Origin of the sequence: Arthrobacter sp. NPDC057009 (assembly GCF_042673905.1) — a bacterium.
GTDB lineage: Bacteria > Actinomycetota > Actinomycetes > Actinomycetales > Micrococcaceae > Arthrobacter.
On the sequence record NZ_JBHUSB010000001.1, the window covers coordinates 587,634 to 643,384 of the forward strand.

Here is a 55,751-nt window from a genome sequence, read left to right on the forward strand (position 1 = left end):
ACCCCCCTCCCCCCCGGCACCCTCCGCTTTTTCATCCCGAATGGCATTACTCATCCCCCCCCCCCAATGCGCCTGTTGTGGGGGCGTACTTCTCCCCCCACCACTCAGCCAAGCTCCCTGCGATTTCGGTGGAAAGGCCACATTGTGTCCAAGTCCAATGAACGCGGAGCCGTGGCGGTTGAATTTGCTCTTCTGGCTCCGATCCTGATCATGATTCTTCTCGGCGTTATGGAGTTTGGCCGCGCGTATAACGCACAGATCACGTTGTCTAACGCTGCCAGAGAAGGTGCACGCGTTATGGCGATTGAAAAGGATCAATCAAAAGCGGTGACAGCGGTGACACATGCAGCAGCGAACCTCAACCCGATGACGATAGAGTTCACGAGCTTCCCAAATACGACCACTCCTACAAATTGCCCTGCCAAAAGCCAAGTGACAGTCATAGTCAAGTACTCTCTAAATACAATGACTGGCATTGCTGGACCGTTTGCGATGCAGGGCAAAGGAACCATGCTATGCGGGGGATAACAGCGCCAATCGACCACGAGCGCGGCGGAATCGCGGTAATCGTCGCTTTGCTCATGGTCGTATTACTTGGCTTTGCGGCCATAGCCGTCGATGTGGCCAAACTATATTCAGAACAGGCACAACTGCAAAACGGCTCCGACGCTGTGGCGTTGGCCGTTGCACGCAATTGTGCTGTTCCCGCACCGTCAGATGTTTGCGCAGATATCTCAGAGGATCTGCGAAGACTGGCTAATGAAAATGCAGTGGACGGGCAAAGCACCGTACAAGATCCAATTGACCTGAATATCGGCGAGCGCCGAGTGACCGCCACGACTACTGCAAAGGAGAACAGCAGCTCACCGGATACGGTCTCCCTCTTTTTCGCCCGAGTCCTTGGCCTCAACAGCGCTGAGGTGAGTGCAACCTCATCGGTGACTTGGGGCAGCCCAACCAAGGGAACGGCCCCGTTCCCTCTTGCTTTCTCCGTCTGCCAAGTATCAGGAATGGTCGGCGGCGGGGACCAACTTCTACAAAGCCACGATCCGAGCGCGAATAACAAGGGCACCCCGGGGTGCACCTATGCTGGGCAGCCGGTCCCTGGCGGTTTCAGTTGGATCACACAAACGCCGGGCATCTGTGGCAGCAGCGTCGACCTCCTTACAAGTGTGAGCTACAGCAATACGGGCAACGATGCGCCGAGCAATTGCACGTCAACTGTCCAGGATTGGCAGGCGTCTATCTTGGACGGCAAGGACGTCGTTGTGCTTCTCCCCGTTTTCGACCGAGCTTCGGAGACAGGGTCGTCAGGTACCTATCATCTAACTTCCTTTGCAGCCTTCAAAGTCAGGGGCTGGAAATTGGCTTCCGGAAACGGAACCAATGCAAGTCTCATTTTCCGGAATACGAGGGCGGACGTCGGCGATCTGGCCTGCACCGGCGACTGCCGTGGCATCATCGGCAGCTTCATTAAGTACGTATCGCTTGCCGATGGCTACACGTTGGGGCCGGTCAGCCCTTATGGTGCCACGGTCGTGGAACTCACCAGCTAAAACAATGCAAATAAGCGACCCTAAGATCGTCAGGAGCAGTTCGTGAAGTCTCGGTTGTTGGCCGGCGCGGCAGCAGTGGTTCTCGCCCTCGTGGGAGCCATGCTCGTTATCAATTACGCCCACGGCGCCGACCAGCGGGCTGTCAAGAACCTTGAGCCCGTGGACGTCCTCGTGGTGAAGACGGCTATCCCCGCGGGAACGCCTGTCGAATCCATGGCGGCCTCCCTCGTCACCGAGCAGCTGCCTGCATCTGCCGTCCCGGAGTCCTCGCTCAATTCACTGGATTCCTCCAAGGGCAAGGTTGCTGCCGTGGACCTGGTACCCGGCGAGCAGCTGGTTTCCGAACGTCTCGTTGCACCCGAAGATGTCAAAGCCGCAGGATCCGTGCAGATCCCGGCCGGCCTGCAGGAGGTTTCCTTCCAGCTCGAGCCGGACCGCGTCGTCGGCGGCCGGCTGGCTCCCGGCGATCATGTGGGCGTCTTCGTCAACCTCGACAAGGGAGGCGTGGAAGACAAAGCCGATGCAGAAACCACCAAGCTGACAGTACGCAAGGCGCTGGTGACGGCTGTCCAGCGCGCACCCGAGCCGGCCGCAACGGCTCAGCCGGCACCCACTGCGAGCGCGGACCCCAATGCTGCCGATCCCCAGGACACCACGCTTCCGACGGGCTCCCTCATGCTCACCGTCGCTGTTAATGATGTCGACGCGGCAAAGATCGTCTTCGCTGCCGAGTACGCCAAGATGTGGCTCAGCAAGGAGCCCACCAATGCCAAGGACAGCGGTCCCCGGATCATCCAGCGGAGTGAGGTCTACAAGTGAGCCGCTTCGTCCTGATCACTCCGAACGCGGACTTTGACAGCCGTCTGCGGCAGGCAGTTGCCGGCGGGCTGCAGGGCGGTGTTCAGACCTTCTTTACGAACATCCTGCCTGCAGGTCCCTATGACCTGTTCGCCCAGCTGAACCAGGAACAGCCGGAGGTCCTCATCCTTGGCCCGGACGTGCCAATCGACGAGGCACTCCGCCTGGCCACCGTGCTCGACGTTCAGGTGCCGGACCTCATGGTGCTTCTGGTCAACGAACCGGACCCCACGCTGATCCTGCAGGCCATGCGGGCCGGCGTCCGGGACGTGCTCAGCCCCTCCGCCGATCCCGCCCAGCTGCGGGTGCTGCTGGAGCGCGCCTGCCAGTCCTTCGCCAACCGGCACCGTACGGACCAGCCAGGCCCAACGGAAAACCAGAGGGGCTCCGTCATTGGGGTTTTCTCCCCCAAGGGCGGCGTGGGCAAAACGACCATCGCCACCAACCTCGCCGTCGGGCTTGGCAAGCTGGCGCCCATGAGCGTGGTGCTCGTGGACCTGGACCTGCAGTTCGGCGACGTGGCCTCCGGCCTGTACTTGAATCCGGCGCACACCGTCACGGACGCAGTCTCCCCCGCCGCGGCCCAGGACACCCTGGTACTCAAGGCCTTTTTGACCGTTCACCCGGCCAGCATCTATGCACTTTGTGCGCCGCTGAACCCTGTCGAGGCCGACTACATCACTCCGGAACAGGTCACACGCCTCCTCGAACAGTTGGCCGAAGAGTTTCAGTACGTCGTCGTGGACACCGCCCCGGGCCTGCCCGAAATCGGTCTCGCGGCCATGGAAGCCTGCACAGACGCAGTCTGGGTTAGCGCGATGGATATCCCCAGCGTTCGTGGCCTCCGTTCAGGCATGGACATTCTGCGTCAGCTGGAAATCCTGCCGGAAGGCCGGCACGTGGTCCTCAACATGGCCGATTCCAAGTGCGGCCTGACGGTCCAAGACATCGAATCTACGATTGGAGCCCCCGTGGACGTCAGCGTCCCCCGTTCACGCGCCGTGGCACTGTCGACCAACCGTGGCGTGCCCGTCCTGCTGGATGCCAAGAAGGATCCAGCCGCTAAAGGCTTGAGCCAGCTGGTAGACCGCTTGGGTCCCGCCGTCGGAGCCAAGGAGCAGCGGAGCGCTCACCGTCGGGTGGTGGTCTAGATGAAGCTCTCTGAGCGCATCCAGGCTGCGCAGCTGAAGTCTGAAGTCCCGGGCGCCCCGCTGCAACTTCCGCCGCTACCGACGCGTTCTCCGGCGCAGGTTGCTTCCGAGCCAGCTCTCATGCGTGCCGTCCCCGCCCCGGTCCAGGCAGCAGCAGCTGCGTCGTCGGTGAGCAGTGGGTCGCGGGCAATCTCAGGTGTGACCGCATACCAGACGCGTGCAGCACGTCGTGCCGCCGAAGCGGCAGCCGCCCAGGCTGCGGCTCAGGCACAGCCGGCACCTGCTACAGCGACGGCACCGGTCCAAGACACTGGGACGGAGCATGCTCAGCCCACGGCTACGGCTCCACTTCCAGCGGCGGGCCGCCGCCAGGCGCCACAAGCAGCACCGGTGAAGCCCACCATCACGGCGCCGGAGCCCTTCAAGGCGAAGACCCAGCAGCCGGTTGACGTTTTTGCTGCCCTCAAGCAGCGTGCCGCCACGGCACTGTTCGAGCGCATGGGTGCGCGGTTCAATGACTCGACCCTCACCGAGCAGGAACTCCGCCGAACAGCGCGCGAAGAACTCATCCGCATCATCGATGCCGAACAGGTGCCGCTCACTCCGGATGAGCGGACGCGCCTGGTGGCAGACGTCGCTGATGACGTGCTCGGCTACGGCCCTCTCCAGCGGCTCCTCGACGACCCCGCCGTCACCGAAATCATGGTGAACCGGATGGACCAGATCTACGTGGAGCGCAAGGGCAACCTCACGCTGACGGACTCGCGGTTCAGCTCCGAGGAGCACCTGCGGAAGGTCATTGAGCGCATCGTGTCCAAGGTGGGCCGCCGCATTGACGAGTCGTCACCGCTGGTCGACGCCCGGCTGGAAGACGGCTCGCGTGTGAACGCAGTCATCCCTCCCCTCGCCGTCGGCGGTTCCTCGCTGACCATCCGTAAGTTCAGCAAGGTGCCGCTCACCGTCCAGAACCTGATCGACTTCGGCACGCTCACCCCGGAAATGGCCGAGCTGCTCAACGCCTGTGTCAAAGCCAAGCTCAACATCATCGTTTCGGGTGGTACCGGCACCGGTAAGACCACTCTGCTCAACGTCCTGTCGTCCTTCCTGCCGGCCAACGAGCGCATCGTGACCATCGAGGACGCGGTGGAACTCCAGATCCAGCAGGAACATGTGGTCCGGTTGGAAAGCCGCCCCCCGAACACGGAAGGAAAAGGCGAGGTGACCATCCGCGAATTGCTCCGGAACTCCCTGCGTATGCGCCCGGACCGGATCGTGGTGGGCGAGGTCCGTGGCGGGGAATCCCTGGACATGCTGCAGGCCATGAACACCGGCCACGACGGTTCGCTGTCCACCGTGCACTCCAACTCCCCCCGCGATGCGATCGCCCGTCTGGAGACCCTGGTCCTCATGGCGGGGATGGACCTGCCGCTGCGCGCAATCCGTGAGCAGATCGCCTCCGCGGTGAACCTCATTGTCCAGATCTCGCGTCTGCGCGACGGCTCTCGCCGCATTACCCATGTCACTGAGGTGCAGGGCATGGAGGGCGACATTGTCACGCTCCAGGATGCCTTCGTCTTCGACTACTCGGCCGGCGTTGACCAGAGCGGCAAGTTCCTTGGCAAGCCCGTTCCCACCGGCATCCGCCCGCGCTTTATCGACCGCTTTGAAGACCTAGGCATTCACGTCTCGGCCGGCGTTTTCGGCGCTGCCCCTGTCTCCCCGGAAAGGTACTGACTCTGATGCTCGTGACATTTGGAGTCATCCTTGTGGTTGCTTCTGTGCTGCTGGGCGGCGTGGCGGTGCTCATTCCGCGCACTCCCACAGTGCCGCTTGACCGGCGTCGTCCTTTCCGCGCGGAAGCGGACTCTCAGCTCACCCGGTTCGCCGGCAATGCTGTCCAGTCCATCGACCGTGTCCTCGCCAAGAGGAACGTCCGGTACTTCAACCGTGAAAGCCTGGAGAACGCCGGTCTCCGGCTGAGCCAGGCTGAGTTCATCCTGCTGGTCATGGTGGGCGCCTTTGTGGGAGCCCTCATCGGGCTCGTCGTGGCCGGACCGCTGCTGGCCATTCTGCTGGTCATCGCGGCACCCTTCGTCGGCCACCTCGTACTGGGCTTCCTGGCCGGCAAGAGGCGGGCCAAGTTCGATGAGCAGCTGGGCGACACCCTGCAGCTGCTGTCCGGCAGCCTCCGGGCAGGCCACAGTATCCTGCGGGCAATCGACGCCGCCGCCACCGAGTCACAGGCTCCGACGTCGGAGGAAATGCGCCGTATCGTCTCCGAAACCAGTCTTGGCCGCGACCTGCTCGTGTCGCTCAACGACACTGCCGACCGCATGAAGAATGAGGACTTCGTCTGGATTTCCCAGGCCATCCAGATCAACCGCGAGGTGGGCGGAAACCTTGCGGAGGTACTCGATCAGGTGAACGAGACCATCCGCGAGCGCAGCGAGATTAAAGGCCACATCAAGTCGCTGGCGGCCGAGGGCAAGTTCTCCGCCTATATCCTCATGGCGCTCCCCATCGGCATCGTGGTCATGCTCTCGCTCGTCAACCCGGGCTACATGAACAAGATGTTCACCAATCCGCTCGGCTGGATCATGATCGTGGCATCCGTCATCCTCATGACCATTGGCGGTCTGTGGATGCGCAAAATCATCGACCTGAAATTCTGAGGCCACTGTGGATCCCCTGATTTTCTTAGCGCTGCTTCTTATCTGCCTCCCCCTCGCATACCTGGCATGGTCCTTCCTCTCCGTTGACCGGAAGGCGCTGGCCCACACACGGGACCTCCTCACCCGCGGCCTGCACCGCGCCGAGGTGGAGAAAAAGCCAAACAGCGGCCTCATCGAAAAAATCGGCTACCGCCTCACGCCGGCCGGCTATGTACACAAGCTCGACAGGCTGCTGGCTCTGGCAGGCCGCCCGGCGTCGATGCCGCTTGGGCGCCTGCTTGCCACTAAGCCCGCTCTAGGTTTGGTCGGCGGCCTCCTCGGGCTGTACATCAGTTCCATTGGAACGACGCCGATCATGAAGCTCGTGGGCATCTTCGTCCTGTTCCTGGGCTACTTCATCCCGGACCTGATGCTCTACAGCAAGGGCCAGGAGCGGCAAAAGGCCATGCAGCTGGAGCTCGCCAACACCCTCGACCAGATGCTGATTTCCGTCGAGGCAGGCCTCGGTTTCGAAGGAGCCATGGCCCGCGCCGGCGAGAACGGCAAAGGTCCCCTGGCTGAGGAACTCGTCCGGACCCTGCAGGACATGCAGGTGGGCCGGAGCCGCCGTGAGTCCTATATCGCCCTGGCCGAGCGCACCAATATCCCCGAACTGCGCAGCTTCGTCCAGGCCGTGGTGCAGGCGGACACCTACGGCATCGCCATCAGCCGGGTGCTCCGTGTCCAGGCCAAGGTCATGCGCGTCAAGCGCCGCCAGCGCGCCGAGGAGAAGGCGATGAAGCTGCCGGTGATGATCCTGTTCCCGCTGCTGTTCTTCATCTTCCCGGTCCTCTTCATTGCCATCCTGGGCCCGGCCGTCATCAACACCATCGAGACCTTTGCGAACCAGTAAACTGCGGGCTTGCGCGGGATTTACCCCAACACAAGGTACACGCAGGGTTTCCACAGGATCCAAGCTCAATCAGGGTTTTCCCAACCTGAGAAAGTAGCCTTAAGCCATGTCCCTCCCAGGTTCCGAAGCAGCCGACAGCAGCGCCAACGGCGTCTGCTCACCGGCGTCCGCGGGGCCAGGTGGCATGCATCACAACGAATCGGAGAGTGCCACCTTGCCCGTACTGGATCTTGACGTCCTTCGCGAGCTCGAAGAAGACATGGGCAGCACAGGCATAGCGCACAACTTCGCCAGGGACTACATCAAAATTTGGAACAAGCGCCGGACCTACCTTGAAGCGTCGATCGCAGATGACGATGCCGACGCCGCCATGGACGCCGTGCTCAGCCTGAAGAACTCCGCCCTGATGGTGGGCGCCTCACGCCTGGCCCAGCTGGCGGTGAACCTGGAACGCCTCGTCAATAACGGCGATCTGTCCGCTGTACGCCGGCTGCTGCCATTCGTGGCGTTGACCGGCGAACAAACCGTCTGCGGCCTGAAGCAGGGCTACCTGCCGCCGGAGGCCTGAAGCCCATAGCGGCACGGCCGGAGGCCTAAGCCTCCGCCCGAGACCCTACTCCGCCCGCTTCGGCGCCAGCCGGTAGCCGACGCCGCGCACCGTGACCAGCCAGCGGGGGTCCTGCGGGTCCTCGCGAAGCTTGCGGCGCAGGTTTCCGATGTGGACTTCCACGGCCCGCTCGTCCGCTTCACTGATGTAGGTGTCCTCGCGGTAGTACTCGCCCCGCACCACACGAACCAGGTCTGCCCGCGTGCGGACGGCGCCCGTTCCCCTCAGCAGCTCGTGCAGCAGGTCGAATTCGCTCCGGGTCAGCCCGAGCGGCGTGCCACGCAGTGCCACGGTCCGGGTTTCCGTATCCAGCGCCAGCCCGTTGTGCTGCAGCACCGTGCTTCTGCGGGGACCGCCCGGCCCGCCGGAGCCACCCGCAGCCGGCTCCGCCGCAGGCGCAGCCGCTTCACCGGCACCACTCGAAGCCACCCGGGGCCGGCGCAGCATGGCCGAGATGCGGGCACGCAGTTCACGCGGCCGGAAGGGCTTGACGATATAGTCGTCGGCGCCGCCCTGAAGCGCCGTAATCGTGTCCAGCTCGTCATTCCGGCCGGTGAGCATCACGACGTAGGCGTCGCTGAACTGCCGGATGCGGCGAAGGACCTCAAAACCGTCAATGTCCGGAAGACCGACGTCGAGCGTTATTACGTTTGCCTGGCGCTGCCTTGCGACGTCGACCCCGTCACGGCCGGTGCCGGCCGAGTGCACTTCAAAACCTGCCTGCTGCAAAACCGCGTCGAGGAGATTCCGGACATCAACGTCGTCCTCGATAACCACGGCGACACCAAGATCACCCACCACTACCTCATATCCAGGTAAAACCACCGCACAGCCCAGCGCAATGCGGTAAGCATTACCAGATTACCTACGCTACAACGTAGAAGCCCCCAAAGAGCGAAAATTGCCCATATCTTTTAGTCGCACACCGGTGAGTGGTGCCGTCCCCTCCAAATACCGAAGAATAGCTGTGCATAATGGGCTTCATGTGTTCGTTTAACCACGAGTGGTCCCGGAATTCGGAAGTGCAGCCGGGTACCGGGCGCGGCCGCGTTGGGTGAGCAGGTGCTGGTCCGCGACACGGACCAATTCTTCCGCCGCCTAAAGCCCCGGGTCCAGGTGGCGCTCTGCCAGCTCCCAGTAACGGTTATTCTCGCCGCGCTGGCAATCGCCGCCCCCGCAGTGTGGCCCACCCTGATCCAGAGCAGCGTGTTTATCGCCGCCATCGTCATGATGGTTGCCACGTTTCTCGGCTGCTTTCTGGTTCCCTGGGAACGGCTGCCGCCCAACGCCTACCTGGTTATTCCAATACTCGATCTCGTGATCATCGGGCTCGCCCGCAACGGCGCCGTTCCAGCCGTGGCCGGACTCGGAGTTCTGGCGATATTTCCGGTGATCTGGCTTTCCAGCTCCGACACCTTCCCGCGGACCACCATATTCCTGAGCTTTTTCGGCCCGCTCCTCATCGGCATTCCCACTCTTCTGCAAAAGTTTCCCAACATTTCACCTTCGGACATTGCCACGGCAATTCTGCTGCCGCTAATGATGGTGGCCGTCTCGGTGGCCATCAGGTTTGCCAGCGCGAATGTGCGGTTGCAGCGCCAAAGACTGGAGCAGAAGGACGCCGAGCTCCGCGAGCTGCTCGGGGAAAGCAGAAACCGCGAACGGCTGCTCAAGACCATTCTGGACACCACCGACGTCGGCATCGTGGCGGTGGATGCCGACGGCCAGAAAGTGCTGGTCAACGACCAGCAGAAAACCTTCAGGCAGGCAGCAGCCCCTCCGGGCGTGGAGCAGCCGATGGAAGCCCAGCAGCTCATGTTCGGCCAGGACCGGGTGACCCCGCTTCCGTTGGACAAGCGCCCCATCCACCGCGCCATTGCCGGCGAGACTTTCGCGGACTATCTGGTGTGGCTGGGCGAGGGCGCCTCGCAGCGGGCGGTCGCCACTGCTGCACGGATCATCAAGAACGACGACGGCGGGTTCAGCGGGGCGGTCATCGTCTTCAGTGATGTCACTGGGCTGGTGGAGGCGCTCTCCGCCAAGGAGGAGCTGATCTCCAACGTTTCCCACGAATTCCGCAGCCCGCTGATGTCATTGGTGGGCAACGTGGACCTGGTGCTGGACGAAGCGGAGGCCCTGTCCCCCGAATCCGTACACCGCCTGGAAGTTGTGCAGCGCAATGCCGAACGGCTGCTCTCCCTGGTCTCCGAGCTTCTGGTGTCGGCGTCCGCGGTCCTGGCCGTGCATCCCCGCCGGACCGACCTCGCTGGCCTGATCGAAAACAGCATCGGCTCCGTCCAGGCCCAGGCCGACGCCAGCAACGTCTCCCTTGCCACGGACGTCCCGGCTCCCCTGTGGGCCCACGCCGATCCCCTCCGCATCAGCCAGGCCCTGGACAACCTGGTGTCCAATGCCATCAAATACTCTCCCGACGGCGGCAAGGTCACCGTGAGTGCCAGGCGCCGTGACTCGTGGGTGCAGCTGAAGGTCCAGGACACGGGCATGGGGATCAGCGAGGAGGAAACGTCGCGCATCTTCACCCGGTTCTTCCGCAGCCAGGCGGCGCGTCAGGCTGCTATTCCCGGCGTCGGGCTCGGCTTGTCCATCACCAAAACCATCGTGGAGCGGCACGGCGGCGACATTTCCTGCGACAGCAAACCCGGCGCAGGCACCACTTTCACCCTCACGCTGCCGGCCGAAGGGTCAGCGGAGTCCTGACGCGGTATACGTCAGTTGAGGGGTTTTCCACACCTCGGTTTTCCACAACTCGGTTTTCCACATAGGCTCCGGACCCCGTCCTTTTCGTTGTAGGCCAGTGGCATGCTCTCCTTATGGACAACAGTGCGGCTGCTGCGGAGGCCTTGGAGGCTATTGGTGCCTCGGCCCTGGCGCTGGCTGCTGAGCTGCGGAGGGCCGCCGACCCGGCTCCGGCAGGTTCGGATCCGTTGCCGGAGCACAGGGACCCGCTGCAGGTGCGGTCGGATGTGTTCCTGGCTGGTCTCACGGAGGCAGCCGGGATGGAAGCCCGGCTTGCGGCCGTGAAGGTGCACCTCGGGACGGGGTTCGCTGCCGCGGAGGCGGCGATGGCGGCGCCGGATGAGCGCCTGTCCGCCAGCGCGGCCCGGGAGATGTCGGTGACCGCGTCGGTGGCGTGTGCCCTGACGGTGAGCGAAGGTGCTGCGGCGCGGTTTTTGGCCGAGTCCGCGAGGCTAAGCAGGGATTTGCCGTTGACGCTGGCTGGGATGGGGGCAGGAGCGTTTTCCTGGCAGCACGGGCGCATCATGTGCGATGAGACCGAAGGGCTGTCACCTGAAGCGGCCGCAGCGTTTGAGGCCCACTTCCTGGACCCGGGCGCTCCCAACGCGGCGCGGGGCTGTCCGGCCGGGGAGCTGGCACCGGCGAGGTTCCGGGCCAAGGCACGGTATTGGCGGGAACGGCACCATCAGGACAGCATCGAAAAACGGCACTTCAAGAGCGTGAAGGACCGGCGACTGGAGTACACCCCGGACCGGGACGGCATGGCGTGGATTTCGGCGTTCCTGCCCGCGGACCAGGCCGCCGGGATCTGGAACCGCACCACCGCCATCGCACGTGGTCTCCAAGGCCCCAACGAAACCCGCACCCTCACCCAACTCCGGGCCGACGTCTTTTCCACGTCGCTGCTCCGTCCAGCCCCGGGGGTTACCGGTGGGGCAGCTGGTTCCGGGCAAGGAGGCTCCTTCCCCGGAGGCTCCGCCCCTGCCGGCGAGATGACGGCCGGTAAGGTGCCGTCCCCGCAGGCGCAGGCGCAGGCGCAGGTGCTGGTCACGGTTCCGGTGTTCTCGCTGCTCGGCCAGACCGAGGAACCAGCCACACTCGACGGGTACGGGCCGATCCCGGCGTCCATGGCCCGCCGGCTTGTCGCCGAGGGCGCAACGTCGTTCTTCCGGGTCCTCACCGACCCCCGCGACGGGGCACCGTTGGAGATCGGGCGCACCAGCTACCGGCTCACCAAACCGATGCGGCAATGGCTACGGCTCCGCGACGCCAAATGCACCTTTCCCAACTGCACCAACCACTCCCTCGACAACGACGCCGACCACATCCTCGCCTGGGCCGACGGCGGCGGCACCGGCGTCAGCAACCTCGGCCAGCCGTGCCCGAAGCACCACCGCCTCAAACACACCACGGCGTGGAGACCGGCCGGCGCCACGAGGGAGAGCCCGCCCGGCTGGATCTCACCATCCGGGCGCCATTACCCCGCCGAACACCAGGACTGGGAACCACCCACCTGGCCAGACAACTTTGTGCCAGACAACTTTGCGCCGGACAACTTTCAGCCGCGCTGGTCCGACGCGACACCCGGCCACCCGGAACTGCCACCAGGTCAGGCGTGGCCAGGTTTCCCGGACTTGTTGGACGCCCCGGCAGGCCAAGCCGGGCCAGAGCCGCCCGAGTGGCTAGAGTCCCCGGACTCGTTCGACGCCCCGCCAGGCCAAGCCGGGCCAGAGCGGCCCGAGCGGTCAGAGTCCCCGGACTCGCTCGACCTGTCACTCGGCCACGACTTGCCAGAGTCGCTGCTATGTTCCGAGGGTCCGGAATGGTTCTATTCACGGCTCCGCCAAGCCGTGCCGGATTCGCCCGACTCACTCGGCCCTCCGGATTCACCAGACGATCTCGATAACCTGAACGGGGCTCAAGGGCCACTCGTACCAGGTCGGCAGCCAAGGCCTCGACCCGTCCAAAACGCCTAACAACATTAGCGACGTCGAACGCGCGGTGATACTCGACGAACTACTGGCTCCCGACGGCCCGGAAGCACCCATGCAAGCGGGTTCATCGCCTCTTCGGTCACCATCCGCTGCAGCGTAGAACGGAGAGCAGCGTCGAACGGAGACAAGGGACAATCCGCCCTAGTCCAGCGGCAAGGTCACGGTGACGGATGTTCCCGCCGGGGACGACTCCATTGCCAGCTGGCCGTCCGCGGACGTCACCGCCAGGCGCATGAGCCGCAGCCCCATACCCGAGTGCCTGCCGTGGGTTGCGGCCTCAACATCGAAGCCGGCCCCGTCGTCGGTCACGCGGAGCTGGATAGCGTGGTTGTCACCTGAGCGGCAGACGCACCAAAGCCGGACGGTCACGGTAGACGCCTCGGCGTACTTATGGATGTTGCTGAGGAGCTCCTGCGCCGCCCGGTAGAGCAGCGTGGCAGACTTCCTGTCCACTTCCATGCCGTGATGGGGCGCCTCGAGGTGCACGGTGATCCCGCGTTCGCGCAGCGGGATGGCCAAACGGTCAATCGCCCCCGCGACGCCAAGCGCATAGAAATCAACCGGATGCGTATCGGTCAGAACGCCACGGACTGCAACGACGTCGTCGCTCGTAAGTGATTTCATGCATTAAAGGTGCGCCCGCTGCCTTGTTATTTTCTTGTAATCTCTCCGGCGTGTCCCCCGTTTGCAGGGACGCGCCGCCAGCCCCTACGCCAAGGTGTACCCTGCGCCGCGGACCGTCCTTAGCCAGCGGGGGCGACGCGCGTCATCTCCGAGCTTGCGGCGGAGGTTACCGATGTGGGTTTCGACGATTCGGCCGGGGTCCCGCGTCCCGCCACCGGGGCTGTCCGGGCTGCCGGATTCCCGCTTCACGAGGCCTAGAAGCCCGGCGAGTTCCGCCTTGGTGACTATGCCACTGCCGCGCTGCAGCAGGATGTACAGAAGGTCGAACTCGGTGCGGGTCAGCTGCAGGGCACGGCCGCCGAGGGTTGCGGCGCGCGCTGCGCAGTCGATCGCCAGCCCCTTGTGCTCATAGGCTTTCGCGACTGACGGGTCCTGGGCCACTGGAAGGCCGGCCACTACGCTCGACGAAGGGACCGGCTGTGGGCGCGGCACCACCCTTGGACTCGGCCGGGGCTCTGTCCGCACCGGCTGGGCCCGGGGCACCGGCTGCGCCCGGGGCACGGGACGTGAAGCCCGGAGCCGTGGGGAAACCAGCGGCGGTTCCCGGGGCGTCACGATTGGAGGAACCATCAGCTCCCGGGGCCGGCGCAGCATGCCGTCGACGCGGACGCGGAGTTCCCGGGGCCGGATGGGCTTGACCATGTAATCGTCGGCCCCGGCGTCGAAGGCCCGGAGCGTCGTCCCAAGGTCGTTCCGCGCCGTGACCACCAGGATGTAGGTGTGGCTGAATTCGCGGATGCGCCGCAGCACCTCGTAGCCGCCCATGTCGGGAAGCACCAGGTCCAGCGTGACAGTGTCAGGCTGCTTTGCGCGCACCAAGGCAATCCCGGCGTCACCGGTGGCAGCGCAGTGCACCTCGAAACCGGCTTCCCCGAGCGTGGCCTCCAGCAGCGAGCGGACTTCCGCATCCCGCTCGATGACCACAACAACGCGACGATCATTCATCCCTTACCCCCTGTAAGGACCGCATGACTTAAGACTGCGTCCCAGCCTACTAGCCGGATACGCGTAAACGAGGGACCACCCTCACGTCCTGCAACACAACGTCGCGGACCGGGCGTTACTCTCGCAGCGCCCGCGTGAGTTCTGCCCGGGCCAGCAGTTCGCCGTCGGACGGATATGCCACTTCCTCCAGGACCAGCGGGTGGGGCGCGGCCAGCACGGACCGGGCATCGCGCTTCCTCGCCAGCAGCCGCTCGTGCAGCCACTCCGGACGCTCCTGCCCCTCCCCCACGTACAGGGCCGACCCCACCAGCGCCCGCACCATGTTGTGGCAGAAGGCATCGGCCTGGACGGTGGCAACGATGACGCCGTCCTGACCGCGGGAAAATTCAAAGCGCTGCAGCTCGCGGACGGTGGTGGAGCCTTCCCGCGGTTTGCAGAACGACAGGAAGTTGTGGAGACCCAGGAGCTGCGCGGAACCCTCGTTCAGCAGGTCCACGTCCAGCGGAGCCTTGTGCCACAGAGTGTCGTAGCGGCTGAGCGGATCCCACTTCTCCAGACCATCCGCGATGCGGTAGCTGTAGCGGCGCCACAGGGCTGAGAAGCGCGCATCGAAACCCTCGGGCGCAACAACCGCGTGGTGCACTACGATCGCGCCGGTCTGGTCCCCCAGCCCGCGGCTCAGCGTTCCCCGCAGGCGGCGCAAAAGGGCGACGGCGGGATCGATTGTCGCGCCCCGGCTCAGTCCCAGCCACTCGGCTTCCGTGAGGTCGAGGTGTACCACCTGGCCGCGGGCGTGCACGCCGGCGTCGGTGCGCCCGGCCACCGTGACACGTACCGGACGGCGGAGCAGCAGCTCCAGCGCCTCCTCCAGAACTCCCTGAACGGTCGGCAAACCGGGCTGCACTGCCCACCCGCTGAACGGGCCGCCGTCGTACGCCAGGTCCAGCCGGATACGCAAAAACCCGCTGCCCCCCAAATCGGGGGCAGCGGGTTTTTGGTGGGTCATAGACTCAAGTCTATGCGAAGGACTTAGCGAATTACTTCGCGTCCTTGGCCTCGTCGGCAGGAGCCTCTTCAGCAGCAGCTTCCTCGGCCGGAGCCTCTTCAGCCGGAGCTTCCTCAGCGGCAGGAGCCTCTTCGGTTGCAGCTTCGGTCTCAGCAGCTTCGGTCTCGGTGACCTCTGCCTCGGGAGCTTCCTCAGCAGCCGGAGCAGCAGCAGCGGCGGCCTGGGTGGCCTCGGCTACAACAGCCTGCTTGGCGGAAACGGGCTCCAGAACCAGCTCGATGACAGCCATGGGAGCGTTGTCGCCCTTACGGTTGCCGATCTTGGTGATGCGGGTGTAGCCGCCGTTGCGGTTCTCCACAGCCTGGGCGATGTCGGTAAACAGCTCGTGGACGACGCCCTTGTTGCTGATCAGGCCGAGAACGCGGCGGCGGGAAGCGAGGTCGCCACGCTTGGCGAAGGTGACCAGGCGCTCTGCGTACGGCTTCAGGCGCTTGGCCTTGGTGACCGTGGTGGTGATCCGCTTGTGCTCGAACAGTGCGGAAGCCAGGTTCGCGAGCATCAGGCGCTCGTGAGCCGGGCCGCCTCCGAGGCGCGGACCCTTAGTGGGGGTAGGCATAATTGTTTCTCCTCATATGGAAGCCGGGAGGCTGCGCACAACGCGGTGCGGGCCAGCCCCTCGGCCAAGATCTGCTTGTTAGAGCTCGTCGTCGCTGAACGCGGCGTCGTCCTCTTCGATGGCTGCGGCGCGGGCAGCGAGGTCGAAACCGGGAGGGGAGTCCTTCAGGGACAGGCCCAGTTCAACCAGCTTTGCCTTGACCTCATCGATGGACTTCGCACCGAAGTTGCGGATGTCCATCAGGTCAGCCTCGGAGCGGGCAACGAGTTCACCCACGGTGTGGATGCCCTCACGCTTGAGGCAGTTGTAGGAACGGACGGTGAGGTCCAGATCCTCGATCGGCAGAGCCATGTCTGCTGCCAGGGCAGCATCCGTCGGCGACGGGCCGATTTCGATACCCTCAGCTGCGGTGTTCAGCTCGCGGGCCAGACCGAACAGTTCCACCAGGGTGGTGCCAGCGGAAGCAACGGCATCGCGCGGGGCGATGGCCTGCTTGGTCTCGACGTCGACAATCAGCTTGTCGAAGTCGGTGCGCTGCTCAACACGGGTGGCTTCCACGCGGAAAGTAACCTTCAGCACCGGCGAGTAGATGGAGTCGACCGGAATACGGCCGATCTCTGCGTCGCCGGACTTGTTCTGAGCTGCCGAAACGTAGCCGCGGCCGCGCTCGATGGTCAGTTCGAGTTCGAACTTGCCCTTCGAGTTCAGCGTGGCAATGTGCAGATCCGGGTTGTGGAACTCGACGCCGGCCGGCGGAGCGATGTCCGCGGCGGTGACGACTCCGGGGCCCTGCTTGCGCAGGTAAGCAACAACCGGCTCGTCGTGCTCGGAGGACACGGACAGGTTCTTGATGTTGAGGATGATCTCGGTGACATCTTCCTTGACACCCGGAACCGTCGTGAACTCGTGCAGCACGCCATCGATCCGGATGCTGGTTACAGCGGCACCGGGGATGGAGGAGAGCAGGGTACGGCGGAGGGAGTTTCCGAGGGTGTATCCGAAGCCCGGCTCCAGCGGTTCAATGATGAAACGGGAGCGGTTTTCGGAGACGACCTCTTCGGAGAGGGTGGGGCGCTGTGCAATGAGCACTTAGGTTTCCTTTCGGCGAGCATCCGCTATATGACGCAACACAGGTGGTGGAAAATCGGTCTGAGGACTTAACGCGCTGGGCTTGCCCGGACCCGAAACGGGTCCGGGCAAGCTCCAAGCTGCGAAAAGTACTTAGACGCGGCGGCGCTTCGGCGGACGGCAGCCGTTGTGGGCGGCGGGGGTGACGTCCTGGATGGAGCCAACCTCGAGGCCGGCAGCCTGCAGCGAACGGATCGCGGTTTCGCGTCCGGAACCCGGTCCCTTGACGAACACGTCAACCTTCTTCAGGCCGTGCTCCTGTGCACGCTTGGCGGCAGCTTCGGCAGCCATCTGCGCAGCGAACGGGGTGGACTTACGGGAGCCCTTGAATCCAACCTCACCGGCGGAAGCCCAGGAGATCACAGCACCGGTCGGGTCCGTGATGGACACGATGGTGTTGTTGAACGTGCTCTTGATGTGCGCCTGGCCAAGCGCGATATTCTTCTTGTCCTTCTTACGCGGCTTGCGAACCGCGCCACGAGTCTTCGGGGGCATTTCTTCTCCTACAGAAAGTTATTTGGGGGAAGGCCTTGCTGATCCCACATTTGCCAAGAGGCGAATGTGTTTAGCGGGCCTTCTTCTTGCCGGCGACGGTGCGCTTCGGGCCCTTGCGGGTACGAGCGTTGGTCTTCGTACGCTGACCGCGTACGGGCAGGCCCTTGCGGTGACGCAGGCCTTCGTAGCTGCCGATCTCAACCTTGCGGCGGATATCTGCTGCCACTTCGCGGCGAAGGTCACCCTCAACCTTGTAGTTGCCTTCAATGTAGTCACGCAGCTCGACCAGCTGCGCGTCCGTCAGGTCCTTGACCCGAACGTCAGCGCTGATGCCGGTGGCAGCCAGGGTTTCGTGTGCACGGGTCTTGCCCACGCCGTAGATGTAAGTAAGCGCAATTTCCAGCCGCTTTTCGCGGGGAATGTCTACGCCAGCGAGACGAGCCATAGTGGCGGTACTCCTTGATAAACCGGAGGTCGTAGGCAGTACACCCGCACTTTCAGTGCGGCCCCAGCCTCCGACCGGGGGTTAGCTGTCCGGGCCCATACGTCCCAGTTCAGCTTGTGCTGCCTTTATTTACTTGCGTGGGTTAGCAACCCAGGGGTTCCCAGGAGGGAATTAGCCCTGGCGCTGCTTGTGGCGCGGGTTCTCGCAGATCACCATGACCCGGCCGTTACGGCGGATCACTTTGCACTTTTCGCAGATCTGCTTGACGCTCGGCTTGACCTTCATGGCGTTCCTTTGCGTGATAGCAGTTGGTCCGATGAACCGGCCTCAGGCTGCTGCCCTGGCCGTCCAACGTTTACTTGTAGCGGTAGACGATACGACCACGTGTCAGGTCGTAAGGGCTCAGCTCCACCACTACGCGGTCCTCAGGGAGAATCCTGATGTAGTGCTGGCGCATCTTTCCAGAGATGTGTGCCAGGACGACGTGCTTGTTGGTGAGCTCAACACGAAACATCGCGTTGGGCAGCGCCTCAGTCACTACGCCCTCGATCTCAATGACCCCGTCCTTCTTGGCCATATCCTCCGCTAACTGTTGTTTGCCGCAGACCTCCGGCAGGCGCCGGACATTACTGCGGACGTTTTTGATTTGATTGACCGTCGCCCTCCGGCCCGCAATTGGGCGTGGCAGGGCAGACAACCAACATGCAACTCTACGGCATTCAGCCCGGAAAGTTAAATCCAGCCATGTTAGCGCACATTGCCCGGGTATGCACCAAATTCGCCCGCAGGAGTCGTCACCGGCTGCGCGCTGCTGACCCCGTCCAGGATGGCCAAACGTACGACGTCGGCTGCCGCACTCTGCAGGGTAATGAGACTTATCTGCCGGGCGGCTTCCGTACTCCTGTCCAGCTCCCGGGCTCCGGTGGCGAGGCAGAACACGGTGTCCCCGTCCGCCAGGGTGTGGCTCGGGTTCAGGGCCCGGGCCAGGCCGGCATGGGCCGCCGAGGCGGTGCGCTTGCACTCGGCCGCATCCAGCACGGCATCCGTGGCGACGACGGCCAATGTGGTGTTCAGGGGTGGCCCAGGTACGTCCCGCGGATTGAACCCGGCGAAATCACCGGCCGTGGTTTCGGCGAACTCAACAACCGGCAGGCCCACGGCGTTCACTACAGCTAGCGCGCCGACCACCACACCGTTGTCCAGGGTGACGGACGCTGTCCCGACTCCCCCTTTATACTTCCCGCGTCCCATGACCGCTCCGGTGCCGGCCCCCACGTTGCCGCGTTCGACGTCGTGCCCTTCCGCTTGCGAGCCGGCCATGGCAGCGGCCGCGTAACCCATCTCCGCGTCCGGCCGGGCGTTGAAGTCGCCGCCGCGGCCGAGGTCGAAGATGGCGGCGGCGGGAACGATGGGCACCACCCCGCCGGTGACGGCGAAGCCCCGGCCCTGCTCCTCGCACCAGCGCTGGGCGCCGTGCGCGGTCACCAGCCCGTAGGCGCTGCCACCGGTAAGGACCACGGCGTCCACCGTGGACACCAGCGTCGTGGGGTCGAGCGCGTCGGTCTCATGGGTGCCGGGCCCTCCCCCGCGCACGTCCACCGATCCGACTGTCCCCGCAGGGGGCAGGACCACGGTCACCCCGCTCAGCCACCCGCCGTCGGACTTCTGCTGGTGTCCCACCCGGATCCCGGGCACATCGGTGATCTTGCCCTGCGCCCGGCTCTCCTCAGTCGCTTCCATGGCCCCATTCTGCCCCGGGACCCCACATGGCGATGCAGAAAGTTCTCCGTGACGCGCAAAATCCCTGGCGACACGGAAATTCCGGTGTCGCCAGGGATTCAGCGCGTCGCAGCGTTGGATGCGCGTCGTCAGTTGGGGATCGGGACCGGAACCACGCCGAGGGGCGCGAGCTTCGCGGCGCCGCCGTCAGGCGCCGAGAGGACCCAGATGCCCTTCTCGTGCACGGCCACGGAGTGCTCCCACTGGCATGAGCGCTTGCCGTCGGTGGTCACCACTGTCCAGTCGTCCTCAAGCACCGCCGTCTCGATGCCGCCGCGCACCAGCATCGGCTCGATCGCCAGGCACAGGCCGGGCCGGATCTTCGGGCCGCGGTGGCTGGTGCGGTAGTTCAGCACGTCGGGGGCCATGTGCATCTCCGAGCCGATGCCGTGGCCGACGTAGTCTTCGAGGATGCCGAGGGGCTTGCCCGGCACCGAGGAGACATAGTCGTCAATGGCCGCGCCGATGTCGCCAACGAACTTGCCCTTGGCCAGGCCGGCGATGCCGTGCCACATGGCGGCCTCGGTGACGTCGGAGAGGCGCTGGTCCTCCGGGTCCGGTGTTCCCACGATGACGGTCCGGGCGGAGTCGGAGTGCCAGCCGTTGACGATCGCGCCGCCGTCGATGGAGATGATGTCCCCGTTCTGCAGGACCTTGTCCCCCGGGATGCCGTGCACCACTTCCTCGTTGACGGACGTGCAGATGCTGGCGGGGAACCCGTGGTAGCCCAGGAAGTTGGACTTGGCGCCCGCTTCCAGCAGCACCGCCGCGAAGACCTCGTCGAGCTGCCGGGTGGTGACGCCCGGGGCTGCTGCGGCCACGGCGGCCTCGAGCGCGCGGCTCAGGACGAGCCCGGCCTCATGCATGGTGCGCATCTGGGCGTTGGTCTTGTATTCAATCCGTGGCTGGCCGAATGCCATCAGCGGTGCTTCCTCTCAATGGGCCCCTGCCCGGCAAGCTGCCGGGCAGGGACCAAAAAACTGCGGGGCTAAAAGCCGGAGGCCCCTCCCCATGGTCCGGGAGGAGCCTCGCAGCGTTGGAACTGATATCAGGCGGCCTGAGCTTCCTTGATGGCCTGCATGACGCGGTCGGTGACCTCATCGATCTGGCCGATGCCGTCCACCTGGGTCAGGATGCCGCGTTCGGCATACTTGGCCACAACAGCTTCGGTCTGCTCGTGGTAGAGGTCCAGGCGGTGGCGGATGACGGCTTCGTTGTCGTCACTGCGGCCGGTTTCCTTCGCGCGGCCCAGGAGGCGGTGCACGAGTTCCTCGTCATCGGCGGTGAGCTGCAGGACTACGTCCAGCTTCTGGTCGCCGTTGGCCAGGATCTGGTCCAGGTAGTCAACCTGGGCAGTGGTGCGCGGGTAGCCGTCCAGGAGGAAGCCGTCTTCGACGTCGGCCTCGCTGAGACGGTCGCGCACCATCTTGTTGGTCACGCTGTCCGGAACGAAATCCCCGTTGTCCATGTACTTCTTGGCCTCGACGCCGAGCGGCGTCTCGCCCTTGACGTTGGCGCGGAAGATGTCGCCGGTGGAGATCGCAACGACGCCGAGGCGTTCCGAGATGCGTTCCGCCTGCGTGCCCTTGCCCGAACCCGGTGGTCCGATAATCAACATTCTGGTCATCGCAATAGCCCTTCGTAGTGACGCTGCTGTAGCTGCGCGTCAATTTGCTTGACGGTTTCCAGGCCAACGCCCACCATGATCAGGATCGAGGTGCCACCGAACGGGAAGTTCTGGTTTGCGTTGATCAGCACGAGCGCCACCAGCGGGATCAGTGCCACGAAGCCAAGGTAGATGGCACCGGGCAGCGTGATGCGCGACAGGACGTACTGCAGGTAATCCGCGGTCGGCTTGCCGGCACGGATACCCGGAATGAAGCCGCCGTATTTCTTCATGTTGTCGCTGACCTCTTCAGGGTTGAAGGTGATCGCGACGTAGAAGTAGGTAAAGAACACAATCATGGCGAAGTACAGCGCCATGTAGATGGGGTGGTCCCCGCGGGTCAGGTTGTTGTTGATCCACTCAACCCACGGCTGGATCGTCTCCCCCGCCTTCGGCTGGTTGAACTGCGAGATCAGCGCCGGCAGGTAGAGCATCGAGGAGGCAAAGATGACGGGAATGACGCCGGCCATATTCACCTTGATGGGAATGTACGTGCTGGTGCCACCCACGGTGCGGCGTCCGATCATCCGCTTGGCGTACTGCACCGGTATGCGGCGCTGGGACTGCTCCACGAAGACCACCAGGGCAACGGTCAGCAGACCGATGGCGAGCACGATGAAGAACGTGCCCGGACCCTGTGCAGACCAGATGGCGCCCAGCGAGGTGGGGAAACCTGCGGCGATGGCCGTGAAGATCAGCAGCGACATGCCGTTGCCGACGCCCTTCTCAGTCACGAGTTCACCCATCCACATGATGAGGCCGGTGCCGGCCGTCAGCGTGATGATGATGAGGATCGTGGTGATGACACTCTGGTCCGGGATGATCGGCAGGTTGCAGCCGGGCAGCAGCTGGCCGGAGCGCGCCAGCGACACCAGCGTCGTGGCGTTCAGCAGGCCAAGGGCGATGGTCAGGTACCGCGTGTACTGCGTCAGCTTGGACTGCCCGGAGGCGCCCTCTTCATAGAGCTGCTGGAAACGCGGGATGACCACACGCAGCAGCTGCACGATGATGCTCGCCGTGATGTACGGCATGATTCCCAGGGCGAAGATGGAGACCTGCAGCAACGCACCGCCGCTGAAAAGATTGACGAGCTGGTAGATCCCGCCCTGGGTCTGCCCGGTCGACAAGCATTGCTGGACATTCTGGTAGTTCACACCAGGCGAGGGGATGAAAGCTCCCAAGCGGAAGATTGTGATGATTCCCAGCGTGAACAACAACTTGCGTCGCAGATCAGGCGTTCGAAACGCCCGGCCGAATGCGCTTAGCAAGCGTCCTCCTCAGTAGTTAATGAGTCTCGTGATGCAGGTCTATAAACCCAACAACCGAGTCTAACCGGTGTTTGCGGCATGCGAACAATCCGGACGACCCAATAGGTATGGAAAAACTCCCGGCACAGGGGCCTGGGCCCCCGTGCCGGGAGTTTGTGCAGCAGGCTGTTGCCCACCGGCTCCGGGAGTAGATCCCTTAGAGCGCGGTGGTGCTGCCGCCGGCTGCAGCGATCTTCTCAGAAGCGCTGGCTGAGAAGGCATGGGCGGTGACGTCAACCTTGACGGTGATGTCGCCGGTGCCAAGCACCTTCACGGGCTGGTTCTTGCGAACAGCACCCTTTGCAACCAGGTCCTCCACGGTGACGGTGCCACCTTCCGGGAACAGCTCGTTGAGCTTCTCCAGGTTCACAACCTGGAACTCAACCCGGAACGGGTTCTTGAAGCCGCGCAGCTTCGGCAGGCGCATGTGCAGCGGCAGCTGGCCGCCGGCAAAGCCAGCCTTCACCTGGTAGCGGGCCTTCGTACCCTTGGTACCGCGACCGGCGGTCTTACCCTTGGAAGCCTCACCACGACCAACACGGGTCTTGGCGGTCTTGGCACCGGGGGCGGGACGCAGGTGGTGAACCTTCAGAGCGCTCTGCTTCTCAGCAGCGGTCTCGGCGGTGTTCTTCTCTGCCATTACTTCGCCTCCTCAACATTCACGAGGTGCGGAACCGTGTTGAGCATTCCAACGGTCACGGCGTCGGCGGTGCGGACAACGGTGTGTCCGATCCGCTTCAGGCCGAGGGACCGCAGGGTGTCGCGCTGGTTCTGCTTGGCGCCAATGACGCCCTTGATCTGGGTGATCTCCAACTTGGCGTCGGAGGGAGTCAGGTTCTTCGCCATGACTTAGACACCTGCCTTCTGGTTCATCAGCGAACGCACCAGGGCGGCCGGAGCAACCTCGTCCAGCGGCAGGTTGCGGCGTGCTGCCACAGATGCCGGCTCTTCGAGGCGCTTCAGTGCATCAACGGTCGCGTGAACGATGTTGATGGCGTTGGAGGAACCGAGCGACTTGGAGAGGATGTCGTGGATGCCCACGCACTCCAGTACTGCACGGACCGGACCACCGGCGATAACACCGGTACCGGCGGAAGCCGGACGCAGCATTACGACACCAGCGGCCGCTTCACCCTGAACGCGGTGCGGGATGGTGTTGCCAACGCGGGGAACGCGGAAGAAGGACTTCTTGGCCTCTTCAACGCCCTTGGCGATAGCAGCGGGAACTTCCTTGGCCTTGCCGTAGCCGACGCCGACCAGACCGTTACCGTCACCAACGACGACGAGTGCGGTGAAGCTGAAGCGACGACCACCCTTGACGACCTTGGAAACGCGGTTGATGGTAACAACGCGCTCTACGAACTGGTTCTTCTCGGCTTCACGTCCGCCGTCGCGGCCGCCACGGCCACCGCGGTCGCCGCGGCCCTGGCCACGGTCGCCACGCTCGCCGCGACGGGCGCCACCACGGCGGTCCTCGGTGGCGGGGGCAGTGGTCTCAGCAGCTGCGGCTTCGGTCGCCTTCTCTTCTGCAGACACAGTGTCCTTTTCCTTGTTTGCTTCGGTCACAGTGACAGCCCACCTTCGCGTGCACCGTCAGCGACGGCGGCGATCCGGCCGTGGTACTTGTTACCACCACGGTCGAAGACAACAGCCTCGACGCCGGCAGCCTTGGCACGCTCGGCAACGAGCTCGCCAACGCGCTTGGCCTTGGCGGTCTTGTCACCATCGAATGCACGAAGGTCAGCTTCCAGAGTGGACGCGCTTGCTACGGTCTGGCCAATGGTGTCGTCGACAACCTGGACAAATACGTGGCGTGCGGAACGGTTGACGACCAGGCGAGGACGTACAGCCGTACCGGAGATACGCTTGCGGATACGAAGCTGGCGGCGGCTGCGCGAAGCAGACTTGCTCTTGTTCGTACGCTTCTTGTTAATGGCGATGGCCATGGTTACTTACCAGCCTTTCCGACCTTGCGGCGGATGACTTCGCCGGCGTAGCGGATGCCCTTGCCCTTGTACGGGTCAGGCTTGCGCAGCTTGCGAATGTTGGCAGCAACCTCGCCGACCTGCTGCTTGTTGATGCCTGAGACAGAGAGCTTGGTCGGTCCCTCTACTGCAAAGGTGATGCCGGCCGGAGCCGAGACGTTGACCGGGTGGCTGAAGCCGAGAGCGAACTCAAGGTCAGAACCCTTGGCCTGAACGCGGTAACCGGTACCAACGATTTCAAGCTTCTTCTCGTAGCCTGCGGTGACGCCCTGGATCATGTTGGCGATCAGGGTGCGGGTCAGGCCGTGGAGCGAACGGGAGGCGCGCTCGTCGTTCGGGCGGGTAACGGTCAGGGTGTTGTCTTCCAGGGCAACCTCGATCGGGCTGGCCACAGTGTGGCTCAGTTCGCCCTTGGAACCCTTGACGCTGACGACAGAGCCGTCAACCTTGACCTCAACGCCGGCAGGAACGGTGATGGGGAGACGTCCAATACGTGACATTATTCTCTTCCTTTCCCGTTACCAGACGTATGCGAGGACTTCGCCGCCCACGCCCTTCTTGCCGGCCTGCTTGTCAGTCAGGAGGCCGGAAGAGGTGGACAGGATTGCGATACCCAGGCCACCCAGCACGTGAGGCAGGTTGGTGGACTTCGCGTAAACGCGGAGACCCGGCTTGGAGATGCGGCGGACGCCAGCGATGGAACGCTCGCGGTTCGGACCGAACTTGAGCTCGAGGGTCAGCTTCTTGCCGACTTCAGCGTCCTCTTCCTTCCAGCCGGCGATGAAACCTTCGGCCTTGAGGATGTCAGCAACGCGAGCCTTGAGCTTGCTGTAAGGCATAGACACGGAGTCGTGGTATGCCGAGTTTGCGTTACGCAGGCGCGTAAGCATATCTGCGACAGGATCTGTCATAGTCATTTGGGCTCTTGCCCTTCCTCGTAACGGTTTCCGCCGTTCTGTCCCCGGAGGATCAGAGCGGCCGGACCTTTTACGTAGCTAATTAAGCTTCGGTCTTGAACGGGAAACCCAGCGCCTTGAGCAGCGCGCGGCCTTCGTCGTCGGTCTTGGCGGTGGTCACAACCGTGATGTCCATACCGCGGACGCGGTCGATCTTGTCCTGGTCGATTTCGTGGAACATAACCTGTTCGGTCAGACCGAAGGTGTAGTTGCCGTTGCCATCGAACTGCTTGCCGCTGAGGCCGCGGAAGTCGCGGATACGGGGCAGGGCCAGGGTGACCAGGCGGTCCACGAATTCCCACATGCGGTCGCCACGGAGGGTAGCGTGCGCACCGATGGGCATGCCTTCGCGCAGCTTGAACTGGGCGATCGACTTGCGGGCCTTGGTAACCTGCGGCTTCTGGCCGGTGATCTGGGTGAGGTCGCGGACAGCGCCGTCGATCAGCTTGGAGTCCTTGGCGGCATCTCCAACACCCATGTTCACAACAACCTTGACCAGACGGGGAACCTGGTTCACGTTCTCGTACTTGAATTCCTCAAGAAGCGCGCTCTTGATGGAATCGGCGTACTTGGTCTTCAGACGAGGAACGATCTTCGTTGCCGGAGTCTCGAGAGTCTCAGTCATTAGATGTCCTTCCCGGAGCTCTTGGCCACGCGGATGCGGACGGTCTTCTTAACGCCGTCCTTCTCTACGGTGTCGAGGCGGAAACCAACGCGGGTCGGCTTCTTGGTGGACGGGTCAACCAGAGCCACGTTGGAAACGTGGATCGGAGCCTCGACGACCTCGATACCGCCGGTCTTGGTGCCGCGCTGCGACTGACCGACCTTGGTGTGCTTGGTAACGCGGTTGATACCCTCAACCAGCACGCGGTTGGTGTCCGGGAACACGCGCAGGACCTTGCCCTGCTTGCCACGGTCGCCGCCGCGCTCAGCCTTGGCGCCAGTGATGACCTGAACCAGGTCACCCTTCTTGATCTTAGCCATGGACTAGAGCACCTCCGGAGCCAGAGAAACGATCTTCATGAACTTCTTGTCACGGAGTTCACGACCAACCGGTCCGAAGATACGGGTGCCGCGGGGGTCACCGTCGTTCTTCAGGATGACGGCTGCGTTCTCGTCAAACTTGATGTAGGAACCATCCGCACGGCGGCGTTCCTTCTTGGTACGGACGATGACAGCCTTGACGACGTCGCCCTTCTTTACGTTGCCGCCCGGGATTGCATCCTTGACGGTGGCGACGATGACGTCGCCGATGCCTGCGTAGCGACGGCCGGATCCACCGAGAACGCGAATGGTAAGGATTTCCTTAGCACCCGTGTTGTCGGCGACCTTCAGTCGCGACTCCTGCTGAATCACTATTTACTCCTTGCGTCGCGCCGGTTCTCAGACCGAAAATTTTGCTACGGAATGAGCCTTGCGGAACGGTTGATCGGGGTGTCTCTGGACCTGACTGGATTTTGCCAGACCAGGCCTAAACGCCCGTGCCACAAACAGTTGCTTCCCAAGCCCGTGAAGGCGCAAGGGGGCACTATGCCGTGGCACGATTGTTTACGAGGTTTGCTGTCGGCACACAAAAGGCGCCATACAAACTCAAAATCTTAGCACAGTTTGGGCGCAGCTCCATATCACCAGTCAGGGCTCCCCCGCAACGTACGACGGCGACATGTGCTGCCGGCGTTCGTCCCGCCGTCGGCCTCTTCCCCCGCTTAGGCCGCTCCCCCGCTTAAAGGGGGAAACCCCCGCTCCCAAGGGGAACGGGGGTTTCCGTGCAGCCAGGGCCGCAGGTATTACTTGGCCTTTTCGAGGATTTCCACGAGCCGCCAGTTCTTGGTGGCGGACAGCGGCCGGGTCTCGGCGATGACAACCAGGTCGCCGATGCCGGCGGTGTTCTGCTCGTCGTGTGCCTTGACCTTGGAGGTGCGGCGGATGACCTTGCCGTACAGGGCGTGCTTCACGCGGTCTTCAACCTGAACAACGATGGTCTTGTCCATCTTGTCAGAGACCACGTAGCCGCGACGCGTCTTACGGTAACCGCGCTGCTCAGCCGTAGCTGCCGTAGCAGTTTCCGTCACGTTCTCGTCCTTTTCACTCACTTGGCGTCCTCCTCGGTCTCAGCCTCGGCAGGCTTTTCAGCCTTCTTCGCTGCAGACTTCTTGGACTTCTTTTCTTCCTTGGCTTCCACAACCGGTGCGGCAACCTCGGCACGAATGCCCAGCTCGCGCTCACGGAGAACGGTGTAGATGCGTGCGATGTCCTTCTTTACCGCGCGCAGGCGACCGTGGTTCTCCAGCTGTCCGGTGGCGGACTGGAAACGCAGGTTGAACAGCTCTTCCTTGGACTTGCGGAGTTCTTCAACGAGACGCTCGTTGTCGAAACCGTCCAGCTGTGCGGGTGCGAGATCCTTCGACCCTACTGCCATTTCTACTCACCACCTTCGCGACGCACAATGCGTGCCTTCAACGGCAGCTTGTGGATTGCCAGGCGCAGGGCCTCGCGAGCTACCTCTTCATTGACACCGGAGAGTTCGAAGAGAACCCGGCCCGGCTTGACGTTGGCGACCCACCATTCCGGCGAACCCTTACCGGAACCCATGCGGGTTTCGGCAGGCTTCTTGGTCAGCGGACGGTCCGGGTAGATGTTGATCCAGACCTTACCGCCACGCTTGATGTGGCGGGTCATCGCGATACGGGCAGATTCGATCTGGCGGTTCGTGACGTATGCCGGGCTCAGGGCCTGGATACCGAACTCACCGAACGAAACCTTGGTGCCGCCCGTGGCAGCGCCGGAACGACCCGGGTGGTGCTGCTTACGGTGCTTGACTCGACGTGGGATAAGCATTTAAGCCTGTCCTCCTTCTGCTGCCTGTGCCGGAGCGGCTTCAGCTGCAGGAGCTTCGGCTGCCGGACGTTCGGTGCGACGGCGGCGGTCACCACGGTCAGCGCCACCCGGGCGGCCCGGACGGTCGCCGGAGCGGCCGCGGGACGGGGCAGCAGCTGCCTGCTGAGCCAGTTCCTTGGAGGTGACGTCGCCCTTGTAGATCCAGACCTTCACACCGATGCGGCCGAAGGTGGTCTTGGCTTCGTAGAAGCCGTAGTCGATGTTCGCGCGGAGGGTGTGCAGGGGCACACGGCCTTCGCGGTAGAACTCCGAGCGGGACATTTCAGCGCCACCGAGACGGCCGGAGCAAGCGATACGGATACCCTTGGCACCGGCACGCTGTGCGGACTGCATGGCCTTCTTCATTGCGCGGCGGAAGGCCACGCGGGAGGTCAGCTGCTCGGCAACACCCTGGGCAACAAGCTGGGCTTCCATCTCGGGGTTCTTGACCTCGAGGATGTTCAGCTGGACCTGCTTGCCGGTGAGCTTTTCGAGCTCGCCGCGGATGCGGTCGGCCTCGGCGCCGCGGCGGCCGATGACGATGCCCGGACGTGCCGTGTGGATGTCCACGCGGACCCGGTCGCGGGTGCGCTCGATCTCGACCTTGGCGATGCCGGCGCGCTCCATGCCCGTGGACATGAGCTGGCGGATGCGGATGTCTTCGCGAACGAAGTCCTTGTACCGCTGGCCGGACTTGGTGCTGTCAGCGAACCAGTGCGATACGTGATCGGTGGTGACGCCGAGTCGGAACCCGTGCGGGTTTACTTTCTGTCCCACTTAGCGAGCCTCCTCTTTCTCCGGGGTAGCGACTACCACGGTGATGTGGCTGGTGCGCTTCTTGATCTGAAATGCACGACCCTGGGCACGCGGCTGGAACCGCTTCATGGTCGGGCCTTCATCAACAAACGCTTCGCTGATGATGAGGTCACCTTCGTCAAACGCCACGCCGTCGCGGTCCGCGAGGACCCGGGCGTTGGAGATTGCCGACTGAACTACCTTGAATACCGGCTCCGAAGCTGCCTGCGGGGCAAACTTCAGAATTGCCAGAGCCTCGTTCGCTTGCTTTCCACGAACAAGGTTGACGACGCGCCGGGCCTTCATAGGCGTTACGCGGATGTGGCGCGCAATTGCCTTGGCTTCCATTGCTTTCCTTCTCTCGTCTTTGACGTAAGTGCAGGCGCCTTAGCGGCGCTTGCCCTTACGGTCGTCCTTGACATGGCCGCGGAATGTCCGCGTGGGAGCGAATTCGCCGAGCTTGTGCCCGACCATCGACTCGGTGACAAACACCGGGATGTGCTTGCGTCCGTCGTGCACGGCGATCGTGTGCCCGAGCATGTCGGGGATGATCATCGAGCGGCGGGACCAGGTCTTGATGACGTTCTTGGTGCCCTTTTCGTTTTCCCTTGCGACCTTCACAAAGAGGTGCTGGTCAACGAAAGGACCTTTTTTCAGGCTGCGTGGCATGTGTCCAGGCTCCTATCGCTTGTTCTTGCCAGTACGACGGCGACGAACAATAAGCTTGTCGCTCTCTTTGTTGGGGCGGCGGGTGCGGCCTTCAGGCTTACCGTTCGGGTTGACCGGGTGGCGACCACCGGAGGTCTTACCTTCACCACCACCGTGCGGGTGGTCAACCGGGTTCATGGCAACACCACGGACGGTCGGGCGAACGCCCTTCCACCGCATACGGCCAGCCTTACCCCAGTTGATGTTGGACTGCTCGGCGTTGCCGACCTCGCCGATCGTGGCGCGGCAGCGCACGTCAACGTTGCGGATTTCGCCGGAGGGCAGACGCAGCTGGGCGAAACGGCCTTCCTTGGCGACGAGCTGAACAGAAGCACCGGCGGAGCGGGCCATCTTGGCACCGCCGCCCGGGCGCAGCTCAACCGCGTGGATAACGGTACCCACGGGGATGTTGCGCAGGGGCAGGTTGTTGCCAGGCTTGATGTCAGCATTGGCGCCGGCTTCCACGAAGTCGCCCTGGTTGAGCTTGTTCGGGGCGATGATGTAGCGCTTGGTGCCATCAACGTAGTGCAGGAGGGCGATGCGAGCCGTGCGGTTCGGATCGTACTCGATTTCGGCAACGCGGGCGTTGACGCCGTCCTTGTCGTGGCGACGGAAGTCGATCAGACGGTACTGGCGCTTGTGTCCGCCACCCTTGTGACGGGTGGTGATCTTACCGGTGTTGTTACGGCCGCCCTTCTTGGGCAGCGGACGTACCAACGACTTTTCCGGCGTCGACCGCGTGATTTCGGTGAAGTCAGCTACGCTCGAGCCACGACGGCCCGGCGTAGTCGGCTTGTACTTACGGATTCCCATAATTTATTTCCTCGTTAAAGTGGTCTCCGCTACGCGAGCGGACCGCCGAAGATGTCGATAGTGCCTTCTTTGAGGGTCACAATGGCACGCTTGGTGTTCTTGCGGGTGCCCCATCCGAATTTGGTGCGCTTGCGCTTACCGGCACGGTTGATGGTGTTGATCGATTCGACCTTGACGGAGAAGATCTTCTCCACGGCCAGCTTGATCTCGGTCTTGTTCGACCGGGGGTCCACCAGGAAGGTGTACTTGCCCTCGTCGATCAGGCCGTAGCTCTTTTCCGAAACGACGGGTGCAAGCACAACGTCGCGCGGGTCCTTGATGGTGGCTGCGCTCACTTGGCATCCTCCTGGTTCTTTGCAGCCTTGTCAGCAACGAATGCTTCGTAGGCAGCCTGAGTGAAGACTACGTCGTCGGAAACGAGGACGTCGTAGGTGTTCAGCTGGTCCACGTACAGGACGTGAACTTCGGCGAGGTTGCGCACGGACAGTGCAGCAACGTCGTTGGCGCGCTCGATGACGACCAGCAGGTTCTTGCGCTCGGAAACTCCGCGCAGGGTTGCCAGTGCTGCCTTGGAGGACGGCTTGTCGCCGGCAACCAGTTCAGACACGACGTGGACGCGGCCGTTGCGGGCGCGGTCAGAGAGAGCGCCGCGCAGTGCAGCAGCAATCATCTTCTTGGGGGTCCGCTGGGCGTAGTCACGCGGGGTGGGACCGTGGACGATGCCACCGCCGGTCATGTGCGGAGCGCGGATCGAACCCTGACGGGCGCGGCCGGTGCCCTTCTGCTTGAACGGCTTGCGGCCTGCACCGGAAACCTCGGCGCGGGTCTTGGTCTTGTGGGTACCCTGGCGAGCAGCAGCGAGCTGGGCAACGACGACCTGGTGCAGCAGCGGCACGTTGGTCTGAACGTCGAAGATCTCTGCAGGCAGGTCAACCTTGACAGTGTTAGCCATTGAACTAGGCTCCCTTCACGGCGGTGCGTACGAAGACGACCTGGCCGCGGGCACCGGGAACGGCGCCCTTGATCAGGAGCAGCGACTTCTCGACGTCAACCGCGTGAACGGTGAGGTTCAGCGTGGTGTGACGAACGGCGCCCATGCGGCCGGCCATTCTCATGCCCTTGAAGACGCGGCTCGGGGTGGATGCGCCACCGATTGAACCGGGCTTACGGTGGTTCTTGTGGGCACCGTGGGAGGCGCCAACACCGGAGAAGCCGTGACGCTTCATAACACCGGCGAAGCCCTTACCCTTGGTGGTGCCGATGACGTCGATCTTCTGGCCGGCTTCGAAGAGCTCAACGGACAGCTCCTGGCCCAGCTCGTAAGAGTCAGCATCTGCAGTGCGCAGTTCGACGACGTGGCGGCGAGGCGTGACGCCTGCCTTCTCAAAGTGACCAGCCAGCGGCTTGGTGACCTTGCGGGGATCGATCTGGCCGTAGCCGATCTGAACGGCGACGTAGCCATCGGTCTCTGCATTGCGCAGCTGGGTGATGACGTTGGAGTCAGCCTGGACAACAGTGACGGGGATGAGCTTGTTGTTCTCGTCCCAGACCTGGGTCATGCCGAGCTTCGTGCCCAGCAGGCCCTTTACGTTACGGGTTGCGGTCATAGTCTCTCAGCACCTCCCTACAGCTTGATTTCGATGTTCACGTCGGCCGGCAGGTCGAGACGCATGAGCGAGTCAACAGCCTTGGGCGTGGGGTCGATGATGTCGATCAGACGCTTGTGCGTGCGCATTTCGAAGTGCTCGCGGCTGTCCTTGTACTTGTGCGGAGAGCGGATAACGCAGTACACGTTCTTCTCCGTCGGCAGCGGCACCGGGCCGACTACCGTTGCGCCTGCGCGCGTGACCGTCTCAACGATCTTCCGTGCTGAAACGTCAATGACCTCGTGGTCGTATGACTTCAGCCGGATGCGGATTTTTTGTCCCGCCATGTCGCCTGACTCTCTTTCAGTAAGTGCTGCTCTGTTTACTTGCGTGTTGTATGGCTGCCGAAGCATTTGAGGTCGTAACCACCACCCGCCGCACAAGCTGAATCCGGATGAATCCGGGTTCCTCAACCTGCCGGCGCACCCGACCCCCGCGGTCGGGCGTGTCGCGCTGTGCAAAACGCACGAGCCCGCAGTTCCTTAGGGGGATTGGGTTATGTTTGGGCTTCAGCCTGGACCCTGGCACCCGGCATTATCCGGATCGGGACGCGAAGAAGCGCTTGAACAACTCATCTAGTATGCCGGAAATTGTCCGAGGATGCGAATCGGCCCTACAGGCGCTTCTGCCGGCCCCCTGCAGTCATTGCCCAGGTCATTGCCCAGGGTCATTGCCTAGGATCATTGCCGCCCGCCTTCTCCGGTTGGATGATGGGTGGATGGCCGTGCAGAGTGCCGACGCCGGCGATCAAGCAGTCAACGCGGACGCAGTGCAGAACCTTGCCGGGCGCCTGCGCCCGGGTTTTACCCTGGGCGTCGCTGCCGCCGCCTTCCAGATCGAGGGCGCCCTCGCGGCGGACGGCCGCGGGCCCTCGGGGTGGGATGCCTTTGCGGCGAAGCCGGGCAGCATCCTGCACGGGCATTCCCCGGCGGTGGCCTGCGACCACTATAACCGGGTGCCGGAGGACGTTGCCCTCATGCGCGAACTCGGCATCGACTCATACCGGTTCTCCATCGCGTGGCCCCGCATCCAGCCCGAGGGCCGTGGCCTGGCCAACCCGCGGGGCCTGGACTTTTACGACCGGCTGGTGGACCTGCTGCTGGCGGCCGGCATCTCCCCCATGGCCACGCTGTACCACTGGGACACTCCCCTGCCCCTGGAACACAGCGGCGGCTGGATGAACCGGGCCACGGCGGAGCGCTTCGCGGAGTACGCTGCGGCCGCTGCCCAGCGGCTCGGTGATCGGGTGGCCCAGTGGGTCACGCTCAACGAGCCCGTCTCCGTCACGCTTAACGGCTACGCGCTCGGGGTCCATGCCCCCGGCCGCGACCTGCTGTTCAATGCGCTGCCGTCAGTCCACCATCAGCTCCTCGGCCACGGGCTCGCGGTCCAGGCCCTCCGGGCAGCGGGCGTGGCCGGGTCCATCGGCGTCACCAACCTGCACTCCCCCGTCCGCCCTGCCACCAGGCGGCTGGCGGACAGGCTGCTGGCCAAGGTCTTCGACCTTGTCCTGAACCGCGTCTATGCGGATCCCATCCTCCTGGGGCGCTATCCCGCTCCGCCGCTTGCCGCCCGCCCCTGGTTCAGGTTCTTGTCCAGGGCGTCCGACGACGACCTCCGCCTGATCAGCCAGCCGATCGACTTCTACGGGGTGAACTACTACTACCCTGTCCGGGTGGCTGCCGGGCAGGGCCTGCCGGACACCCCGGCCGGCAACGCCCAGGCTATGGCACGGGTGCCGTTCCATCTGGCGGGCTTCCCGGAATATTCCACCACCGGCTTCGGATGGCCGGTGGCACCGGACCACCTGGGCATCCTGCTCCGGGAGCTCAAAGACCGGTACGGGCCGGCCCTGCCGCCGGTGTACATCACCGAGAGCGGCGCGAGCTTTCCTGAACCGGAACACGTCACCGGCCCCATCACCGACTCGAGACGGATCGATTACCTGGCGGACCATCTGGACCAGGCGGTCAATTCGACGGCGCCGGGCGGCATCGCGCACGACGTGGAACTGCTCGGCTACTTCGTCTGGACGTTCATGGACAACTTCGAATGGGCCGCCGGGTATTCACAGCGCTTCGGTCTGGTGCATGTTGACTTCGAGACCCTCAAGCGCACGCCCAAAAAGTCCTTCTACTGGCTGCAGGCGCTCAGCCGGGCACGGACCCGCGCGGTCTGAAAGCGGGCTGCGCAGGACGGCCGGCCGCCGGGACAGCGGACGCCGGCTACTGGTTCTTGTTGGCCCGGTTGATGCGCTTGGCGCGTTCAATCTCGTGGCGGAAGTTCTTCTTCACCCAGAAAACGCCCACCACTACGGCGACAACCACCAGCAGGAAAATAAGCCAACCCATGATGCTCCCTCTTTGCCACGAATCTGTCGCGAGCAATAACCCTATCAGTGACGGTCCCCAGTCCACAGCCTGAAGCCGCAGAGACAAAAACAGCCCCGCTGCCAGTAGCAGCGGGGCTGTTTTCGAAGATCAGGCTGTTAGGCCTGCAATCAGCAAGAGTTACTTGATGATCTTGGTGACACGTCCCGAACCAACGGTGCGGCCGCCTTCACGGATAGCGAAGCCGAGGCCCTCTTCCATAGCGATCGGCTGGATGAGCGCAACGGTCATCTCAGTGTTGTCGCCGGGCATAACCATTTCCGTGCCTTCCGGCAGGGTGATAACGCCGGTCACGTCCGTGGTACGGAAGTAGAACTGCGGGCGGTAGTTCGAGTAGAACGGGTTGTGACGTCCGCCTTCGTCCTTGGAGAGGATGTAGACGTTGGCCTCGAAGTCGGTGTGCGGGGTGATGGAACCCGGCTTGACGACAACCTGGCCACGCTCGACGTCGTCGCGCTTCAGACCGCGGAGCAGCAGGCCACAGTTCTCGCCGGCCCATGCTTCGTCGAGCTGCTTGTGGAACATCTCGATACCGGTAACGGTGGTCTTCTGGACCGGGCGGATACCGACGATCTCGACCTCGGAGTTGATGGCGAGGGTACCGCGCTCGGCGCGGCCCGTCACAACGGTGCCACGACCGGTGATGGTGAAGACGTCTTCGATCGGCATCAGGAACGGCTTGTCGCGGTCACGAACCGGGTCCGGAACGGACTCGTCGACAGCAGCCATCAGGTCCTCAACGGACTTGACCCACTCCGGGTCGCCTTCCAGGGCCTTGAGGCCGGAAACGCGGATAACCGGGGCGTCGTCGCCGTCGAAGCCCTGCGAGCTCAGGAGCTCACGAACTTCCATTTCGACGAGGTCGAGGAGTTCCTCGTCCTCAACCATGTCTGCCTTGTTCAGCGCGACCAGCAGGTAGGGAACACCAACCTGGCGGGCGAGCAGAACGTGCTCGCGGGTCTGAGCCATCGGGCCGTCAGTAGCGGCAACCACGAGGATTGCGCCGTCCATCTGGGCAGCACCGGTGATCATGTTCTTGATGTAGTCAGCGTGACCCGGAGCGTCTACGTGTGCGTAGTGGCGCTTCTCGGTCTGGTACTCAACGTGGGAGATGTTGATGGTAATGCCGCGCTGACGCTCTTCCGGAGCAGAGTCGATCGACGCGAAGTCACGCTTCTCGTTGAGAGTCGGGTACTTGTCGTACAGCACCTTGGAAATGGCGGCCGTCAACGTCGTCTTACCGTGGTCAACGTGACCGATGGTACCGATGTTAACGTGCGGCTTAGTCCGCTCGAACTTTGCCTTTGCCACAGGTTCCTCCTAGAACGTTTTTCAAATGGCTTACCTTCGACCGCGCTTATCGCGGCAGAAACTCCAGTAAGTCTATCTGGGGGCTTTGGATTGATGAAATTGCAGATTCAGGAACTAATACTAGTGCCTAGACCCTGTTCGTGCTGATGGCCGGAACCCGGCGGGAACCAAGGGCTCCGGCCATCCGCACTAGGTGTGTTCCGCAGGGGAAACGCACCCGGTTTTCGCAGCTTGTCGCGTGGACAGTCCTGGGGACTACTCGCCGCGGGACTTCTGGATGATCTCGTCGGCAACTGCCTTCGGGACCTCGGCGTAGCTGTTGAACGTCATGGAGTAAACAGCGCGGCCCTGGGTCTTCGAGCGCAGGTCACCGATGTAGCCGAACATGCCGGACAGCGGAACGTGCGCGCGGACAACCTTGACACCTGCTGCGTCTTCCATGGACTGCATCTGGCCACGGCGGGAGTTGAGGTCACCGATAACGTCACCCATGTATTCCTCAGGGGTGCGGACCTCGACATCCATCAGCGGTTCGAGCAGAACAGGGTTCGCCTTGCGTGCGGCTTCCTTGAAAGCCATACGGCCGGCGATCTTGAACGCCATTTCCGATGAGTCAACATCGTGGTACGCGCCGTCAACCAGCGTGGCCTTGATGCCGACAACCGGGTAACCGGCCAGGACGCCGTCGTTCAGCGCATCCTGGATACCGGCGTCAACCGACGGGATGTACTCGCGCGGAACACGGCCACCGGTGACCTTGTTCTCGAACTCGTACAGCTCGCCTTCCGCGGTGTCCAGCGGTTCGATGGCGATCTGGACCTTTGCGAACTGGCCAGAACCACCGGTCTGCTTCTTGTGCGTGTAGTCGTGGCGCTCCACGGCACGCTTGATGGTCTCGCGGTAGGCAACCTGCGGCTTGCCGACGTTGGCCTCGACCTTGAATTCGCGGCGCATGCGGTCCACCAGGATGTCCAGGTGGAGCTCGCCCATGCCGGCGATGATGGTCTGGCCGGTGTCTTCGTTGAGGGAGACCTGGAAGGTCGGGTCCTCAGCGGAGAGCTTCTGGATGGCCGTGGAGAGCTTCTCCTGGTCACCCTTGGTGTTCGGCTCGATGGCAACAGAGATCACGGGCTCCGGGAAGCTCATGGACTCGAGCACGATCTGGTTGCTGGAGTCACACAGGGTGTCGCCAGTGGTGGTGTCCTTCAGACCGATGGCTGCGTAGATGTGGCCAGCAGTGGCTGCCTCGACGGGCATTTCCTTGTTGGCGTGCATCTGGAACAGCTTGCCGATGCGCTCCTTCTTGCCCTTGGTGGAGTTGACCACCTGGGCGCCGGACTCCACGTGACCGGAGTACACGCGGATGAAGGTGAGCTGGCCAAAGAACGGGTGGGCCGCAATCTTGAACGCGAGAGCGGAGAAGGGCTCTTCGGCGGACGGCTTGCGGGTCAGTTCCTTCTCTTCGTTCTTCGGGTCGTGACCGATCATCGGAGGAACGTCGAGCGGGTTCGGCAGGTAGTCGACGACGGCGTCAAGCATCGGCTGGACACCGCGGTTCTTGAAGGCGGAGCCACAGAAGACCGGGTACAGCTCGGAGTTGATGGTCATCTTGCGGATGCCGGCCTTGAGCTCATCGATGCTGAGCTCTTCGCCTTCGAGGTACTTCTCCATGAGTTCCTCGGAGGACTCAGCAACGGTCTCCACGAGGGAGGCGCGGTATTCCTCGGCCTTGGCCTGCAGGTCTGCCGGGATCTCCTGGATCTCGTACTTGGCACCCATGGTCACGTCACCCTTGGCATCGCCGGGCCACACCAGAGCGCGCATGTAGAGCAGGTCCACGACGCCGATGAAGTCGTTCTCGGCACCGATCGGCAGCTGCATGACCAGCGGCTTGGCACCCAGGCGGCTGATGATGGTGTCCACGGTGAAGTAGAAGTCAGCGCCGAGCTTGTCCATCTTGTTGACGAAGCAGATACGCGGAACGTTGTACTTGTCAGCCTGGCGCCAAACGGTCTCAGACTGCGGCTCAACGCCTTCCTTGCCATCGAAGACGGCAACTGCACCGTCGAGGACGCGCAGGGAGCGCTCAACCTCAACCGTGAAGTCCACGTGGCCGGGGGTGTCGATGATGTTGATCTGGTTGTTTTCCCAGAAGCAGGTCACGGCGGCAGACGTGATGGTGATGCCGCGTTCCTTTTCCTGTTCCATCCAGTCAGTGGTCGAAGCGCCGTCGTGCGTTTCGCCAATCTTGTGGTTCACACCTGTGTAGAACAGAATGCGCTCGGTGGTGGTGGTCTTGCCGGCATCAATGTGGGCCATGATGCCGATGTTGCGGACCTTACTAAGGTCTGTAAGCACGTCCTGTGCCACGGTGTCTCCCTTTCGGATGGACTACGCGTTCGCCGCCGGCTCGGTTGAGCCGGCGGCGTACGGGAAGTTTTACCAGCGGTAGTGGGCGAAGGCCTTGTTGGACTCGGCCATCTTGTGGGTGTCTTCGCGACGCTTCACAGCGGCACCGAGACCGTTCGAGGCATCCAGGATTTCGTTCTGGAGGCGCTCGGTCATCGTCTTTTCACGGCGGGCCTTGGAGTAGCCGACCAGCCAACGCAGGGCGAGGGCGGTGGAGCGGCCCGGCTTGACCTCAACCGGAACCTGGTAGGTGGCGCCACCGACACGGCGGGAGCGGACCTCGAGGGACGGCTTGACGTTGTCCATGGCCTTCTTGAGGGCTGCAACGGGGTCGCCGCCGGACTTGGCGCGTGCACCTTCGAGGGCACCGTAGACGATGCGCTCAGCGGTGGACTTCTTGCCGTCAACCAGCACCTTGTTGATCAGCTGGGTGACCAGCGGGGAGCCGTAGACGGGATCTGATACGAGCGGCCGCTTGGGGGCCGGACCCTTGCGAGGCATATTACTTCTTCTCCATCTTTGCGCCGTAGCGGCTACGAGCCTGCTTACGGTTCTTGACACCCTGGGTATCGAGGGCACCGCGGACGATCTTGTAGCGAACGCCGGGGAGGTCCTTCACACGACCACCACGGACGAGCACAATGGAGTGCTCCTGGAGGTTGTGGCCAACACCGGGGATGTAGGCGGTAACTTCGATGCCACCGTTGAGGCGCACACGTGCGACCTTACGCAGAGCCGAGTTCGGCTTCTTCGGGGTGGTGGTGTAAACGCGGGTGCAGACACCGCGGCGCATCGGGCTGCCCTTAAGCGCGGGAGCCTTGGTCTTTGAGACCTTCGGCGTGCGGCCCTTGCGGACCAGCTGGTTAATCGTAGGCACTTTCGTGTTCTCCGTTTTATCCGGAGCGACCTCTGACAGCCGCTCTCCTGTTTCTTTGCCCCGCCGCCCGAGCTTTGAAGAAGTCTCCAGAGCAGCTGAGGCGAAGCCTTAATGTCGGATCACATCCGAAGGACGCTGTGGCTCGCGGCCGCAACTGTCCCTAGGCATGCGAAAATGTGGCATACGTTGCACAAGAACCCTGCAAACCGGAAACGTCGCTCTCGGTCCAGCCTTTCAGCTCGGTCCGGGCGCACTCATCCACTGCCACAATAACAATTGGTCTCAAGTCTAGCATGAACGGCCCTGAGGCCTTAATCGGCGGGCATTCCTGCTGTTAAACGCGGATGGTCCCCCACCTTGCGGTGCGGGACCATCCCTGTGATCAGGCTTTACCGGAAGTCGTTGCCCAGGTCGTAGTCATCCAGCGGGATGGCGTGGAACTCAGGAGCTCCGTCGCCGCCCAGCGTGTCGTAGGAGAAGTCGCTGAACGCGCTCGGGCCGGTGAACAGGTTGGCCTTTGCTTCTTCAGTCGGCTCCACCGTGATCTCGGTGTAGCGCGGGAGGCCCGTGCCGGCCGGGATCAGCTTACCGATGATGACGTTCTCCTTGAGGCCGAGCAGCGGGTCGCTCTTGCCTTCCATGGCCGCCTGCGTGAGGACGCGGGTGGTCTCCTGGAAGGAAGCTGCGGACAGCCAGGACTCGGTGGCCAGCGACGCCTTGGTGATACCCATGAGCTCGGGACGTCCGGAAGCCGGAGTCTTGCCCTCGGATACAACACGGCGGTTGGCGTCCTCGAACCGGGCGCGCTCTGCCAGCTCACCGGGGAGCAGGTCGGAGTCGCCGGATTCGATGACCGTGACGCGGCGCAGCATCTGGCGGACGATGACTTCCACGTGCTTGTCGTGGATGCCAATGCCCTGGCTGCGGTACACGCCCTGCACTTCGTCCACGAGGAACTTCTGTGCGGCACGCGGACCCATGATGCGCAGGACCTGCTTCGGGTCGACCGGACCGTTGATGAGCTTCTGGCCCACCGACACGTGCTGGCCGTCCTCGATCAGCAGACGCGACCGGCGCAGGACCGGGTAGGCGATCTCTTCGGAACCGTCGTCCGGAGTGATCACCAGGCGCATCTGGCGCTCGGATTCCTCGATGGTGACGCGGCCGGCTGCTTCCGCAATCGGCGCCACACCCTTCGGGGTACGGGCTTCGAAGAGCTCCTGGATACGGGGCAGACCCTGGGTGATGTCGTCGCCACCGCTGGCGGAAACAGCACCACCGGTGTGGAACGTACGCATGGTCAGCTGGGTACCGGGTTCACCGATGGACTGTGCGGCGATGATGCCCACAGCTTCACCGATGTCCACGGTCTTGCCGGTGGCCAGCGAACGGCCGTAGCACAGGGCACAGGTTCCGACGCTGGACTCACAGGTGAGCACGGAGCGGACCTTGACCTCGGTGATGCCGGCTGCGAACAGCTCAGCGATCACAACGTCACCGCAGTCGGTGCCGGCCGGAGCCAGGACGTTGCCCTTGGCGTCGACGACGTCCACGGCCAGCGTGCGGGCGTAGGCGCTGTTCTCGACGTTCTCGTCCAGGGTCAGCTCACCGTTGGCGTCAGCCACGGCGATCGGCGTGACGAGGCCGCGCTCGGTGCCGCAGTCCTCTTCACGGACGATGACGTCCTGCGAAACGTCCACCAGACGACGGGTCAGGTAACCCGAGTTGGCGGTACGCAGAGCGGTGTCGGCAAGACCCTTACGTGCACCGTGCGTTGCGATGAAGTATTCCAGCACCGACAGGCCCTCACGGTAGGAGGACTTGATCGGACGCGGGATGATTTCACCCTTCGGGTTGGCCACCAGGCCACGGATACCCGCGATCTGGCGGACCTGCATCCAGTTACCACGTGCACCGGAGGACACCATGCGGTTGATGGTGTTCATCGGGGACAGGCTGTCGCGCATGACCTGGGCGATCTCGTTGGTCGCCTTGTTCCAGATCTCGATCAGTTCCTGGCGCCGCTCGTCGTCGTCGATCAGGCCCTTGTCGTACTGGCCCTGGATCTTGGCGGCGCGCTCCTCGTAACCGGCAAGGATGGCCGGCTTGGCGTCCGGAACCTCGATGTCGGAGATGGCGACGGTGACGCCCGAGCGGGTGGCCCAGTAGAAGCCGGCGTCCTTCAGGTTGTCCAGCGTTGCGGCCGTGACAACCTTCGGGTAGCGCTCCGCGAGGTCGTTGACGATGCGGGACAGCTCGCCCTTGTCGGCAACAGCCTCAACCCACGGGTAGTCCTCGGGCAGGGTCTCGTTGAAGAGGACCTGGCCCAGGGAGGTGTCCACCAGTGCGGGCTGACCCGGCTCCCAGCCTTCCGGAGCTTCCCAGCCGGCGTAAGGAACGAAGCCCTCAAGACGGATCTTGACCTGGGAGTTCAGGTGCAGCTCGTGTGCGTCGAAGGCCATGATGGCCTCGGACACGGAGCCGAAGACCCGGCCTTCACCGGCTGAACCCACACGCTTGGTGGTCAGGTGGTAGAGGCCGATGATCATATCCTGCGAAGGCAGGGTCACCGGGCGGCCGTCGGACGGCTTCAGGATGTTGTTGGAGGACAGCATCAGGATGCGTGCCTCAGCCTGGGCTTCGGGGCTCAGCGGCAGGTGCACTGCCATCTGGTCGCCGTCGAAGTCAGCGTTGAACGCGCCACAAACCAGCGGGTGAAGCTGGATGGCCTTGCCTTCAACAAGCTGCGGCTCGAATGCCTGGATACCGAGGCGGTGCAGGGTAGGTGCACGGTTGAGCAGCACCGGGTGTTCGGTGATGATCTCTTCCAGCACGTCCCAGACCTGCGGACGGTAACGCTCGACCATGCGCTTGGCCGACTTGATGTTCTGGGCGTGGTTGAGGTCAACCAGGCGCTTCATCACGAATGGCTTGAAGAGCTCCAGTGCCATCTGCTTGGGCAGGCCGCACTGGTGCAGCTTCAGCTGCGGGCCGACGACGATGACCGAACGGCCGGAGTAGTCGACGCGCTTGCCGAGCAGGTTCTGGCGGAAACGGCCCTGCTTGCCCTTGAGCATGTCGCTCAGGGACTTCAGCGGACGGTTGCCCGGTCCGGTGACCGGACGGCCGCGGCGGCCGTTGTCGAAGAGGCTGTCAACGGCTTCCTGAAGCATGCGCTTCTCGTTGTTGACGATGATCTCCGGAGCACCCAGGTCAAGCAGTCGCTTGAGTCGGTTGTTGCGGTTGATCACGCGGCGGTAGAGGTCGTTGAGGTCGGAGGTCGCGAAGCGGCCACCGTCCAGCTGGACCATCGGGCGCAGTTCCGGCGGGATCACCGGGACGGCGTCCAGCACCATGCCGAGCGGGCTGTTGTTGGTGGTCAGGAATGCGTTGACCACCTTCAGGCGCTTCAGGGCGCGGGTCTTGCGCTGGCCCTTGCCGTTGGCGATGACGTCGCGCAGGTTGTCGGACTCGGCCTGCATGTCGAAGTTCTCAAGGCGCTTCTTGATGGCCTCGGCACCCATGGAGCCTTCGAAATACATGCCGTAGCGGTCGCGCAGTTCGCGGTACAGGCCTTCGTCACCTTCGAGGTCGGCGACCTTGAGGTTCTTGAAGCGGTCCCAGACCTGCTCGAGGCGCTCGATTTCGGCGTCGGCGCGCTTGCGGACGTTCGCCATCTGGCGGTCAGCGGAGTCGCGTGCCTTCTTCTTGTCGGCAGCCTTGGCACCCTCACCCTCGAGACGGGCAAGCTCGTTCTCGAGGTCGCGGGCGATCGCGGCGATGTCGGAGTCGCGGTTGTCGATCAGCTGCTTCTTCTCGACGTCGTGCTCAACCTGCAGGTTGGGCAGTTCCGCGTGGCGGTTCTCTTCGTCAACGCTGGTGATCATGTAGGCAGCGAAGTAGATGACCTTTTCGAGGTCCTTCGGAGCCAGGTCAAGGAGGTAGCCCAGGCGGGACGGAACACCCTTGAAGTACCAGATGTGGGTTACGGGAGCAGCCAGTTCAATGTGGCCCATGCGCTCACGGCGCACCTTGGCGCGGGTGACCTCGACGCCACACCGCTCACAGATGATGCCCTTGAAGCGCACGCGCTTGTACTTGCCGCAGTAGCATTCCCAGTCACGGGACGGGCCGAAGATCTTCTCGCAGAAGAGGCCGTCCTTCTCGGGCTTGAGCGTGCGGTAGTTGATGGTTTCCGGCTTCTTAACCTCGCCGTACGACCAGCCGCGGATGTCTTCCGCGGTGGCGAGGCCGATCTGCATGAGGCCGAAGGAGGATTCGCTGGACATATGGTCCCTGTTCTCTCTTGTTCTCTAAATTCTGAAGTCTTGGTTGCGGTGAGGAGGTGAGGCCCAGGGAAAGGACAAGTGCGGCGGGGCCGCGTCCTTTCCCTGGTCGTAATCCTTAGACCTCTTCTACGGAGCTGGGCTCTGCACGAGACAGATCGATGCCCAGTTCTTCCGCAGCCGTGAAGACTGCGTCATCAGAGTCACGCATTTCAATCGTGGTTCCGTCGGTGGAAAGAACTTCCACGTTCAGGCACAGCGACTGCATTTCCTTGATCAACACCTTGAAGGATTCGGGAACACCCGGCTCGGGGATGTTCTCGCCCTTGACGATCGCCTCGTAGACCTTCACGCGGCCGTGGATGTCATCGGACTTGATCGTGAGCAGTTCCTGGAGCGTGTAGGCGGCGCCGTAGGCTTCGAGCGCCCACACTTCCATTTCACCGAAGCGCTGGCCACCGAACTGTGCCTTACCACCCAGCGGCTGCTGCGTGATCATGGAGTACGGGCCGGTGGAGCGGGCGTGGATCTTGTCGTCCACCAGGTGGTGGAGCTTCAGGATGTACATGTAGCCGACCGAGATCGGATCCGGGAACGGCTCGCCGGAGCGGCCGTCAAACAGGCGCGTCTTGCCCGAGGAGTCGATCAGGCGGTCACCGTCGCGGGTCACGTTGGTGGAGTCGAGCAGGCCCGTGATTTCCTCTTCGCGGGCGCCGTCGAAGACCGGCGTTGCAACAGTGGTCTGGCCACTCTCGCGCGGCAGGTTCGGCAGCTGCTTGGCCCACTCCGGCTCGCCTTCGATCTTCCAGCCCGTCTTGGCAACCCAGCCGAGGTGCGTTTCCAGCACCTGGCCGACGTTCATACGGCCCGGAACACCCAGCGGGTTCAGGACGATGTCAACGGGGGTACCGTCGGCAAGGAAGGGCATGTCCTCGACCGGGAGGATCTTGGAGATAACACCCTTGTTGCCGTGGCGGCCTGCGAGCTTGTCGCCGTCGGTGATCTTGCGCTTGGCAGCCACGTAGACGCGGACCAGCTGGTTGACGCCCGGGGGCAGTTCGTCGTCGTTGTCGCGGTCGAAGACGCGCACGCCGATGACGGTGCCGGACTCGCCGTGCGGAACCTTCAGGGAGGTGTCGCGCACTTCGCGGGACTTCTCACCGAAGATGGCGCGGAGCAGGCGCTCTTCCGGGGTCAGTTCGGTTTCACCCTTCGGGGTGACCTTTCCGACCAGGATGTCGCCGGCTTCAACCTCGGCACCGATGTGGATGATGCCGCGCTCGTCCAGGCCGGCCAGGACTTCCTCGGACACGTTGGGGATGTCACGGGTGATTTCCTCGGCACCAAGCTTGGTGTCGCGGGCATCGATCTCGTGCTCCTCGATGTGGATGGAGGAAAGGACGTCCTCTGCCACGATGCGCTGGGACAGGATGATGGCATCCTCGAAGTTGTGGCCTTCCCATGACATGAATGCCACGAGCAGGTTCTTACCGAGGGCGAGCTCGCCCTGGTCCGTTGCCGGGCCGTCGGCGATGATGCCGCCAACTTCCAGGCGCTGGCCTTCGTTCACCAGAACGCGGTGGTTGTAGCAGTTGCCCTGGTTGGAGCGGGCGAACTTGTTGATGCGGTAGTTGGTTTCCGTGCCGTCGTCGTTGAGCATGACAACGAGTTCAGCGGAGACCTCGGTGACCACACCGGGCTTCTTCGCGATGACAACGTCACCGGCGTCGACGGCGGCAGCACGCTCCATGCCGGTACCCACGAACGGGGCCTCGGAACGGACCAGCGGCACAGCCTGGCGCTGCATGTTGGCACCCATGAGTGCGCGGTTGGCGTCGTCGTGCTCGAGGAACGGGATCAGGGCGGTGGCCACGGACACCATCTGGCGCGGGGAAACGTCCATGAACTGGACGTCCTCGGCGGGAACGAGCACGGGCTCGCCTCCACCACCGCGGGCACGGACCAGGACGGTCTCTTCAGCGAAGCGCTTGTTCTCGTCGAGCGGGGCGTTGGCCTGTGCGATCAGGACCTCTGCCTCGTCGTCGGCCGTCAGGTACTGGACGTCGTCGGAAACGACGCCGTCCTTGACCAGGCGGTAGGGCGTCTCGATGAAACCGAACGGGTTGATGCGGCCGTAGGACGCCAGCGAACCGATCAGACCAATGTTCGGGCCTTCAGGGGTTTCGATGGGACACATACGTCCGTAGTGCGACGGGTGGACGTCTCGGACTTCCATGCCGGCACGGTCACGGGACAGACCGCCGGGGCCCAGCGCGGACAGGCGGCGCTTGTGGGTCAGGCCCGAGAGCGGGTTGTTCTGGTCCATGAACTGGGACAGCTGGGACGTTCCGAAGAACTCCTTGATGGCTGCCACCACGGGGCGGATGTTGATCAGGGTCTGCGGCGTGATGGCCTCGACGTCCTGGGTGGTCATGCGTTCGCGGACGACGCGCTCCATGCGGGACAGGCCGGTGCGGACCTGGTTCTCGATGAGCTCGCCGACGGCGCGGATGCGGCGGTTGCCGAAGTGGTCGATGTCGTCGATTTCGACGCGCAGCTCGTGGTCTTCGCCGTCGCGCTTGCCCATGATGGTCTTCTCGCCGGCGTGCAGCGCGACGAGGAACTTGATCATGGCGACGATGTCTTCAACGTGCAGGACCGAAGCTTCCTTGTCGCCAAGGGAGCGGTCGATGCCAAGCTTGCGGTTGATCTTGTAGCGGCCAACCTTGGCCAGATCGTAGCGCTTGGAGTTGAAGTACAGGTTGTCCAGCAGGGACTGGGCAGCCTCGACTGTGGGCGGCTCGCCCGGACGCAGCTTGCGGTAGATGTCCAGCAGCGCGTCTTCGCGGGTTTCGGTGGCGTCCTTCTCCAGCGTTGCACGCATGGAGTCGTACTGGCCGAACTCCTCGAGGATCTGGCCTTCGGTCCAGCCGAGGGCCTTCAGCAGCACCGTGACCGACTGCTTGCGCTTGCGGTCCAGGCGCACGCCGACCTGGTCGCGCTTGTCGATCTCGAGCTCGAACCAGGCGCCACGGGACGGAATGATCTTTGCGGTAAAGATGTCCTTGTCGCTGGTCTTGTCGGCGGCACGCTCAAAGTAGGCGCCCGGGGAACGGACCAGCTGGGAAACGACGACACGCTCGGTGCCGTTGACGACGAAGGTGCCCTTCTCGGTCATCAGCGGGAAGTCACCCATGAACACGGTCTGCTGCTTGATTTCGCCCGTGTTGTTGTTCATGAATTCGGCCTTGACGTACAGCGGTGCCGAGTACGTAGCGTCCCGGTCCTTGCATTCAGCCATGGTGTACTTCGGATCAGCGAACTCCGGATCGGAGAAGCTCAGGGACATGGTGCCCTGGAAGTCCTCAATCGGGGAGATCTCTTCGAAGATGTCGGAAAGGCCGGAGGTGGTGGCGACGCTCAGGTCGCCTTCTTCGACGGCCTTCGCAACGCGGGCCTGCCAACGTTCATTTCCGACCAGCCAGTCGAAGCTGTCCGTCTGCAGGGCAAGCAGATTCGGAACGTCAAGAGGTTCGTGAATCTTTGCGAATGAGAGCCGGCGAGTCGCACCGTCGGTGCTTTCGGCATTGATAGCGGTAGCGTTGTTTTCATTAGAGGTGCTCGAGGCGACCAAGAGGGATCCTTCCACAGACCTTCAGGCGTTTTCAGATCTCCCCCGCTTTTCACCCTGCGAAGTGACTCCGCAGTGCTACCATCCGGTTCCGCTATATGACCCGGAACCTGGTTCCGCCCATGCTGGTGACGTTGTTCACGGCACATTGATGGAACGGCTAACAGGCTAAGCCCACCGCTATATGAAGGCTGAAGGTAAACAGGGAAGACGCAAATATCTACGATACGGCAAAACCATACGCGTGTCTACCCCACTTACCAGCAGAATGCAAGCACCGTTGCTGCGGGCACCTATCCGGAATGCCTTCCGCCTTCCCAGCGTTGAATGGATAGGTGACCGGGCTCACGATACCCTTAGGCCAACCATTGACCAAAGATCGGAAGAAACAACCATGAGCAATTCCGCTGACGATGTTGTCATCCTGTCCGGTGCGCGCACCCCGCAGGGCCGGCTGAACGGGCAGCTGGCGAGCTTCACCGCCGTCGAACTCGGAACGCACGCCATCAAGGCGGCCATTGCGGCGAGCGGGCTGGAAGCGGATCAGGTGGACGCCGTCATCATGGGCCAGGTCCTGCAGGCAGGGGCCGGCCAGAACCCCGCCCGCCAGAGCTCCATCGGAGCAGGCATCGGCTGGAACGTCCCCACGGTGACCATCAACAAGGTCTGCCTTTCCGGGCTGACCGCCGTGATCGACGCCGCGAGGCTGATCCGCGCCGGCGACGCCACCGTCGTCGTCGCCGGTGGCCAGGAATCGATGACGCGCGCACCCCACGTCCTCCCCGGCTCCCGCCAGGGCTGGAACTACGGCACCGTCCAGGCGCTGGACGTGGCGGCACACGACGGCCTCACCGACGCCTTCGACGGCCACTCGATGGGACTTTCCACGGAGTCCAAGAACCTCACGCTGGGGATCGACCGGACCGCCCAGGACAACGTGGCCGCCCAATCGCACCAGCGCGCCGCCATCGCCTCGAAGAACGGCGTCTTCGACGACGAGATCTCCCCAATCAGCGTCAAGCAGCGCAAGGGTGACCCGCTGGTCGTCTCCACCGACGAGGGCGTCCGGCCGGACGCTACCGTAGAGTCCCTGGCCGGCCTGCGGGCCGCCTTCGTCACCGACGGCACCATCACGGCCGGCAATTCCTCCCCCCTGTCCGACGGCGCCTCAGCCCTGGTGCTGACCTCCCGCAAGTTCGCGGAGGAGAACGGTCTGGAGTACTTGGCCGTTGTGGGCAAGCCGGGGCAGGTGGCCGGGCCGGACAACTCCCTCCACTCGCAGCCCTCCAATGCCATCCGTAACGCGCTTGACCGGGCCGGCTGGAGCACCGCGGACCTTGACTTCATTGAGATCAACGAGGCCTTCGGTTCGGTGGCCGTGCAGTCCCTGAAGGACCTCGACTATCCGCTGGAGCAGACAAACATCCACGGCGGCGCCATCGCCCTCGGCCACCCGATCGGCGCCTCTGGTGCCCGGCTGGCGCTCCATGCCGCTCATGAGCTGAAGCGGCGCGGCCAGGGCAAGGCGGCAGTCTCACTGTGCGGAGGCGGCGGCCAGGGCGAGGCCCTCCTGCTGTTCCGCGACTGATGAGCCCGGTTCCGGCGTCGGGCATTATCGGGACGGGCGGCAACAAGGGCAGCGGCGGCACCGGCAGGGAGCGCTTCCTTGCCGACGCCGCCGCGCGCGGCCTGGACGTCCAGCTCGTGGAGCGGCTGGCCGCCCACAGCCTCCAGGAGGCGGCCGCGATCCTCGGCATCAGCCCGGCGGACATCGTGAAGTCACTCGTGGTGAAACACAAGGACGGCAGTTTCCTGTTCGCCCTCATCCCCGGCGACCGCCAGATCTCCTGGCCCAAGCTGCGCAGCCTGGTGGGCGTCAACAAGCTGTCGCTCCCGGCCGCGGATGTGGCCCTGGAAGCCACCGGGTATGAGCGCGGGACCATCACGCCGCTCGGCAGCACCACGGCGTGGCCCGTCTATGCCGATCGCACCATCGCCGGCAAGCGGATTTCCATGGGCGCGGGCCAGCACGGCTATAGCGCCTTCGTGGACGCCGACGCCCTGGTCTCGGCCCTCGGCGCGGTACTCGCGGACATCAGTGAACCCAACTGACTCGCAGTTGTTGTCGTTTTGACGCCCCATAACGACAACAACTGCGAGCTAGTTGGGTTGAGCGCACGCAGGGAGGGTTAAACGCAGGAATCCCCGCCCACCGGATTGGACGGGGATTCCTGGACAAGCAGTGTTACTTGAGGGTAACGGTGGCGCCAGCTTCTTCGAGCTGAGCCTTTGCCTTCTCGGCGGCTTCCTTGTTGGCGCCTTCGAGAACAGCCTTGGGAGCGCTGTCAACCAGGTCCTTGGCTTCCTTGAGGCCGAGGGAGGTGATGGCGCGAACTTCCTTGATCACTGCGATCTTCTTGTCGCCAGCAGATTCGAGGATGACGTCGAAGTCGGTCTTCTCTTCAGCTTCTTCTGCAGCGCCACCGGCAGCGGGGCCAGCAACAGCAACAGCAGCAGCGGTAACTTCGAAGGTCTCTTCGAAGAGCTTGACGAACTCGGAGAGCTCGATGATGGTCAGTTCCTTGAAAGCTTCAATGAGCTCTTCGTTGGTGAGCTTCGCCATGGTTGGCGTCCTTCCTATAAAGGTGGCCGGGGGCTGGATGCCGTCCGTTCCACCGGAGTCTTATTGGGAGAGAGTTAGTTCTCTTCGGCAGCGGCTTCGGCCGGAGCCTCTGCTGCTTCTGCGGCGGGAGCTTCTTCAGCGGCGGGAGCTGCGGCTTCAGCCGGAGCACCGTTCTCTTCTTCAAGCTTGAGGCGCAGTGCGTCGATGATGCGTGCAGCAGCGGCGGCAGGGGCCTTGAGGACGCCTGCAACCTTGGCGAGCTGCAGCTCGCGGGACTCGAGTGCTGCCAGGGCAGCAACTTCGCTGGCGTTCAGTGCCTTGCCCTCGAAGTAACCGGTCTTGATGACCAGCTGCTTGTTGGCCTTGGCAAAATCCGTCAGGCTCTTGGCAGCTGCAACTGCGTCACCCTTGATGAACGCGATTGCAGTGGGGCCGGCGAGCTGGCCGTCGAATGCTTCGACACCAGCTTCCTTGGCTGCAATGGCGGTCAGGGTGTTCTTGACGACCGCGAACTTGGTGTCCTGGCCGAGAGAAACACGCAGCTGCTTGAGCTGTGCAACGGTGAGCCCACGGTATTCGGTCAGGACAGCGGCGTTCGATTCCTTGAAATCGTTAGTGATCTCAGCTACTGCTGAAACCTTGGTAGGCGTTGCCATAACCCTCCTTCCGGGGATAGTGCCGGTATTCCGGGTCCCCGCTCAGGTGAGCTAAAACTAAAAACGCCCCGCGCAGATGCACGGGGCTTGGCTCAACGCAGTCCAGGACAGCGGAGCTTTGCTTCGTTCACCTGCGCCGGCCGCCCTATGTTCAGGGTCCTTCGTCCGGAAACCCACTGGCTCTTCCGCACACAACTGCAGAGTTGAGCTGAGCTCGAAAGAGTGGGAATCCAACAACCGACGGTCTTTGGTAGTTCAAGCTTACGGGAGGGCTATACGGATGACCAAATCGGCCTTCCGGGCCGGGTGCACCAAGCGCGCCGGCACACTCAGCTCCTGCTGGGTCCCAGGTCCGGCAGTTCCTTCTGCCAGATCCCGGTGACTCCCGCCGTCGTGAAGCCTAGCTGGCGGTTGACCGTGAGCAGATACCGGTTTTCCGGTGCGTTCCAGGTGTAGATCACCCGCGCAGCGGGGAACTGCTCGGTGAGGCGCTCCATGTTGGCCACCTTGATCAGCAGGCCGAGCTTATTGCCGCGGTGGGCCTGCAGCACCACGGTGTCGTCCTGGAAGACGACGTCCTGCCGCTGCGCCAGGACGCTGATGGTGGTTAGCCCCACCAGCGTTCCGGAAGCGATGTGTTCGACGGCGGTCACCACCGTCCGCCGCCCCTGCGAGATGGTGACTTCCTCGGCCTCCCGCAGGATCCGGGCGTCGAAGATCATGTCACCGTCCCCCGCCGGCCCGGCGTCGCCGCCTGCCTGGTTTTCGAGGGCTGCCACAGATTCCAGCCAGCGTTCCGGGCAACGGTCGGTCCAGTGGTGCAGGCGGTACCGGCCGTTGTTGGCCTCCTGCGCCTCAGCCTCGAGTTCGGCCACGAGCTTGGTGTCCAGCGGCAGCGCGCATGAGCTGAACTGTTCGATGTGCTGGAGCGTGTAGCCGGTGCGCTGGGCGAAGTCCACCTCACGGCTGCCCAGCGGCACGTAGCCCTGGCCCGATCCGGGCACCAGCTGCTCGGGGGCGAATTCGTGCAGGGAGGCGCCGGGGTGGTTGGTGTCAACCAGGATCATGGTGCGCCCCTCCTCCCGGGCGAAGTGTTCGGCTGCCTCCAGCAGCTGCCGGCCGACGCCCTGGCGCTGGTATTCAGGGAGGATGTCCAGGGTGAATTCGGCGAGGTCGAGGTTGTCGGCCAGGGGAAGTGCGATGTCCACGGCGCCGACAATCTCGCCGTCGACCTTGGCCACGAGGATGACCTGGCGTTCGTACGGGTCGTCCAGTTCGAGCAGCTTCTCCAGCGGCGTGTAGGCGAGGTCATCACTGCCCCAGGTGTCCATCCGGACCTTGCGCCCGACTTCCACCGCGGCGAGGAAGTCCGCCGCATCGGGAGAGTCCACGGACTCCGGAATCAGCAGCCGCTCGATCCGCACGTTTATTGCCATATCCCCAGCCGTTTCCGCCGCTTGCCATGAAGGCCTCCGGCTTGAATCCACGCGGTGTATCCGCCGCCAGCATATGCCGGTTAACGCCGGCGCTGCCACTCACCGTCGTAGCCTGCCGGACGGAATCCCAGGGCCAGGTTGATGGCGAGCATGTGGTCGTTCTCGGCGGCGTTGAATGTCAGGACGCGCTCCACCTCGGGATGGTCCTCCTGCAGGCGCCGGAGGTTGCGCACCTTGACCAGCATGCCCAGCCGGTGACCGCGGTGCGCCTGGGCCACCAGCGTGTCATCCTGCTCGGCCAGCCACGGTTTTTCGCCCGTGTGCTGCAGCACGGAGTAGGCCGCCAACTCGCCGCTCGCCCTGTCCCGGGCCACGGCCACCAGCGACTCCAGGCCCGTCCGCTTCCACTCGTCCTCGACGTGCCGGACCCGCTTGGCGTCCCACACCTCGGCGTCGTAGTGCAGCGCGCCGGCCGGGGTGTCCGTGCTCATTTTGGACATGAGCACTGCCATCTGCTCCACGTACTCACCGGGACAACGGTCTGTCCAGCCGAGGATCTCGTACTGATCCCCGGCGATGCCGGTTGCCTCCCGTTCCAGGGCGTCCAGGACACCGTCCGACGGCGGCATGTCCAGTGCGCTGAAACGCGTCACCTGCTCGAGGGTGTAGCCGGCCGCCACGGCGAACCGGACTCCGCGGGCCGCGGCCGGGACCCCGCCCGTGCCCGTTCCGGGCTTCAGGATGCCAGGACCATCCGGGTCAAAGCCCGGCGCGTGTTCCGTGAAGGACTGCAGGGTGCTGCGCCCGTCCTCGGCCGCCAGCGCCTCAACATGCCGCAGGAGGGCCTGTCCGATGCCGCGGCCGCAGAACTCCTGGAGCACGTCCACGCGAAGGAACGCGTCCTGCAGGTTTTCCTGCTGCGGAAACCTGATCCAAGACCTTGCCACCATGCGGCCGTCAAGCCGCACAAAGAAGAGCCGGAGTTTCCCGTACTCGTCGTCGCGCCACCCTTCCAGCCGGGCTTTTCGGGGAGTCGCCCGGTCCAGGTTGCCCCAAAGCTCCAGTGCCAGGGCATCACTGAGATCGCTGAACTCGAGGAAGTCTGCGGCCTCGGCAGCGTCGAGCGACGCAGGCAGGAAGAGCGGCTCGATCCGGTAGGAAGGCGTCGTCACCGCATCAGCCTAGCCGCCGCGGCCCCTTCCTTCCAGAGCCGCCTCCAGCACCCCCAACACAGCGGACTGGCCCGCCCACCCGAGTCCCGCCGTCGTACTTCACAGCTTCCGGAAGGGGCGCCGCGGACGCAGAAGGACCGCCCGGCAGATGCCGGGCGGTCCTTCGGTGCTGGCCGGAGATCCGGCCGTGAGCTCGGTGAGGCTTACGCCTCGGTCAGAACCCGGGTGACGTTGGGGTCAACGGAGATGCCGGGACCGAACGTGGTGGCAACCGTTGCCTTCTGGATGTAGCGGCCCTTGGAAGCGGACGGCTTCAGGCGGAGCACCTCTTCGAGGGCGGCGGCGTAGTTCTCGGCCAGCTTGACGGCGTCGAAGGAAACCTTGCCGATGATGAAGTGCAGGTTGGAGTGCTTGTCGACGCGGAAGTCGATCTTGCCGCCCTTGATGTCGTTGACAGCCTTGGTGACGTCGGGGGTGACGGTGCCGGTCTTCGGGTTCGGCATCAGGTTACGGGGACCCAGGACCTTACCGAGGCGGCCAACCTTGCCCATGAGGTCAGGGGTGGCAACGGCTGCGTCGAAGTCGGTCCAGCCGCCGGCGATCTTTTCGATCAGGTCATCGGAACCAACGAAGTCGGCGCCGGCAGCGATTGCTGCTTCGGCCTTCTCACCCGTCGCGAAAACGAGGACGCGGGCGGTCTTACCGGTGCCGTGGGGCAGGTTGACGGTGCCGCGGACCATCTGGTCGGCCTTGCGTGGGTCAACACCCAGGCGGAAGGCGACCTCAACGGTGGCGTCGAACTTGGACGGGTTGGTGTCCTTGGCGAGCGTCACTGCCTCGAACGGAGCGTAGAGCTTCTCCGTCTCGATCTTGGCTGCGGCTGCCTCGTATGCTTTGCTGCGCTTTGCCATGCTGCTTATTTCTCCTTGTGCAGTTGTGGTCTGCGGACCGCGCTGGGCCCTGCCACATCCGCGAGTCCGGCTGTTTCACCGTTCGGACTTGCGGCATTTTCAATGTTTCAGTGGTGCCGGTTTCCCGGCGGTGCTGCCCGGCGTCGTGCCCGGTTACCCGGACTTGCCGCCGCATCAGCGGGGAATTAACCCTCGACGGTGATGCCCATGGAACGGGCGGTGCCGGCGATGATCTTCGCTGCGCCTTCGAGGCTGGTGGCGTTGAGGTCTTCCATCTTGGTGGAGGCGATCTCGTTGACCTGGGCCTGGGTCAGCTTGGCAACCTTGACGGTGTGCGGGGTGGACGAACCCTTGGCAACGCCTGCAGCCTTCTTGATGAGCTCTGCAGCCGGCGGGGTCTTGGTGATGAACGTGAACGAACGGTCTTCGTAAACGGTGATTTCAACAGGAATAACGTTGCCGCGCTGGGCTTCCGTCGCAGCGTTGTACGCCTTGCAGAATTCCATGATGTTGACGCCGTGCTGGCCAAGCGCAGGACCGATCGGCGGGGCCGGGTTAGCGGCACCTGCCTGGATCTGCAGCTTGATGAGGCCGGTGACCTTCTTCTTGGGAGCCAATGTAGGGTCCTTCTCTCAAATGCGTCCTGGGACACAGGAGCGTGCCTCAGGTGGTTGACCGCCATGGCGAGGCGGTCGGCCGTTCCGGGACAGCTAAAGCGGGCCGTTCCGGAACGAAATCTGTGGTGATCAGCTAGATCTTGGTGACCTGGTTGAAGGCCAGCGTGACCGGGGTCTCGCGCTCGAAGATGGACACCAGCACCACGAGGGTCTGGGAGTCCACCTTGATCTCGGAGATCGTGGCGGGAAGGGTCTCGAACGGGCCTTCCTTGACGATGACCGACTCGCCGACCTCGAAGTCGACGTTTACCGGGGCGGAAGGCTGCTTGGCCGGCTTGCCCTTCTCCGCCTGCTCCTCCTGGAAGACCGGGGCGAGCATGGAGAAGACCTCGTCGAGGCGCAGCGGCACGGGGTTGTGGGCGTTGCCCACGAAGCCGGTGACGCCCGGGGTGTGGCGGACGGCGCCCCAGGAGGCGTCGGTCAGATCCATGCGGACCAGGACGTAGCCGGGAATACGGACGCGGTTGATGACCTTGCGCTGGGCGTTCTTGATCTCAACGACTTCTTCCATGGGCACCTGGATCTCGAAGATGTAGTCTTCCATGTCCAGGGTCTGGATGCGGGTCTCAAGGTTGGCCTTGACGCGGTTTTCGTAGCCTGCGTAGGAGTGGATGACGTACCAGTCACCCTCCTGGCGGCGCAGCTTCGCCTTGAACTCTTCGGCGGGGTCGGTGGCCTTGGCGGCCGCAGCAGCCAGGACGTCGGTTCCTTCGGCGCCTTCCCCGGCGTCCTCTCCGGTCACGTCGTCGGCGTCTTCGGTCTCGGCGTCGTCAGCGTCGGCCTCGTAATCGGCGTCGCCTTCGGAATCGGGCGCAGCAGACTCAACCTCGGAGCCCTCGGCGGACTCAGCCGCGGGGTTCTGGGTTTCATCCAGCTCAGTCTCAGTTACCTCGAGCTCCTGCTCAGACACTTGGTCTCCTGCTTCCTCATTGCTAAATTGCCTAGTTAAATGGCTCAATTCCGCACACCCCGCAACTCCTTTCCCGTTTCCGGTTGGGAGTCCACGCAGTCTGCGGACTGATCGCCTTTAGCGG

The 55,751-nt window shown here is 63.5% G+C and carries 62 protein-coding genes (1 of these 62 only partly in view); 13 read left to right on the plus strand and 49 right to left on the minus strand.

Annotated elements, in window-relative coordinates; genetic code table 11:
- Nucleotides 1-144 precede the first annotated feature (144 nt).
- The 8 genes from ACFTR6_RS02720 (at nucleotide 145) to ACFTR6_RS02755 (ending at nucleotide 7,697) form a co-directional block, all read left to right on the plus strand.
- Nucleotides 145-528: a TadE family protein gene (locus tag ACFTR6_RS02720; RefSeq protein WP_377956789.1), complete on the plus strand. Its 384-nt coding sequence runs from the start codon at nucleotides 145-147 to the stop codon at nucleotides 526-528.
- Nucleotides 516-1,556 (plus strand): pilus assembly protein TadG-related protein, encoded by a 1,041-nt coding sequence (locus ACFTR6_RS02725; protein ID WP_377956790.1) that lies wholly within the window; start codon nucleotides 516-518, stop codon nucleotides 1,554-1,556. The genes ACFTR6_RS02720 and ACFTR6_RS02725 overlap by 13 nt, the downstream gene beginning before the upstream one ends.
- A gap of 42 nt (nucleotides 1,557-1,598) precedes the next feature.
- On the plus strand, nucleotides 1,599-2,375 hold the full coding sequence (gene cpaB / locus ACFTR6_RS02730; RefSeq protein ID WP_377956791.1) for a Flp pilus assembly protein CpaB: 777 nt from the start codon (nucleotides 1,599-1,601) through the stop codon (nucleotides 2,373-2,375).
- Nucleotides 2,372-3,565, plus strand: a complete 1,194-nt coding sequence (locus tag ACFTR6_RS02735; protein ID WP_377956792.1) for a CpaE family protein — start codon at nucleotides 2,372-2,374, stop codon at nucleotides 3,563-3,565. The genes cpaB and ACFTR6_RS02735 overlap by 4 nt, the downstream gene beginning before the upstream one ends.
- A gap of 390 nt (nucleotides 3,566-3,955) precedes the next feature.
- Nucleotides 3,956-5,299, plus strand: coding sequence for a CpaF family protein (locus ACFTR6_RS02740; protein ID WP_377956793.1), 1,344 nt, complete (start codon nucleotides 3,956-3,958; stop codon nucleotides 5,297-5,299).
- Between the two features lie 5 nt (nucleotides 5,300-5,304).
- Nucleotides 5,305-6,237: a type II secretion system F family protein gene (locus ACFTR6_RS02745; RefSeq protein ID WP_377956794.1), complete on the plus strand. Its 933-nt coding sequence runs from the start codon at nucleotides 5,305-5,307 to the stop codon at nucleotides 6,235-6,237.
- A 7-nt stretch (nucleotides 6,238-6,244) separates the two neighbouring features.
- Nucleotides 6,245-7,129 carry a type II secretion system F family protein gene (locus ACFTR6_RS02750; RefSeq protein ID WP_377956795.1) on the plus strand — a complete coding sequence of 295 codons (885 nt, stop codon included), beginning with the start codon at nucleotides 6,245-6,247 and terminating at the stop codon, nucleotides 7,127-7,129.
- A 106-nt stretch (nucleotides 7,130-7,235) separates the two neighbouring features.
- On the plus strand, nucleotides 7,236-7,697 hold the full coding sequence (locus ACFTR6_RS02755; protein WP_377956796.1) for an Hpt domain-containing protein: 462 nt from the start codon (nucleotides 7,236-7,238) through the stop codon (nucleotides 7,695-7,697).
- A gap of 45 nt (nucleotides 7,698-7,742) precedes the next feature.
- Here the strand turns inward: ACFTR6_RS02755 and ACFTR6_RS02760 are convergent, their stop codons facing one another.
- Nucleotides 7,743-8,534 (minus strand): response regulator transcription factor, encoded by a 792-nt coding sequence (locus ACFTR6_RS02760; protein ID WP_377956797.1) that lies wholly within the window; start codon nucleotides 8,532-8,534, stop codon nucleotides 7,743-7,745.
- A 252-nt stretch (nucleotides 8,535-8,786) separates the two neighbouring features.
- Between ACFTR6_RS02760 and ACFTR6_RS02765 the strand changes: the two genes are divergently transcribed.
- Both ACFTR6_RS02765 and ACFTR6_RS02770 read left to right on the plus strand, forming a co-directional pair.
- The gene (locus tag ACFTR6_RS02765; RefSeq protein ID WP_377956798.1) at nucleotides 8,787-10,454 is read left to right on the plus strand and encodes a sensor histidine kinase; all 1,668 of its coding nucleotides are present in this window, start codon (nucleotides 8,787-8,789) and stop codon (nucleotides 10,452-10,454) included.
- A gap of 113 nt (nucleotides 10,455-10,567) precedes the next feature.
- Nucleotides 10,568-12,469, plus strand: a complete 1,902-nt coding sequence (locus ACFTR6_RS02770; RefSeq protein ID WP_377956800.1) for a DUF222 domain-containing protein — start codon at nucleotides 10,568-10,570, stop codon at nucleotides 12,467-12,469.
- 159 nt (nucleotides 12,470-12,628) lie between these two features.
- Here ACFTR6_RS02770 and ACFTR6_RS02775 read toward each other — a convergent pair whose 3' ends face one another.
- From ACFTR6_RS02775 to rpsJ, 33 genes are all read right to left on the minus strand, one after another.
- A complete protein-coding gene (locus ACFTR6_RS02775; RefSeq protein WP_076801255.1) occupies nucleotides 12,629-13,111 on the minus strand; it encodes a sensor histidine kinase in 483 nt (160 codons plus the stop codon).
- 84 nt (nucleotides 13,112-13,195) lie between these two features.
- Complete coding sequence (locus tag ACFTR6_RS02780) at nucleotides 13,196-14,116, minus strand: response regulator (protein ID WP_377956801.1); 921 nt, start codon at nucleotides 14,114-14,116, stop codon at nucleotides 13,196-13,198.
- A gap of 115 nt (nucleotides 14,117-14,231) precedes the next feature.
- On the minus strand, nucleotides 14,232-15,122 hold the full coding sequence (gene truA, locus ACFTR6_RS02785; RefSeq protein WP_377956802.1) for a tRNA pseudouridine(38-40) synthase TruA: 891 nt from the start codon (nucleotides 15,120-15,122) through the stop codon (nucleotides 14,232-14,234).
- A gap of 31 nt (nucleotides 15,123-15,153) precedes the next feature.
- Nucleotides 15,154-15,738, minus strand: a complete 585-nt coding sequence (gene rplQ / locus ACFTR6_RS02790) for a 50S ribosomal protein L17 (RefSeq protein ID WP_076801250.1) — start codon at nucleotides 15,736-15,738, stop codon at nucleotides 15,154-15,156.
- Between the two features lie 78 nt (nucleotides 15,739-15,816).
- Nucleotides 15,817-16,827 (minus strand): DNA-directed RNA polymerase subunit alpha, encoded by a 1,011-nt coding sequence (locus ACFTR6_RS02795; RefSeq protein WP_003803733.1) that lies wholly within the window; start codon nucleotides 16,825-16,827, stop codon nucleotides 15,817-15,819.
- A gap of 132 nt (nucleotides 16,828-16,959) precedes the next feature.
- Nucleotides 16,960-17,361, minus strand: coding sequence for a 30S ribosomal protein S11 (gene rpsK, locus ACFTR6_RS02800; RefSeq protein ID WP_003803734.1), 402 nt, complete (start codon nucleotides 17,359-17,361; stop codon nucleotides 16,960-16,962).
- Nucleotides 17,362-17,431: 70 nt separating this feature from the next.
- Nucleotides 17,432-17,806, minus strand: a complete 375-nt coding sequence (gene rpsM, locus ACFTR6_RS02805; RefSeq protein WP_003803743.1) for a 30S ribosomal protein S13 — start codon at nucleotides 17,804-17,806, stop codon at nucleotides 17,432-17,434.
- A gap of 171 nt (nucleotides 17,807-17,977) precedes the next feature.
- Nucleotides 17,978-18,091: a 50S ribosomal protein L36 gene (rpmJ, locus tag ACFTR6_RS02810; protein WP_009358722.1), complete on the minus strand. Its 114-nt coding sequence runs from the start codon at nucleotides 18,089-18,091 to the stop codon at nucleotides 17,978-17,980.
- Nucleotides 18,092-18,161: 70 nt separating this feature from the next.
- Nucleotides 18,162-18,383 carry a translation initiation factor IF-1 gene (infA, locus tag ACFTR6_RS02815; protein ID WP_011775571.1) on the minus strand — a complete coding sequence of 74 codons (222 nt, stop codon included), beginning with the start codon at nucleotides 18,381-18,383 and terminating at the stop codon, nucleotides 18,162-18,164.
- A 170-nt stretch (nucleotides 18,384-18,553) separates the two neighbouring features.
- Nucleotides 18,554-19,546 (minus strand): P1 family peptidase, encoded by a 993-nt coding sequence (locus tag ACFTR6_RS02820; RefSeq protein ID WP_377956805.1) that lies wholly within the window; start codon nucleotides 19,544-19,546, stop codon nucleotides 18,554-18,556.
- A gap of 128 nt (nucleotides 19,547-19,674) precedes the next feature.
- Nucleotides 19,675-20,505, minus strand: coding sequence for a type I methionyl aminopeptidase (gene map / locus ACFTR6_RS02825; protein ID WP_377956806.1), 831 nt, complete (start codon nucleotides 20,503-20,505; stop codon nucleotides 19,675-19,677).
- Between the two features lie 128 nt (nucleotides 20,506-20,633).
- On the minus strand, nucleotides 20,634-21,203 hold the full coding sequence (locus ACFTR6_RS02830) for an adenylate kinase (RefSeq protein ID WP_172804361.1): 570 nt from the start codon (nucleotides 21,201-21,203) through the stop codon (nucleotides 20,634-20,636).
- A gap of 5 nt (nucleotides 21,204-21,208) precedes the next feature.
- A complete protein-coding gene (gene secY / locus ACFTR6_RS02835) occupies nucleotides 21,209-22,519 on the minus strand; it encodes a preprotein translocase subunit SecY (RefSeq protein WP_076801242.1) in 1,311 nt (436 codons plus the stop codon).
- A gap of 196 nt (nucleotides 22,520-22,715) precedes the next feature.
- The gene (gene rplO, locus ACFTR6_RS02840) at nucleotides 22,716-23,198 is read right to left on the minus strand and encodes a 50S ribosomal protein L15 (RefSeq protein WP_076801240.1); all 483 of its coding nucleotides are present in this window, start codon (nucleotides 23,196-23,198) and stop codon (nucleotides 22,716-22,718) included.
- Complete coding sequence (gene rpmD / locus ACFTR6_RS02845; protein ID WP_003803757.1) at nucleotides 23,198-23,404, minus strand: 50S ribosomal protein L30; 207 nt, start codon at nucleotides 23,402-23,404, stop codon at nucleotides 23,198-23,200. The genes rplO and rpmD overlap by 1 nt, the downstream gene beginning before the upstream one ends.
- 3 nt (nucleotides 23,405-23,407) lie before the next feature.
- On the minus strand, nucleotides 23,408-24,124 hold the full coding sequence (gene rpsE, locus ACFTR6_RS02850) for a 30S ribosomal protein S5 (RefSeq protein ID WP_076801238.1): 717 nt from the start codon (nucleotides 24,122-24,124) through the stop codon (nucleotides 23,408-23,410).
- Entirely contained in the window at nucleotides 24,121-24,504 is a 384-nt protein-coding gene (rplR, locus tag ACFTR6_RS02855) for a 50S ribosomal protein L18 (protein WP_003803763.1), read from the minus strand. Before rplR ends, rpsE begins: the two co-directional genes overlap by 4 nt.
- 2 nt (nucleotides 24,505-24,506) lie before the next feature.
- Nucleotides 24,507-25,043 (minus strand): 50S ribosomal protein L6, encoded by a 537-nt coding sequence (gene rplF, locus ACFTR6_RS02860; RefSeq protein WP_009358294.1) that lies wholly within the window; start codon nucleotides 25,041-25,043, stop codon nucleotides 24,507-24,509.
- 18 nt (nucleotides 25,044-25,061) lie between these two features.
- Complete coding sequence (gene rpsH / locus ACFTR6_RS02865; protein WP_018769139.1) at nucleotides 25,062-25,460, minus strand: 30S ribosomal protein S8; 399 nt, start codon at nucleotides 25,458-25,460, stop codon at nucleotides 25,062-25,064.
- Nucleotides 25,461-25,542: 82 nt separating this feature from the next.
- The gene (gene rplE, locus ACFTR6_RS02870; RefSeq protein WP_076801236.1) at nucleotides 25,543-26,124 is read right to left on the minus strand and encodes a 50S ribosomal protein L5; all 582 of its coding nucleotides are present in this window, start codon (nucleotides 26,122-26,124) and stop codon (nucleotides 25,543-25,545) included.
- Nucleotides 26,124-26,483: a 50S ribosomal protein L24 gene (gene rplX, locus ACFTR6_RS02875; RefSeq protein WP_003803770.1), complete on the minus strand. Its 360-nt coding sequence runs from the start codon at nucleotides 26,481-26,483 to the stop codon at nucleotides 26,124-26,126. The genes rplE and rplX overlap by 1 nt, the downstream gene beginning before the upstream one ends.
- 3 nt (nucleotides 26,484-26,486) lie before the next feature.
- Nucleotides 26,487-26,855 carry a 50S ribosomal protein L14 gene (rplN, locus tag ACFTR6_RS02880; RefSeq protein ID WP_003803789.1) on the minus strand — a complete coding sequence of 123 codons (369 nt, stop codon included), beginning with the start codon at nucleotides 26,853-26,855 and terminating at the stop codon, nucleotides 26,487-26,489.
- A gap of 431 nt (nucleotides 26,856-27,286) precedes the next feature.
- On the minus strand, nucleotides 27,287-27,592 hold the full coding sequence (gene rpsQ / locus ACFTR6_RS02885; protein ID WP_076801234.1) for a 30S ribosomal protein S17: 306 nt from the start codon (nucleotides 27,590-27,592) through the stop codon (nucleotides 27,287-27,289).
- A complete protein-coding gene (rpmC, locus tag ACFTR6_RS02890; protein WP_003803792.1) occupies nucleotides 27,589-27,918 on the minus strand; it encodes a 50S ribosomal protein L29 in 330 nt (109 codons plus the stop codon). Before rpmC ends, rpsQ begins: the two co-directional genes overlap by 4 nt.
- Nucleotides 27,919-27,920: 2 nt before the next feature.
- The gene (gene rplP, locus ACFTR6_RS02895; protein ID WP_076801229.1) at nucleotides 27,921-28,337 is read right to left on the minus strand and encodes a 50S ribosomal protein L16; all 417 of its coding nucleotides are present in this window, start codon (nucleotides 28,335-28,337) and stop codon (nucleotides 27,921-27,923) included.
- Nucleotides 28,338-29,153, minus strand: coding sequence for a 30S ribosomal protein S3 (gene rpsC, locus ACFTR6_RS02900; RefSeq protein ID WP_076801226.1), 816 nt, complete (start codon nucleotides 29,151-29,153; stop codon nucleotides 28,338-28,340).
- Nucleotides 29,154-29,519, minus strand: a complete 366-nt coding sequence (gene rplV / locus ACFTR6_RS02905; RefSeq protein WP_003803798.1) for a 50S ribosomal protein L22 — start codon at nucleotides 29,517-29,519, stop codon at nucleotides 29,154-29,156.
- A 39-nt stretch (nucleotides 29,520-29,558) separates the two neighbouring features.
- Complete coding sequence (rpsS, locus tag ACFTR6_RS02910) at nucleotides 29,559-29,840, minus strand: 30S ribosomal protein S19 (protein WP_003803803.1); 282 nt, start codon at nucleotides 29,838-29,840, stop codon at nucleotides 29,559-29,561.
- Nucleotides 29,841-29,852: 12 nt separating this feature from the next.
- On the minus strand, nucleotides 29,853-30,692 hold the full coding sequence (gene rplB / locus ACFTR6_RS02915; protein ID WP_076801223.1) for a 50S ribosomal protein L2: 840 nt from the start codon (nucleotides 30,690-30,692) through the stop codon (nucleotides 29,853-29,855).
- 29 nt (nucleotides 30,693-30,721) lie between these two features.
- Complete coding sequence (rplW, locus tag ACFTR6_RS02920; RefSeq protein ID WP_011692807.1) at nucleotides 30,722-31,027, minus strand: 50S ribosomal protein L23; 306 nt, start codon at nucleotides 31,025-31,027, stop codon at nucleotides 30,722-30,724.
- On the minus strand, nucleotides 31,024-31,644 hold the full coding sequence (gene rplD / locus ACFTR6_RS02925) for a 50S ribosomal protein L4 (protein ID WP_377956807.1): 621 nt from the start codon (nucleotides 31,642-31,644) through the stop codon (nucleotides 31,024-31,026). Before rplD ends, rplW begins: the two co-directional genes overlap by 4 nt.
- A gap of 4 nt (nucleotides 31,645-31,648) precedes the next feature.
- On the minus strand, nucleotides 31,649-32,299 hold the full coding sequence (gene rplC, locus ACFTR6_RS02930; RefSeq protein ID WP_076801220.1) for a 50S ribosomal protein L3: 651 nt from the start codon (nucleotides 32,297-32,299) through the stop codon (nucleotides 31,649-31,651).
- Between the two features lie 17 nt (nucleotides 32,300-32,316).
- A complete protein-coding gene (gene rpsJ / locus ACFTR6_RS02935) occupies nucleotides 32,317-32,625 on the minus strand; it encodes a 30S ribosomal protein S10 (RefSeq protein ID WP_003803825.1) in 309 nt (102 codons plus the stop codon).
- 431 nt (nucleotides 32,626-33,056) lie between these two features.
- Here rpsJ and ACFTR6_RS02940 point away from each other — a divergent pair, with 431 nt between their 5' ends.
- The gene (locus ACFTR6_RS02940; RefSeq protein WP_377956808.1) at nucleotides 33,057-34,517 is read left to right on the plus strand and encodes a GH1 family beta-glucosidase; all 1,461 of its coding nucleotides are present in this window, start codon (nucleotides 33,057-33,059) and stop codon (nucleotides 34,515-34,517) included.
- Between the two features lie 46 nt (nucleotides 34,518-34,563).
- Here ACFTR6_RS02940 and ACFTR6_RS02945 read toward each other — a convergent pair whose 3' ends face one another.
- The 7 genes from ACFTR6_RS02945 to rpoB form a co-directional block, all read right to left on the minus strand.
- Entirely contained in the window at nucleotides 34,564-34,689 is a 126-nt protein-coding gene (locus ACFTR6_RS02945) for a hypothetical protein (protein ID WP_257787652.1), read from the minus strand.
- A gap of 159 nt (nucleotides 34,690-34,848) precedes the next feature.
- Nucleotides 34,849-36,039: an elongation factor Tu gene (tuf, locus tag ACFTR6_RS02950; RefSeq protein ID WP_076801216.1), complete on the minus strand. Its 1,191-nt coding sequence runs from the start codon at nucleotides 36,037-36,039 to the stop codon at nucleotides 34,849-34,851.
- Between the two features lie 255 nt (nucleotides 36,040-36,294).
- On the minus strand, nucleotides 36,295-38,409 hold the full coding sequence (gene fusA / locus ACFTR6_RS02955) for an elongation factor G (RefSeq protein WP_076801214.1): 2,115 nt from the start codon (nucleotides 38,407-38,409) through the stop codon (nucleotides 36,295-36,297).
- 69 nt (nucleotides 38,410-38,478) lie between these two features.
- On the minus strand, nucleotides 38,479-38,949 hold the full coding sequence (gene rpsG / locus ACFTR6_RS02960) for a 30S ribosomal protein S7 (RefSeq protein ID WP_003803829.1): 471 nt from the start codon (nucleotides 38,947-38,949) through the stop codon (nucleotides 38,479-38,481).
- A 1-nt stretch (nucleotide 38,950) separates the two neighbouring features.
- Complete coding sequence (gene rpsL, locus ACFTR6_RS02965) at nucleotides 38,951-39,325, minus strand: 30S ribosomal protein S12 (RefSeq protein WP_003803830.1); 375 nt, start codon at nucleotides 39,323-39,325, stop codon at nucleotides 38,951-38,953.
- 389 nt (nucleotides 39,326-39,714) lie between these two features.
- Nucleotides 39,715-43,614, minus strand: a complete 3,900-nt coding sequence (locus ACFTR6_RS02970) for a DNA-directed RNA polymerase subunit beta' (protein WP_377956809.1) — start codon at nucleotides 43,612-43,614, stop codon at nucleotides 39,715-39,717.
- 115 nt (nucleotides 43,615-43,729) lie between these two features.
- The gene (gene rpoB, locus ACFTR6_RS02975; protein WP_076801210.1) at nucleotides 43,730-47,245 is read right to left on the minus strand and encodes a DNA-directed RNA polymerase subunit beta; all 3,516 of its coding nucleotides are present in this window, start codon (nucleotides 47,243-47,245) and stop codon (nucleotides 43,730-43,732) included.
- A gap of 391 nt (nucleotides 47,246-47,636) precedes the next feature.
- Between rpoB and ACFTR6_RS02980 the strand changes: the two genes are divergently transcribed.
- Together ACFTR6_RS02980 and ACFTR6_RS02985 are read left to right on the plus strand one after the other, a co-directional pair.
- On the plus strand, nucleotides 47,637-48,830 hold the full coding sequence (locus tag ACFTR6_RS02980) for an acetyl-CoA C-acetyltransferase (RefSeq protein WP_076801208.1): 1,194 nt from the start codon (nucleotides 47,637-47,639) through the stop codon (nucleotides 48,828-48,830).
- Nucleotides 48,830-49,354: an aminoacyl-tRNA deacylase gene (locus ACFTR6_RS02985; RefSeq protein ID WP_377956811.1), complete on the plus strand. Its 525-nt coding sequence runs from the start codon at nucleotides 48,830-48,832 to the stop codon at nucleotides 49,352-49,354. The genes ACFTR6_RS02980 and ACFTR6_RS02985 overlap by 1 nt, the downstream gene beginning before the upstream one ends.
- 133 nt (nucleotides 49,355-49,487) lie before the next feature.
- Here ACFTR6_RS02985 and rplL read toward each other — a convergent pair whose 3' ends face one another.
- The 8 genes from rplL to secE form a co-directional block, all read right to left on the minus strand.
- Nucleotides 49,488-49,865: a 50S ribosomal protein L7/L12 gene (rplL, locus tag ACFTR6_RS02990; protein ID WP_076801204.1), complete on the minus strand. Its 378-nt coding sequence runs from the start codon at nucleotides 49,863-49,865 to the stop codon at nucleotides 49,488-49,490.
- A gap of 74 nt (nucleotides 49,866-49,939) precedes the next feature.
- Nucleotides 49,940-50,521: a 50S ribosomal protein L10 gene (gene rplJ / locus ACFTR6_RS02995; RefSeq protein WP_076801202.1), complete on the minus strand. Its 582-nt coding sequence runs from the start codon at nucleotides 50,519-50,521 to the stop codon at nucleotides 49,940-49,942.
- A gap of 329 nt (nucleotides 50,522-50,850) precedes the next feature.
- Nucleotides 50,851-51,957, minus strand: coding sequence for a GNAT family N-acetyltransferase (locus ACFTR6_RS03000; RefSeq protein WP_076801200.1), 1,107 nt, complete (start codon nucleotides 51,955-51,957; stop codon nucleotides 50,851-50,853).
- 80 nt (nucleotides 51,958-52,037) lie between these two features.
- Entirely contained in the window at nucleotides 52,038-53,129 is a 1,092-nt protein-coding gene (locus tag ACFTR6_RS03005; RefSeq protein WP_377956812.1) for a GNAT family N-acetyltransferase, read from the minus strand.
- Between the two features lie 203 nt (nucleotides 53,130-53,332).
- Nucleotides 53,333-54,040 carry a 50S ribosomal protein L1 gene (gene rplA, locus ACFTR6_RS03010; protein WP_076801196.1) on the minus strand — a complete coding sequence of 236 codons (708 nt, stop codon included), beginning with the start codon at nucleotides 54,038-54,040 and terminating at the stop codon, nucleotides 53,333-53,335.
- A gap of 185 nt (nucleotides 54,041-54,225) precedes the next feature.
- Entirely contained in the window at nucleotides 54,226-54,657 is a 432-nt protein-coding gene (gene rplK, locus ACFTR6_RS03015) for a 50S ribosomal protein L11 (protein WP_018760472.1), read from the minus strand.
- A 133-nt stretch (nucleotides 54,658-54,790) separates the two neighbouring features.
- On the minus strand, nucleotides 54,791-55,627 hold the full coding sequence (gene nusG / locus ACFTR6_RS03020) for a transcription termination/antitermination protein NusG (protein WP_076801195.1): 837 nt from the start codon (nucleotides 55,625-55,627) through the stop codon (nucleotides 54,791-54,793).
- A 117-nt stretch (nucleotides 55,628-55,744) separates the two neighbouring features.
- On the minus strand, nucleotides 55,745-55,751 hold the final stretch of the coding sequence (secE, locus tag ACFTR6_RS03025) for a preprotein translocase subunit SecE (protein ID WP_076801193.1). It continues 278 nt past the right edge of the window; the window shows 7 of its 285 coding nt (coding positions 279-285); its start codon lies beyond the right edge, outside the window; it ends in the stop codon at nucleotides 55,745-55,747.

Coding starts and splice junctions, on each gene's coding strand:
- rpmJ (WP_009358722.1), bottom strand. CDS start 18,091: ATGAAGGTCAAGCCGAGCGTCAAGCAGATCTGCGAAAAGTGCAAAGTG.
- rplX (WP_003803770.1), bottom strand. CDS start 26,483: ATGGCTAAGATCAAGAAGGGTGACCTGGTTCAGGTCATCACTGGCGCC.
- ACFTR6_RS02775 (WP_076801255.1), bottom strand. CDS start 13,111: ATGAAATCACTTACGAGCGACGACGTCGTTGCAGTCCGTGGCGTTCTG.
- ACFTR6_RS02780 (WP_377956801.1), bottom strand. CDS start 14,116: ATGAATGATCGTCGCGTTGTTGTGGTCATCGAGCGGGATGCGGAAGTC.
- ACFTR6_RS02820 (WP_377956805.1), bottom strand. CDS start 19,546: ATGGAAGCGACTGAGGAGAGCCGGGCGCAGGGCAAGATCACCGATGTG.
- ACFTR6_RS02980 (WP_076801208.1), top strand. CDS start 47,637: ATGAGCAATTCCGCTGACGATGTTGTCATCCTGTCCGGTGCGCGCACC.
- rpsK (WP_003803734.1), bottom strand. CDS start 17,361: ATGCCCCCGAAGACTCGTGGCGCGGTTCGCAAGCCGCGTAAGAAGGAC.
- ACFTR6_RS02830 (WP_172804361.1), bottom strand. CDS start 21,203: ATGTTGATTATCGGACCACCGGGTTCGGGCAAGGGCACGCAGGCGGAA.
- rplO (WP_076801240.1), bottom strand. CDS start 23,198: ATGGCAGAGAAGAACACCGCCGAGACCGCTGCTGAGAAGCAGAGCGCT.
- ACFTR6_RS03000 (WP_076801200.1), bottom strand. CDS start 51,957: ATGGCAATAAACGTGCGGATCGAGCGGCTGCTGATTCCGGAGTCCGTG.
- rplE (WP_076801236.1), bottom strand. CDS start 26,124: ATGACTGAGACTCTCGAGACTCCGGCAACGAAGATCGTTCCTCGTCTG.
- ACFTR6_RS02985 (WP_377956811.1), top strand. CDS start 48,830: ATGAGCCCGGTTCCGGCGTCGGGCATTATCGGGACGGGCGGCAACAAG.
- rplF (WP_009358294.1), bottom strand. CDS start 25,043: ATGTCACGTATTGGACGTCTCCCCATCACCGTTCCTGCCGGCGTTGAG.
- rplV (WP_003803798.1), bottom strand. CDS start 29,519: ATGGAAGCCAAGGCAATTGCGCGCCACATCCGCGTAACGCCTATGAAG.
- ACFTR6_RS02725 (WP_377956790.1), top strand. CDS start 516: ATGCGGGGGATAACAGCGCCAATCGACCACGAGCGCGGCGGAATCGCG.
- rpmD (WP_003803757.1), bottom strand. CDS start 23,404: ATGGCGAAGAACCTGACTCCCTCCGACGCCAAGTTGGAGATCACCCAG.
- ACFTR6_RS02970 (WP_377956809.1), bottom strand. CDS start 43,614: ATGTCCAGCGAATCCTCCTTCGGCCTCATGCAGATCGGCCTCGCCACC.
- rpsJ (WP_003803825.1), bottom strand. CDS start 32,625: ATGGCGGGACAAAAAATCCGCATCCGGCTGAAGTCATACGACCACGAG.
- rplD (WP_377956807.1), bottom strand. CDS start 31,644: ATGGCTAACACTGTCAAGGTTGACCTGCCTGCAGAGATCTTCGACGTT.
- rplC (WP_076801220.1), bottom strand. CDS start 32,299: ATGACCGCAACCCGTAACGTAAAGGGCCTGCTGGGCACGAAGCTCGGC.
- ACFTR6_RS02755 (WP_377956796.1), top strand. CDS start 7,236: ATGTCCCTCCCAGGTTCCGAAGCAGCCGACAGCAGCGCCAACGGCGTC.
- rplR (WP_003803763.1), bottom strand. CDS start 24,504: ATGGCCATCGCCATTAACAAGAAGCGTACGAACAAGAGCAAGTCTGCT.
- rplQ (WP_076801250.1), bottom strand. CDS start 15,738: ATGCCTACCCCCACTAAGGGTCCGCGCCTCGGAGGCGGCCCGGCTCAC.
- map (WP_377956806.1), bottom strand. CDS start 20,505: ATGGCATTCGGCCAGCCACGGATTGAATACAAGACCAACGCCCAGATG.
- ACFTR6_RS02940 (WP_377956808.1), top strand. CDS start 33,057: ATGGCCGTGCAGAGTGCCGACGCCGGCGATCAAGCAGTCAACGCGGAC.
- rplP (WP_076801229.1), bottom strand. CDS start 28,337: ATGCTTATCCCACGTCGAGTCAAGCACCGTAAGCAGCACCACCCGGGT.
- truA (WP_377956802.1), bottom strand. CDS start 15,122: ATGACCCACCAAAAACCCGCTGCCCCCGATTTGGGGGGCAGCGGGTTT.
- rplA (WP_076801196.1), bottom strand. CDS start 54,040: ATGGCAAAGCGCAGCAAAGCATACGAGGCAGCCGCAGCCAAGATCGAG.
- rplJ (WP_076801202.1), bottom strand. CDS start 50,521: ATGGCAACGCCTACCAAGGTTTCAGCAGTAGCTGAGATCACTAACGAT.
- rplL (WP_076801204.1), bottom strand. CDS start 49,865: ATGGCGAAGCTCACCAACGAAGAGCTCATTGAAGCTTTCAAGGAACTG.
- rpmC (WP_003803792.1), bottom strand. CDS start 27,918: ATGGCAGTAGGGTCGAAGGATCTCGCACCCGCACAGCTGGACGGTTTC.
- rpsS (WP_003803803.1), bottom strand. CDS start 29,840: ATGCCACGCAGCCTGAAAAAAGGTCCTTTCGTTGACCAGCACCTCTTT.
- rpsM (WP_003803743.1), bottom strand. CDS start 17,806: ATGGCTCGTCTCGCTGGCGTAGACATTCCCCGCGAAAAGCGGCTGGAA.
- ACFTR6_RS02745 (WP_377956794.1), top strand. CDS start 5,305: ATGCTCGTGACATTTGGAGTCATCCTTGTGGTTGCTTCTGTGCTGCTG.
- rpsH (WP_018769139.1), bottom strand. CDS start 25,460: ATGACTATGACAGATCCTGTCGCAGATATGCTTACGCGCCTGCGTAAC.
- ACFTR6_RS02770 (WP_377956800.1), top strand. CDS start 10,568: ATGGACAACAGTGCGGCTGCTGCGGAGGCCTTGGAGGCTATTGGTGCC.
- rplB (WP_076801223.1), bottom strand. CDS start 30,692: ATGGGAATCCGTAAGTACAAGCCGACTACGCCGGGCCGTCGTGGCTCG.
- ACFTR6_RS02945 (WP_257787652.1), bottom strand. CDS start 34,689: ATGGGTTGGCTTATTTTCCTGCTGGTGGTTGTCGCCGTAGTGGTGGGC.
- infA (WP_011775571.1), bottom strand. CDS start 18,383: ATGGCCAAGAAGGACGGGGTCATTGAGATCGAGGGCGTAGTGACTGAG.
- rpsG (WP_003803829.1), bottom strand. CDS start 38,949: ATGCCTCGCAAGGGTCCGGCCCCCAAGCGGCCGCTCGTATCAGATCCC.